Origin of the sequence: Acrocarpospora corrugata (genome assembly GCF_009687845.1) — a bacterium.
Classification (GTDB): domain Bacteria; phylum Actinomycetota; class Actinomycetes; order Streptosporangiales; family Streptosporangiaceae; genus Acrocarpospora; species Acrocarpospora corrugata.
The window spans coordinates 1-54,223 of sequence record NZ_BLAD01000081.1 but is presented as its reverse complement, the minus strand read 5'-3'; the positions used below and the strand labels follow the sequence as shown (position 1 = coordinate 54,223).

Sequence of the window (54,223 nt, the reverse complement as noted above, 5' to 3'; positions counted from 1 at the left end):
CCGTGGCCCGCTTCGAATACGAAAACAACACCGGCCACGGCCTCTACGAATACTGGGCCCTCGGCCCCCACCCTTCGTTCACGTAGCCCATCCCCTGACTCACCGCCATCCGCCGCCGTTCCCGCTGGTGGTAGTCGCCAGCTGCGGTGACGATCCTGCCCGCGACTCCGCAACACGGAACTGACGGCCCGCCCCAACGTCAGACGCCAGCCAGGCAACTGATTTGGCGAGGACTGGCGGCCTACATTCTTGGTTCAGGCGGGCCGCCGGAAGGCCAGGCCCTTCTGGCGCCGGTGCGGCGAGAAGTGGGTCGGGCGTAAACGGCGCCGGATAACGGCGAGGAACCCTACGGCTTGGTCATTCGGTGGGAGGGACGGCGGGGGCAGCGCAGGTGATCGCGCCGGGTGGCGGTGTGGGGGCGGCGGAGCCGGGTTCGGTTACGCCTGCGACGCCTGTCCCCTGGGCTACGAGGCGTCCTTGGACTTGTACCGCGCCGGCTTCGGTGGTCACCGTGAACTGGGGGGTGCCCGAGGGGAGCGGTGCGCCGGAGGGGAGCGGTGCGATGGAGCGGACGGGGGCGTCGGAGGAGAGGACGGTGCCCGGTGGCGCGGGGGCGGTGGTCGCGTTGGGGTCGAGGAGGGCGGGGGTCGCCGGGATGGCGGGGACGGCGTCGACCTCCTTGCCGTTGACGTAGACCTTTCCGTCCTTGAGTTGCAAGGTGACGGTGAGGCCCTTCTCGCAGGTGGGGGGGTCCTCGGTGGCGTTGGCGGCGCCGGTGAGGGTGGTGGTGAGGGCGAGCACCAGCGCGCCCACGGTGATCATGCGTTTTCCTGGCATGCGGAGCTCCTTCTGATCGATTGGGTCCACCATCTCGATCCGTACCTGAACTGGACCTGAAGGCACCTGAAGTGATCTTCAGGCTGTCTTTAGGTGGGTTCGGGCACCCTGAAAGTCATGCGCGTGCTGCTGGTGGAAGACGAACGACGACTGGCCGACCTGATGAAGAGCGGCCTGGCCGAGGAGGGGTTCGCCGTCGACATCGCCCACGACGGCGTAGAAGGTCTCTGGTTAGCCGGTGAGAACAGCTATGACGCGATCGTCCTGGATGTCATGCTGCCGCGCCTGAACGGTTACGCCGTCTGCCGCCGTCTCCGCGATGCGGAGAACTGGACGCCCATCATGATTCTCACCGCCAAAGACGGTGAATACGACGAAGCCGAAGCTCTCGACACGGGTGCTGACGACTTCCTCTCCAAGCCCTTCTCCTACGTCGTGCTGCTGGCCCGCCTCCGCGCCCTCATCCGCCGCGGTGGCCGCGAACGTCCGGCCGCGCTGACCGTCGGCGACCTGGTGGTGGACCCCGCCAGCCTGACCTGCCGCCGCGGCGAGACCACGATCGCCCTCACCCCGAAGGAGTTCGCCGTGCTGCACGCCCTCGCCCGCCGCCCGGGCGAAGTCGTCTCGAAAGCTGAACTTCTCGCTCAGGCGTGGGATTTCGCGTACGACGGTGATCCCAGCATCATCGAGGTCTATGTGAGCGCGCTTCGCCGCAAAATCGACGCGCCCTTCGGGCGTACCACGCTGACCACGATCAGAGGAGCCGGCTACCGGTTGGAGGGTCGGCGGTGAAAGCGCTGGTCGGAGGATGGTCGCTTCGGGTGCGGGCGACCGTGGTGGCGACGCTGGTGGTCGCGGTGGCGCTGGCGGCTGCGGCGGTGGTGCTGACCGGGGTGCTGCGGGGGAGTCTGGTGCGGAGCGCGACCGACCAGGCGTCGTTGCGGATGACCAGTGTGATGGGACATCTGGCGGTGCCCGCGATTCCGGTGACGCCCGCGGTCGGCCTGGGAACGACGACGGCCACCAACGCCGGCGTGGCGCTGGATCCTGACGTGCAGGTTCTGCGGCCGGGGGTGCGCGGCGAGAGCTGGACCCAGGAGGGCTACATCTTCGTCACGGAGACGGTCGACACGAAATCCGGACCGCTGGTGGTCAGCGCCCGGGCGTCGCTGCAGCCGACCGAACAGGCGCTCGCCGCCCTGCGCACTCTGCTGATTTTCGGAATCCCCGCCCTGTTGCTCCTGGTAGCGGTGCTGACCTGGCTTTTCATGAGCAAAGCCCTGGTTCCCGTATCCGGAATTACCGCCAAACTGGCCGACATAACGGCACGCGACCTGCATCAACGTGTTCCAGTGCCGGTTGCCCGTGATGAGATCAACGCCCTGGCTCGTACGGTCAACGCCACGCTTGACCGGCTTGAGACCGCGGTCGAGCATCACAAGAGGTTCGTCGCGGATGCGGCGCATGAGCTGCGGAGTCCGATCGCCACGCTGCGTACCCGTCTGGAGCTGGGCGAACGGGCCGCGCCCGAGTTGGCCCGCGAGTCGCTCACCGACGTGACCCGGCTCCAGACCATCGCCGCCGACCTGCTTCTCCTGGCCCGCCTGGACGCCGGAGAACCCTTGCGCACCGAAGAGGTCGACCTGGGCCAGTTGGCCACAGAAGAGGCCCTCCGCCTCCACCCCCAGATGCCGATTTTTCTGGAAATAGCGCCAGATGTTCTGGTGAAGGGCTCCCCCACTCATCTCACCCGGGTGATCACCAATCTCCTCGGCAACGCCCTCCGGCACGCCGACTCCACGATCACCGTCCGCCTCACCGCCGACGCCACCCTGGATGTCATCGACGACGGTCCCGGCATCCCTCCAGAGCACCGCGAATCGGTTTTCGACCGCTTCACCCGCCTGGACGAGGCCCGCGACCGGGACGCCGGCGGCGCCGGGCTCGGGCTCGCGATCGCCCGCGAGATCGCGCACGCCCACGGCGGCACCCTCACCGTCGCCGACACTTCCGCAACGTGCCTACGCCTCCGCCTCAAACCCCTCTGAACCACATCATCCCGGCATCCGTTCCCCGTACGGGGGCATCCGTGTTCGTGCGATCAGAAGGGCACTTCCATGGAGGAACCGGGAACTTCCCGTCGTAAGTTCATCTTCCGCAGCCTCACCGGCGGCCTCACCGCCGCCCTCACCTCAGCTGTCGCCCTGGTCCGGCCGGCCACCGCCGACACCGAAACCGCCCAAGGAGCCTTCCTGGCGAAAACCAAGAGCATCCCGTTACGCGGCGGCAAAATCATCAAGGTGGGCAGTTCCCGCTTCGTGGTCACCCAGCCCAGCAAGGGCGTCTTCCGCTGCTTCACCGCCAAATGCACCCACCAGGGCTGCACCGTCGCCAGCGTCGGCGGCCGAACCATCAACTGCCCCTGCCACGGCAGCAAATTCGCCATCGCCACCGGCCACGTCGTCCAGGGCCCGGCGACCAAGTCACTCCCCAAGAAGCGCATCACCGTCAAGAAGGGCTCGATCCGCCTGGCTTAGAAGCCCTTACGGGTCCGCTTCAGCGCGCTGAGCCGCCTGAAGCGGGTCCGCTCGTCAATTCCGCGGTCACCCGATCCAGTAGCGATGCGAATCCCTGCCGGGTGGTCGCCTCGAAGCCGACGAAGAAGCGGTTGGCCAGGGGGACGCCCCAGCGCATCCATTCGGCCGCGTTGAGGACGCGGTGCACGAGTTCGGTGCCGTTTGGGTGGGGTTTGATGTGATATTCGCCGCGATACCACCATCCGCCTTGGGCTGCCAGCCAGGATGGGCCGACTTCGACGGTCATGGAGTGGCTGGGTGTGGTCAGGGTGAATCGTTCCGGGCCGCCGGTGAGGACGCCTCCGTGGGAGGTCAGTAACCAGCAGTTATCCGGTCCGACCTGGCCGGGCCGTACCGCGAGCAGAAGCGCGGAGACGCGGTCGGCCGGGGCTTCGATCACGCCGTGGACTTCACATATCGTCCGCATGGTGTCTCTCCAGGAGGGCGGCGGTGGATTCCAGGTCCCACGTGAGGGCTCCAGATCTGAGGTCGGCGAGCAGGTCGCTCACCCAGGCCAGTTCGGCGGCTTTGAGCGTGCGGTCGAAGTCCGCCTCCAGCAGGACCAGTCGGGGCAGATAGCTCGCTTGCTCCAACTGCGCATGGATAGACGCGAGTGCGCTTTCCAGCGAGGCAGCTCGCTTGGCCAGCGCCGCTTCGGCCTCGGCAGGTGGCAGGGCGCCCGTCAAAGACAGGGCGGCATGAAGAATGCGCGCATCCGGGTCGGGTTGTTCGAGTAGCGCCCGCACCCGGGTCGCCAGTTCCGTCCGCCCGGCCGGCGTGATCGTGAACACCGTGCGTTCCGGCCGCCGCCCATCCCGGCTGACGGCAGCCGGAACGATGAATCCGGCCGCGACCAGCCGATCCACGGCGTGATACAGACTCCTCGGCAGCCCGGTGACGAAATCCTTGCGCGTGTCCACGATGAATCGATGCAGCTCATACGGGTGGCTGGGCCGCAGATTCAACAGCCCAAGCACACACAGACCCACCAGATCCGGACCACGCGCCATCCAGTCACCCCTTATAGCATTTTGCACTATGGCATCATGCTACTTGGTACTGTAATCGCCCGTGAACGTGTATGTGGGGAACGCGAACGTGGACGCGGCGACCGATCGGGGCTGGCTCCTGGGCCATTTCAAAGCCCCCGATGAGGTACGGCACAGCGAGGACGTCGAGATCAAATGGGGCATCCACCGCGCCGGCGACGAACGCTCCCAGTGGGTGACCGGCGAACACCGCACCGCCCTGCTCATCCTGATCAGCGGCCGGTTCCGGATAGAGCTCCCCGACCGGACCGTCCTCCTGGCCAACCAGGGCGACTACGTCGTCTGGGGCAAGAACGTCGACCATTCCTGGCACGCCGAGGAAGAATCCGTCGTCATGACCGTACGGTGGCCGTCGATCCCCGGTTACGCGGCCCCGTAGCTTCTTGGGTCCATTAGGAGGTCTCAGACGCGGACGTCCAGCGTGGCCGTATAACCGTTCGTGGCGTCACCGGTAAGGGTCGCGAGCTGCGCCGAATACCCGTCGCTGAACACGTTGTCGTCCTCCAACGAGGACCCCTGCAGATTGGCGGCGCTCTGCTCGTACCCGGAAGTCGTGTACACCTCGGCGCACACCTCCGCCGGAAACGCCAACTGCGTGGTTTTGACGCTGTCCGAAGCCGCGGTGGCCTCGGCGAGGCTTGCGTACACCTCGAAATGAATGTGCGGCCACCGTCCCGCGTACGCGCCCGGGAAGATCGTGGTGAACCGGACCCGTCCGTCCGCGCCCGCCTCCTGGACACCACGCAGGTAGTTCTCCTCGGTGACCCCCTCCGAGTACATCGAATATCTCCCCTCCCGGTCGCAGTGCCAGAGGTAAACAGCCGCGCCGGCCGCATTGACGACATTGAGTTCCAGGACCAGCGGAACCCCTTCCGCCACCCCCGATCCCGACCCGAAACTCGACCGGATGTCCTCCCGGACGACCCCGCTCTGACTCAGCGCATTAGGCCCATTGGACCCGTCCCCCGGATAGGGCCCAGCGGTTTCGTCGGGAATCTCCTCCTGCCCTGCCGCCGGCTGTCCTGTCGTCGCGGGCGGTTCTTCGTTCGTGGAACAGCCCACCGCGCCCACCAGCACCGCCCCGCCGAACAGCCCGAGCGCCCCCCGCCGCCCGACCAACCGCGACAGATCAAACGCGAGCCCGCGATCGTGCATATTCCCTCCTCGATTTCCCGCCGATACCGATAACCCTCCACCCCACACCTAAGAATTCGATGACAACAACCCCAGATTCCGGTTAGCCGTCCAAACACCACCCGCCGTCACGACCAGCCCGTCGCTGACCAAGGGCATGCGTGCCACCATGTTCAACACCGGCCAGACAGCCACGCCGTCGGTACCCTTGGCCGGTCGCGTCGCTGGTGCTGATTTTCGGTAGCGTCGGGGCCATGCGGCTTCATGTGGGATGCGCGATGTGGACTCACGCGCCATGGCAAGGGCGGTTCCTGCCGCATCCGCTCGCTCCCAAAGAGCGTCTGAAGGCCTATGCGATCTGGTGTAACGCGGTCGAGGGCAACACGACCTTCTACGCGACGCCCGCGAAGAGCACGGTGGAGACCTGGGCGCAGCAGACCGATCCCGACTTCCGCTTCGTGGTCAAACTGCCGAAGTCGATCACGCACGAACGCCGTCTCATCGGAGCCGACGAGGAACTCGGGGCGTTCCTGGACGCGATCGAGCCGCTGGGCCCGCGAGCCCATGCGCTCTGGGTGCAGTTGCCGGGGTCATTCGGGCCGGCCGACCTGGGGACTCTGGCGGCGTTTCTTCATCGGCTTCCGCACTCGTACAGGTACGCGGTCGAAGTGCGGCACCGCGCATTCTTCGAGGACACCCGATCCGTACAACTCCTCGAAGGCGTCCTCGCCCAGACTGACACGGAGTGGATCCCGTTCGACACTACAACGCTTTTCCGGAGCCCGCCGACCAGCGACGCCGAACGAGAAGCCTGGACCAAGAAGCCGCGCCTGCCGCTCAGAATGCGCGCCCTCACCGACCGCCCAATCGTTCGCTACCTCGGCCGGGACGCCGAGGACCGCACGATCGAAGGCTGGCGGCAATGGATCCTCACCGTCGTCGAATGGCTGCGCGAAGGCCGCTCGCCGACCGTGTTCATCCACACCCCCGACAACGCCGACGCGCTCATGCTCGCCCGGCGTTTCTATGACGAAGTCCGGGCCGTCCTGCCCGAGATCGAACCGCTCCCGGACCCCGCGCCGATCGAACCACTGACCCTGTTCTGACCTGAGGGAAGATCCTCAGACCAGGATGAGTACGACAGCGGTGTCCGAAGCGCCCTCCCCAGCGAGAACATATCGCCATGAAATGGTGGATCTTCTGGGTATCTCTAGCTTTCACGATCGTCGCCGCCTGGCTGATCCTCTACGCCGACGTCTCCCCTGAGACCCTGCTCTCCGTCGGACTCGGCGCCATCAGTCTGATCTGGCTGATCATCCTGCTGACCGTGCCGTGGAACCTCTACTTCAGCGCCCGCCGCGTCGTCCACGAGACCCACCTGTCCCGCGAGCGCGGCATCGAGGTCCCGCAGGCCCGCGAGGACGAGGCCCGCGAAATCGCCCGCAGAATGCTCCGCTTCGCCATTGCCGGGCACCTCATTTCGGCCGCCGTCATCGCCGTGATCACGTTCTACTCCGGCGCCCAGGTCGGCTATTACTTCGCGGGCTTCTACCTGCTGGCCACGTTCTTCCGGCCCGCCGGTTCGTACATGAGCCACCTGCGCGAGCGCGTCACCAATCTGATGGAGGAATTGCACTACCCCCGCCAGGACGTCGCCACCCTCCGTACCCAGGTCGCCGAACTCACCGACGCCCGCACCCGACTCGACCAGACAGTCAACGAACTCAGCGAATCACTCGACGAGCTCCGTGCGGAACTGGCCACCGCCCAGGCTGCCGCGGAAACCGCCGACCATGACCTGAACCGCCGCATTACCCAGATGTCGCGCCGCTTCGACGAAACCGTGGACGGCCTGAGCGACAACCAGGAACTCATCACCGGCCTGAAGGCCTTCCTCCGCCTCGTACGCTCCGACTCCGTCTAACGAAATTCCCGTGCTGTCATTCACATAAAGAGAAGAGCTCTCTTTTCAGCGAGAGATGCGTAATTATAGGAGGGTGGGTGATGTTGGGCCGGGAGTATCCTTCCGTGTGGCGTTTAGGGCTTCTCGCGCCATTTTGCAGGCTCCCGACGGCAAGCGCGCCTATTCAACAGTCCGACCTAGAGGGATAAACGGGCTTATTCGGTCAAGAGCGCCGCTTTGGGTGATTCTTTGGATCGCGGGCAGGGAGAGCCGGCTGGTCTGGCAGGACCTCGACGGGTTCGCCCTGCTGGAGCGGCCGCTCGTGCAGCGGCAGCGTGGGGGCGGGTTGCTGGTCTCGACGCTGCGCCTGGCCGACCGGCGCTGGGAGTTCCTGGCGCTGTTCACCATTCCCGCGCTGTTCCTGCTGGCGTCGGTCGCGATGATCCCGTTCCGGGCGTATCTCATCGCGCTGGGGCTGGTCGCCGCCGGATTGACGGCTTTGGTGGTGATGATGGCGGGTCTGCCGATCCGGCAGGCATACATCCTGATCAGGGGCTTCTTGGGTTATCAGTCCGCCGAAGAGAACGTGGTGGGGAATCTGCCGTTCGAGCACTGGTGGATGCCTTTGTGCCATCAGTGTGTCCCGGAACGTGTCGACACGATGCCGGATCAGGTCCGGATGCGGCTGAGTCGCCTGATCCGCGGGGAAGTTCAGGATGCGGCCGCGCTGCTGGGAGCGCGGGCCGATCGGGCCCAGGTCACCGAGGTGCTCGTCTGCCTGCTCGACGGGGCGACCAGTCCTGATCTTCGCGCCGCCCTGGTCAAGGCGACCGCCGCGCCCGCTTCTGACCGCGTCGCCCTGATCGCGGGGTCGGCCACCCCGGAAGAGTCCCAGCGCAAGTTCGCGGAATCCGGGGGGTTCCTCCCGCTCTATCTGCTCGGCGTCCTGGTCGCCGTCCTCGCCGAATCCACGCTGGTGCCGGGATTCGAGCAGGAGGCATGCGCTCCGGACCCGTGCCGGGGAAGACCCGACGACTTCGGCTCAGCCTTTCGCTGGCTACTCCAGCGCCTGCTCCTGAGCGACCCGAACGGACTCAGCCCGCTGAGCTTCAAGGCGTGGACTTTCGGCTGGCTGACCAGCCTCTTGGGCCTGGTGCTGATACCGGTGGCCATCCTGTCGTTCAAACAGTTCGTAGCCGCCCAGAGAAAAGCGAAAGCCGACTTCCAACGGAGGCATGGCGTGACCTCACACACCCGGGTCCTGATCCTGGTGGCCACCAGGCGCGAAGTCGCCGCAGTCATCTCCGCCGCCACAAAAGACGGCCGCGAAGCCGAGCAGTGGCACCTCACCCACCACACGGTATTCAAACTCGGCGTGATCAGCTCCGCGGAGGTCTTCCTCTGCCGATGCGAACAGGGCGCCCTCGGCCCGGGCGCCGCCACCCTCGCCACCCAATCCCTCATCGACCAGGTACGCCCTTCGTACGTGATCCTCACCGGCATCGGATACGGCCTCAAGGACGACCACGAACTCTGCGACATCATGGTCGCGACCCAGGTCCGGGTAATGGACCAGAAGCGCGTCCAGAACGGCGCGGAATTCGTCGTGGGCGACCGGGTCTCGCCATCGGTCACCCTGGGCAGCCGAGCCGACGCCGCGGCCACCGGCTGGACCGGCCCCGACATCCATTTCGGCCCGATGCTGGCCATGAACACCCTGGTCAACGACAAGACCCTGCGCGACCATCTGAAAACCACCAACCCCGACGCGATCGGCGGCGAAATGGAAGCCGGCGGCGTGTACGCCGCCGCGGCGAAGGCCGGAGTCGACTGGATCGCCATCAAATCGATCTGCGACTGGGGCGTGGAAAAGAACGACGAACACCAGGCCCCGGCCGCCAAAGCCGCAGCCGAGTTCGTCATCCGAATGGTGGACCAGGGCGGCCTGAACGAACCCCCATCCCGCTGACACGTGCACGTCACCTCCCAGTGACATCGATGGCGACATCCTCTGGCGAGAAGCATGGGCAGAACACGCCTGGTGCGCCGTCGGCCATTCCCTCTGGGGAATTGTCCGGTGGAGGCCCCTTCTCGCAAGGTGGGCGGGTACACGGACCTGCCGACCGAGGAGAAACGATGACCGACATCCATGCGCAAGAGCTGGCCGGCCGCTACGTCGCGCTCTGGAACGAGCCGGACGCGGGGCTACGCCGAAAGGCGATCGAGGAGGTGTGGTCCGGGGACGGAATCCACCTCCTCCAGCCGCCCGCAGAGATCCGGGAGGTCGCCGCCGGGCTGGGCTTCGACTCCACCGCCCTTTCGGCCCACGGGTACGACGAGATCGAAGTGCGGGTGGCGCGCTCCTATGAGGAGTTCGTCGCCCCCGGAGAGTTCTTCTTCCGGCCCCGCGGCGACGCCGTTCGCCTTCGCGACGTCGTCAAGTTCACCTGGGAGATGGTGCCCGTCGGGGGCGACGAGGCGGTGGGCGGCGGCCTGGAGGTACTCGTGCTCGACGGGGACGGGCGTATTACTGCCGACTACATGTTTCCCGGGCTCTGACGAACGGGCTCACGGACCAGAAGGATCACTCGGTGGCCGTCCTCATTTCGCGACGCCACGCCTACGACCAGCAGAAACTCATACACCACCTCCGTGGACGCAACCCCGGACCCACAGACCGGACTCACGGACCGGGCTCCTGACGGACCACGTCTGACGGACCACGTCTGACGGACCACGTCTGACGGACCGGGCTCCTGACCGACCGATCGCTGCGGCTGCGGATCACCCGGCCAGCAGCGCCGCCGTCGTCGCGTCGGCGGGTAGGAACGCCTCCAGTTTCAGTTCTGACACGGTCACGTCGAGCGCGGTCGCGAACGTCGTGATAGTGGTCGTGAGCCGTAGCTCGCCGCGCGCCGAGCGAAGCCGTACTGGGACGGCGAAACCCACGTGGTCGGGGCCCGGCGCGGCATTCGGCACGTAGCCGGACAGTTCCTCGTACAGGTCGTCCCGAGGGATGCGGTCGAGGATGTGTTGTGCCCACTGCTCCAGGTTGACGATTCGCGATGCCAGGCCGTCTGGGTGCAGGGAGAGGCGAAGCACGTTGATCGGCGGGCGTAGCAGGTGTTCCGCGATGCCCTCGGTGAGCAGGTCGAACGCGTCGTTGGCGAGCACCAGCTCGTGCCGCGCGTCCACGACGATCGCGGGATAGGGCAGGTGGCCGGTCAGGATGTGCCGAAGTGCGGTGCGTACGTGCTCCAGGCCGGGGTCGTCCAGTGGGGTCTGCGGGTAGACAGGGGCGTAGCCGGCCGAGAGCAGGAGATCGTTGCGCTCCCTCAGCGGGAGTTCCATCGACTCGCTGAGCCGTACAACCATGGAGCGGCCGGGTCGGGAGCGGCCGCTTTCCATGAAGCTGAGGTGGCGTTGCGTCGTGCCCGCGCGCAGGGCGAGGTCGAGTTGGCTGAGACGGCAGCGCTGCCGGGTTGAGCGCAGGGCATGAGCGAAGTCCACCCGTCCAGTGTGCCGAGTCTGTCCATTCCTTCGAGGGAATTGTCACCATTCCCGCGACGGCGCAGGGGCTCGCCGGGCGGCTCTGCGACGGGTGGCTGCCCTCCCGCCGACTACCAGGCGGGCCTCGCGGATGCCTGCGAGGCCCGGGTGTGTCAGCTGACCGTTTGTGGTGTATCTAATATGCTCCCGTCGATAGATAATCCGGAACGGGACTAGTTGTTATGCTGGGGATATGACCGCCATGGCACCCGCTCGTACCGAACCGGACTTGTCGTTTCTGCTGGACCACACCAGCCATGTGCTGAGGACCCGGATGGCGGCGGCGCTCGCCGAGATCGGGCTGACGGCACGGATGCACTGCGTGCTGGTTCACGCCATGGCGGAGGAGCGGACCCAGATCCAGCTCGCCGAGCTCGGAGACATGGACAAGACCACGATGGTGGTCACCGTCGACGCCCTGGAGAAGGAGGGGCTCGCCGAGCGCCGCCCGTCCAGTACGGATCGACGGGCCCGGATCATCGCGGTCACCGAGAAGGGCGCCGAGGTCGCGCGGCAGAGCCAGCAGATCGTTGACGGCGTACACAAGGCGGCCCTGGACTCGCTGTCCGAGGATGAGAGCGCGACGCTCGTACAAATCATGAATCGCCTGGCGACCGGGCATCTGGCCGCTCCGTCCGAGGCGCCGCAGGCAGCCCGGCGGGCACGACAGCGCATGAAATAGGTCTGCAAGGGATCGTCCGTTACAGAACTATCTGCTACGGTCGCTTCTGTTCCCTCTTGAACAGGAGACGACCATGTCGCGCACCTCACCTTCCCCGTCCCGCTGGCTCGCGCTCACCGTGCTGTCCGCCGCGATGCTGATGACGATTCTGGACGGCAGCATCGTGACCGTGGCACTGCCGGCGATCCAGCAGGATCTGGGCTTTTCGCCTTCCGGGCTCAGCTGGACCGTCAACGCATACCTGATCGCTTTCGGCGGGCTGCTGCTCCTCGCCGGCCGGCTGGGCGACCTCATCGGCCGAAAGGCGATGTTCCTGGCCGGAAACGTGGTCTTCACCGTCGCGTCGCTGCTGGCCGGAGCGGCCACCGGGCCCACCATGCTGATCGCCGCCCGATTCCTGCAGGGCGTCGGCAGCGCGATGGCCTCCGCGGTCGTCCTCGGCATCCTGGTGACACTGTTCACCGAGACCGGGGAGCGCGCGAAAGCGATCGGCATCTTCAGCTTCACCGGCGCCGCCGGCGCCTCGATCGGCCAGGTCCTCGGCGGAGTCCTCACCGACGCGCTCAACTGGCACTGGATCTTCTTCATCAACCTGCCCATCGGGCTGGCCACCATCGCGCTGGCGATCAGGGCCCTCCCCGCCGACCGCGGCGCCGGCCTCGCCGCCGGAGCCGACGTCCTCGGCGCCGCCCTGGTCACCAGCGGCCTGATGCTGGGCATCTACACCGTGGTCAAGATCGAGCAGTACGGCTGGCTCGCCGCCCACACCCTCGGACTCGGCGCGATATCACTCGCCCTCCTGGCCGCATTCTTCGTCCGCCAAGCGACAGCCAGAACCCCGCTGATGCCGCTACGGATCTTCCGCTCGCGCAACGTCTGGGGCGCCAACCTGGTCCAGGTCCTGACGCTTTCGGCCATGTTCGCCTTCCAGATCATCGTCGCCCTCTACATGCAGAAAGTCCTCGGCTACGGCGCACTCGACACCGGCCTCGCGATGCTCCCCGCCGCCCTGGCCATCGGCGGCGTCTCCCTGTTCGTCTCCGCCCGGCTCAACACCCGCTTCGGCGAACGCGCCGTCCTGCTGGCGGGCCTGGTGCTCCTGCTCGGGGCGATGGGCTGGCTCACCCGCGTCCCGGTGAACGCGAACTACGTCACCGACCTGCTCCCGGTGATGCTGCTCATCGCAGGCGGCGGCCTGGTCCTCCCCGCACTGACCGCGCTCGGCATGTCCGGCGCCAAAGCCGACGACGCCGGCCTCGCCTCCGGACTGTTCAACACCACCCAGCAGATCGGCATGGCCACCGGCGTCGCAGTACTCTCCACCCTGGCCGCCTCACGCACCGAAGAACTACTGACCGCCGGCAACACCGAGGCCCTCGCCCTGACCGGCGGCTACCACCTGGCCTTCGGCACCGCCGCCGCCCTACTCGCGACCGCCATCGCCGTCACATTCACCGTCCTCCGCCAGCACCAGCCGAACACCGCCCCCGCCGAACTGACACTCCAGCCCAGAGCCTGATGTTCCCCATGGGCCCACTTATCCGTATGCAGGGTGTTGCGGCCCACCGGGGGGAATCCGCTGACCCGGAGCTCGCCGTGAGCCCACCCATCCCTAAGCAAGGCCCTGCAGCATCCTGCAAACGGACGCCAACACGGACCCGCCCAACCCCTAAGCAAGGCACTGCAAACATCCCGCTGGCAAGAGTCCGCCATGGATCCCCACCGCAGGGTAGGGCGATGCAACATCCCGCAACAGGCGGCCGGCCCACCTCAAGCAGGGCGCTGCAACATCATGCAAACGGACGTCCGCCGTGGATCCGCCTAACCGTATGTAGGGTGCTGCGGCCAGCCGGGCGGAGAGTCCTCCCAGTCCTCCTGTCGGCCATAGGCGGTGATGTCGAGGATGTTGTGGGTGAACAGGATCCGGTCGACGCCGCGGGACGTGGTGCTGTACGTCCGGTAGATGGTGTCGCCGTCACGTAGGAAAACGCTCAGCATGAAGCCGCGGCCCGCGCCGCAGTCGTCGGCGAATGCCGTCCCATGGGATGACACGAACGGCAGGGTCCACCCCATCCGCGCCTTGTATGCCTCAATCTGGGCGAGCGGCATGTTCGACACGGTCACCCACGTGACTCCGAGCCCGGCGAGCTTGGCCAGCGCAGTCACCGGGACGTTGTTCGTGAACGCGGTGCAGCCCGGGCAGTAGTGGCTGGGCCCGTTGTCCATGAACTGGTAGACGACCAACTGCTGCCGGCCCTCGAACAGGTCGAGCAGAGGTTTGGCACCGGACGGCGTGTCGAATGTGTACGAATCGGCGAATTCGACCATTGGGAGGCGGCGGCGCTGGGCGGCGAGAGCGTCCAGGGCGCGAGTCGCTTCCTTCTCGGCCTTGAGCAACTCGTCACGGGACTGCTGCCACTCTTCGGCCGAAACTACCTTTGGTTTCTCCATCCATCGATTGTGCCCCGCGGCACCGACAATTCCCGGGAGACGTTCATGATCTCCCTGGCGTAAGGCTTCGCCGGGAGCGGCGAGCGTTGCGTCCGACCGGCATCTCGGCAGGTCCGCCGACGAAATAGCGATCCACCACCCGCCATGCTGCCAGCGCCGACCGACAGAACAGGGTTCACACCAGTGCGTCTATCGGATATCGCGTCCGCTTGGTTTCGGTGATCAGGCGGCGGTGGAAACCGTCCAGGACGAGGGAATTCTCGGCGTGGCGGCCGATGATCGCGGCGAGGGCGGGGGCGATGCCTTCAAGGGTGGCGTCGCCAGCAACCCATTCGCGGAGGAACGCCTCGTGCTGGGCCTCACCGCGCACACCGCCAGGTAGGTGGAAGCGGAGCAGATGGCCCGCTGTGTAGTGGCGATCGTAGGTGAGATGGCTGTTGAGGAATTCGGTCTCGTCCGTGGACAGGTCGAACTGGGAGCTCAGGGCGAGTCCGAAGTCCGCGAAGTAGAGCAGTCGCCCGTCGGTGAGCACGTTCTGGAAATGCGCGTCGAAATGAACCAGCCCGCGGGAGCTCATGAAGGTGGTGCCCCGCGCCAGAGCCTCGTGTGCCCACACCTGTGCTGAAACATCCCCGCGCTCAGCCGCGCCTTGGCGGTCAGCCAGCCACGCGGCCAGCGTTTGCGGGAGATATTCCAGGAACAGCACCAGGCTGAGCGAGGATTGGCCGATGGCCTCCAGCCTCGCACGTACGGCCGGTGAGCCCTCCCAGTGCGCGACCGCTCCATCGATTCCGCCGAACTCGTCGGCGAATCCTTCCGGAGGGGAATCCGGGATGACCCGCCAGTGGTACATCAGCGGAAAGCCTTCGTACTCGTTGGCGAGAACCCAGTTGGTGGTCATGACGTGGGCAGCCAACTCGCGCCAGGCTCCGAATCCGGCCGACCCGACCCCGTACTGGTAGAACGTCGGCAGACCGAAGACATTGGCTGTTGATCGCATGTTCTCCGGACGCGTCTCGACGTCTGTCAGGGGGACGCGCTTGACGAATACCTGGGTACCGTCAACGTCCAGTTCCGCTGACCGGCCACCGATGCCGGACCCCTGCGAAGTCGCCGCGGCCACGAGATCAGCCAGCTTGCGATCGCTCAGCATGGCCAGTCGGGTGGACACATTCCCGTATACGTACCGGCGTGGATCCGGCTGATGCATCAACGGCTCCTGATTCTGTCGCGGCACGCAGGACTGGCGTGACTCCAGCGCGAGTAGACCTCGGCCAAATAGATGTCCGTTCTCAGCAATGAGGGCAGGCCACTACCGGAATCCAACGCAACCTGACCGCCGAAAGCGCCGCCGAGCTGCGCGCTGATCCAATCGACGCGCATCATGTCAGCACCGCCGCGACGCTCCCGGCGCGAAGGATCCCATGCCAGGTAGACGTATCACCAATGTTCGCGCTTACGCCGACGCCGTCCGGATCGCCGTGGCGTCGTAGCGAGCGCGGGCGTCGCGGATCTCCTCGTCGTGCGCCTCGGCCCAGCGGCCCAGCAGGATGCCCGGATCACCTTCCTCGATAGCATGCTCGACGAATATGAACTGGCGCATCCGCGCCCTGATCTCACCGTGAGCCGCATGGAGGATCGTCCATCCTCCCTTGAAATGCCAGGTTGCCATCCACACGCGTGCGTCCCTGCTGAGCTCGGCGAGGATGTCGTCGGGTGTGGCAAAGCCGAAGGTGAATTCGAGGAACCCCCAGGCCCCTTCACCCTGAAAAACGAAGAGCACCGGCCGGTCCTCGTCCAGAGCCTCCTCCCCTGGGTACGCCATGACGCGCCGCTCGGGATCACGACCTCCGTTCAGCCGCCGCAGGAGATCATCCCCACTGACCGCGTCGTCGAGAGGTTGCACCATGGTCCAGCAGAGTCCGTCCTCCAGCCATTGGTGCCACTCGAAGAGACGGCGATAACGGTCGATCACGTGGTCATTGTGACGGAAACCGTACTGCCGACGCGATCAAGGACGTCGAGCAGATTGAACGGAACGGGCGCGGGCAAGGGTTCGGCGCGGTCGGCGCGGAAGGCGTCGAGCAGGTAGGCGACAAGGCGCCGGGACGCGGCCTGGGCCGTTTCGCCGGACTCCGTGAGGACGCCGTCGTTGGCCATGAGCAGCAGTGCGAGGTCATCCTGGGAGAAGTCGGCGCGCAGCCGCCCGTGCTCTTTCGCCCGTCTCGTCAGCTCGGCGAAACCGCGTATGGCGTGGCCGTGTTCCTGCTCGACGTTGATCGCATGCGGGAACGCCGCGATGAACGCCGCACTGAGGCCTCGGTCTAGGGCCTGCATAGCGCACACCCGTTCAATGACGGTACAGAACCCCCGCCAGGGGTCCGGATCGGCCAGCGCGTCATCCACGACCGACGCGCATGCCGCGAACTGGTCGGCGAACACCTCGGTGACGAGCGATTCCTTCGTGGGGAAGCGGCGGTAGAGCGTCGCGGCCCCCACCTGGGCGTGCCGGGCGATCGCGCTCATCGGCACGTCGAGCCCACGCTCGACGAACAGCTTGCGGGCGGCTTCGACGATGCGGTTCCGGTTCTGCAGCGCGTCCACGCGCAGACCCGCCATGTCGCCGACGACGGCCGGCATACGAGATGCCTCGGTACTCATCTCTCTCACTTTAGTTCAAGCGGACAAGAGCTGCGATTATCTCGCTACTCTGATCAGCAAGGGCGATAAAGATTAACACCGAAAACAAAAATGGAGTTTCTATGAGATACCGGGGCCCTCTACCGAAGCGAATGGTCGGCCGCGTCAATACCTGCGTAAGCACGCTGCGTTCCTCTCCTCGGTGGGGCAGAATTGTCAGCAGACACCTTACGATTGTCACCTATACGGGACGACGCTCCGGACAAACTTTCAATACACCCGTCGCCTACCAGCGCGTAGCCGACACCGTGACGATCGGCGTTCAGTTCCCCGAAGCCAAGATGTGGTGGCGCAATTTCTTGGGCACGGGCGGCCCGATATCACTACACCTGGACGGAACCGACCAAACGGGACATGCGGTCGCTCGAATTGATGAAAAGGGCCGCGTCACCGTCACCGTGCGGCTAAGCGACTGACCCAAACCACCAATTCGACGAGAATCAGCGCCGTGTCTCCAAATGTGCAACGCATTCGTCAAGGTCGATGGCGCTAGGCCGGGACCAGCGGCCAGTCCTACCGCGATCTTTCTTCTCCCGTCCACGACTGGCGCGGCGAAAGAGCTCTCACGAGGGATCTGAGGAGACGCGTGACTCCTCTTCCTGCAAACGCTCGAAGAGGTCCGGGTAGGCATGCTGCAGCAGGTCTCGTACTTGCCGCTCCAGATCAGGAACGTTCACTGTGGCGGCGGTGTGCACAATCTTCCAGTCAACACTGAAATATCGGTGAACCACGTTGTTACGCAGCCCCCTGATCAGCTTCCACGGGATCTCAGGGGTGGAGTCCCGGGTCTCGTCCGAGATCCCTGCGACGGCCTCACCGATGATGGACAGTTGCCAGACGACTGCATCACGGCGCATCGAGTCAGCGGCCCACACCTCGGGTGAGACACCGTCGAGGTACGAGGCGATCTTCCTGGCGGCTTCTATGATGTCCACCAGATACAGGCCCTCACGCTGCATACAACACCTGGGCGTCATCAAGAACCTGATCACGGATGACCCAGTGGAGACCTTCCTTGGAGACCACATCGACCTTGCGGCCTAGAAGGTCTTCCAATTCCTCCTGGAAGCCGAAAAACTCAATCCCGATGTGACTGCCTGGCTTCAGAACGTAGAGGAGGTCAATGTCACTCCCCTCCTCATCCTCACCACGGGCAACTGAGCCGAAGACAGCCAGCTCAGCGATACCGTATTTCTCACACAATCCAACCAACTGCGTGTAGACGGTCGTGAAGTCAACGCTCATGACACCTCCCGAGCTTCCATGCTGTCACCTCAGTCGCACCATCGCACGGTTTGGGCCTACCTTCCCCACCGTGACATCCCGAAATCCATGCGGGCAGCCAAAGGTCGTCGGCTGCACTTACGCGACGGGCTGATAGTCCGCTTTCGGCTCGATGGCCACAGACAGATCCGTACGGAGCGCGTACGGCACGAAAGCCCCCAGCACGACGACGGCGAGCCCCGTGGCCAGGAGGAACACCGCCCGTACGCCCCACAGCTCCGCTGCGACTCCAGCCAGCGCCGCGCTGATCGGGATCACACCCCAGCTGAGCACCCGAGACGCGGCGTAGATACGCCCCAGCAACTCCGGCGGTGACAGGTTCTGCCGGATCGTGGCCACCAGGATGCGCCAAACGCTCGACCCGGCGCCCGCGATCACCGCCCCCGCGGCCACCGCCCACACCGGCCCGTCCAACGCCACCGGCGCCACCAGCAGAACTGTCCCTGCGGCGTCGACGATCAGCAGCTTGGTCACCCCGAACCGGCGCCGCAACGGCTCCACCGCCGCCGCCGCGAGCAGCCCGCCCACGGCCATCGCCGTCAGCATTAGGCCGTACTGGGCGGTGGTGAGATCGAGCGGGCCGGGGCTGACTGCGTACACGACGAGCAGGGCTGTCGCGACGGCCCAGGGGATGTTCATCACGGCGGTGAAGAGGGTCAGCGTTCGCACCACCGGCTGTCGCCACAGGTGCCGGAAGCCGGCGATCACGCCCTTCGCGGTTCGGGTCTCGGTGGGTGTCCGGCGCAGGGCCATCATGGCGAGCCCGGCGACGGCCAGGGCGTAGAGGGCCGCGCTCGCGCCGGTGGCCAGGACGAGGGTGAGGCTCGCCAGCAGGCCCGCGAGCGGTGGGCCGGCGAGCTGGTTGGTGACGTTGATGGTCGCCTCGATGCGTGCGTTGGCTCTGTTGCGACCGGCGGGCTCGACGACCGTGGGGATGGTCGAGGTCAGCGCGGTGTCGGCCAACGTCTCGGCCACGCCGAGCAGGACTGCCACGGCGAGGAGGAGTGGCAGCGTCAGGGTGCCGGTGAAGTGGGTGATGGCGAGGCCGGACAGCACCAGCGCGCGGACCAGGTTGACGCCAGTCAGCAGCATCCGGCGGTCGACCCGGTCGACGATCCAGCCGGCGTACAGGCCGAAGACCGGCCAGGCCAGGGTGAGCGCCACCGTCACGGCCGCCACCCCGCCGGGCGAGGCGTCGACGGCGAGGGCGAGGAGCGGCAGGACGAACAGCGCCATGCCGTCGCCGAGGTTCGCGGCGCCGGTGCCGAACCACAGCGCGTTGAACGGCCTACCCAGCGACAGGGGGCGCATACGTTTCTCACCTTTCAAGTGTCTTTGATCGGTCATAGCGTGACTTGTGTCGTCTGACCTGTCAACAGAGTTTGATCGGTGAGATACTCGATGCTGTGACTGTCGAGCTGGTTGGGAATGCGCTGTGCCTGGACTTCGCCAACACGGTCAACGCCCGTCCGGTGGCTCGGCGAGACTGGCTGGGTACGCCGGAGGAGGCGGTGACCTGGGCCACGGCGACGGGACATGCGATCGAGGAGCCGGATGGGCTCGCGGCGGCCCTGCCGGATGCCCGCGAGCTGCGCGAGGCCGTGTTCCGTGTGTTTCGGCCGCTTGCGCAGGGTGGTCGGGCGCCACAGCCAGATCTTGACGCCGTCGTCGCGCTATACGGCGATGGCATCACTCATGGCCGGTTGGAGGAGGCCGACGGGAGCTTCCGGTTTTCGTGGGGAATGCCGCGTACCGTGCGAATCCTGCTCCGGGAGATCGCGGCTTCGGCGATCGAACTACTCACCACCGGGCCGCTGGACCGGCTCGGTGAGTGTCCGTCCTGCTGCTGGTTGTTCCTGGACGTCAGCAAAAATCGTCGCCGCCGGTGGTGCAGCATGACCACCTGCGGCAGCCGCGACAAATCTCGACGCTACTACGCGGGGCACTCCTCCTGAGGGCGTCGCCGGAAAGGCCCCGGCCGTTGCCACCGGTGCCTGGAGAGAACGAGCAGTGATCGAACCCTGCGAACGAATACCTGCGGCAGATAGACGGAGTAATCCCATGACAATCCAGTCGCCCGGCGCGGGTTCCAATTCAGTGGAGAGCGGCTGGCTGATCGCGTTGAAGGTGATCGTCCGCGCCGTTCTCGGCTCGGCGGCCCTCCTCATCACCGGCCTGGCCTATCTGTACGCCTACGTGATGCCCGCCAATGAAGAGGATCCCGACGCCGTCGTCGCCCAGGTGGCAGGCTTGAGCCTCGCTCTTTTCCTTGGGACGGTCGTGGCGATCATGGTGGGCCGATACAAGGTCACCTGGCTGCTCTACCAGCGAGACGCGCGAAGGAAGGGATCTGGGATGAAGGACACGGGGAAGTCCGGCGAGACCACCAAAGCCTTCACTGATGAAGAGCGCGCCGCGATGAAGGAGCGTGCCCGGGAGGTCAAGACAGCTCGCCGGGGCTCTCGCGCGAGCAAGGCCGACGAGGAAAGCGACGTGCTCGCGAAGATCGCTGAGATGCCGGAACCGGATCGTTCCATGGCCGAGCGGCTTCATGCCGTCATCAAGTCCAGCGCGCCGACCCTTTCGCCGAAACTCTGGTACGGGATGCCCGCCTACGCCAAGGACGGCAAAGTCGTCTGCTTCTTCCAAAGCGCGGAGAAGTTCAAATCGAGGTACGCGACGCTCGGCTTCAACGACATCGCGAACCTCGACGAAGGAACCATGTGGCCGACCGCCTTCGCTTTGGCGGAATTGACCGCCGCCGACGAGGCAAGAATCGGCGCGCTGGTACAGAAGGCGGCGAGCTGAGGGGCCCTCAGAAAGCGCAGGCCGACCGGAGCGAAGGAACGCGAACCCATCGATTCACCTCCCTTAATGGCACGGCGATCACGCCAGCGACATGACGTTCCACGGAGGGCACCCGACCTCGGGTAGCCACATGCTCGGTCCACGTAGGGCACCCGACCTCGAATAGCCACATGCTCGGTCTTGATGGGATGGCAGAGGACAGCCGGCGAGCCTGTGCCCTGGATGGGCGGCCACACCTATACATCAGGTGCACGTCGATTGCCTGATCGGGTCCTCGACGATCATTCGACGGGTTCGCGTCCGGACGCCGGTCTATATTCGTGCCGAAACACGAGGAGGAGGACACCATGGGCATGATCCACATCGACCTGTTCGCGACGCTCGACCTCGTTGGCCAGGCGCCGGGTGATCCCGAGGAGGACCCTGACGGCTTTCCATTCGGGGGATGGCAGGCACCCCTGTTCGACGAGACGGTCGGCCAGCAGGTCGGTGCCGGAATGGAGGGCATGGACGCCCTGCTCCTGGGCCGTAAGACCTACGACATCTTCGCCGCGTTCTGGCCGACCCAGGTCGACGGCGTCGACGGCGGAATCGCCACGCTGTTCAACAGCATCCCGAAGTACGTCGCCTCGCGCGGCAACCCGGATCTGGACTGGGCAGGCTCGACGCAACTGGCATCTGACCTGGTGAGCGCCGTCCACGAGCTCCGCGACAAGCATGAGCACGTCCACGTGATCGGAAGCCTGAACCTGGTGCAGGCCCTCCTGCACGAGGGCCTCTTCGACCGGCTCAACCTGTGGCTCTTCCCCCTCATGCTCGGCGTCGGCAAGAAGGTGTTCGACGACGGCGCGGTGCCCGCCAACCTGACGCTCCTTGAGCCGCCCGTCGTCTCGTCCAAAGGTGCCGTACTCCTGCGTTACGGCCTCGGTGCGGGGACTCCAGGCGCCGGGGACATGCGGAGCGAAGACCGCGGCGTCGCTTCGGACTGAACAGTGACTCGGTGGCGAGCAGACGAGCACTGAAGAAGCCACGAACATGGCAGTCCCAGCTGATTAATGATTAACGCCCAGGTTAGGGAATCGTCCCTGACCTGGGCTTTTTATAAGCGAGCCTACGGAATTCGAATCCCTGCAAACATCTAGGCGGGGTGCCGTCACCGATACGAGCTTTCCGTGCCTACCCCCGACAGGGTGTGGCTGGGTCGCGAACCGGCCGCGAATACTGTGAGTCATGAACACGAGACGACAGCTCGGGGAGTTCCTCCAGACAAGGCGCTCTCAGCTGCGACCTGAGGACGTGGGGGTGGCCACGTACGGCGGCCAACGCCGGGTCCCCGGGCTGCGTCGAGAGGAACTGGCGCTGCTGGCCGGGGTGAGCGCGTCGTACTACTCACGCCTGGAGCAGGGTCAGGCGCCCAACGCCTCGCCCGAGGTCCTGGACGCGCTGGCCCGGGCGCTGCGCCTGGACGATGCGGAGCGTCGGCACCTGCATGAACTGGCCGCCGGCGGCCGCCGCCGGGGTGCCACGCGCCGGCCCGTGCCCGAACGGGTCAGCCCTGTGACCCGTCAACTGATCGCCGTACTCGGCGATGTGCCCGTGGTGGTGCTCGGCCGGCGCAGCGATGTGCTGGCGTGGAGCACCCTGGGCCACGCCTTGTACGCCGGCCACCTGGCCCCCGACGCCCCGGACACCCCGCGGCAGCGGCCCAACATGGCACGCCTGGTGTTCCTGGACACGCACACCCGTGACCTGTACGCCGACTGGCCCGCCAAAGCCCGGGGCGTGGTGGCGACCCTGCGAATGGCCTCCGGACGCCACCCGGACGACCCGCTGCTGGCCGCACTGCTCGGCGAGCTGACGGTCAAAAGCCCGGAGTTCGCCACGATGTGGGCCGACCACCGCGTCAAAACCGGCGGCGACGCGGTCTACGAGATGCGACACCCGCTGGTGGGCACCATGCAGGTGACCCAGCAGACGCTGCGGACCGCCGACGACCAAGCGGTGGTCGTCGCCACCACCGAACCCGGATCCCCCTCACACTCCGCCATGACGCTGCTCACACACAGCGTGATCACCGGACGGAACCCCCGGCGCGATGCGCCGACGCGGGAAATGACCGGCTGACTCCACGTTTCCACCTTCTCAGACGCTCCGAACGGAGCGTCTGATGCCTCACGCCCATTTCAGAAAAGGACCAGGAATGCGCAACAGAATGCTCGCCCTCGCGGTCGCCGCCGGGATCGCACTGGTGACCGTACCGACATCGACCGCCGTTCAGGCCCACCCGGCGATGACATCACGAATCGCCGTACACTTCGACCTGGCCAAGGGTCAGATGCCGGAGAACGTCGCGCTCGGCCCGGACGGCACGGCTTACGTCACCTTCGCGGCCGCCCGCCAGGTTGCCGCGATCAGCCCGACCGGCGCCATCCGGATCCTGACAACCCTCCCCGCGCCCGCCGACGGTGGAGCCGGCACGCCGGCTCTCGGATTCGCGCTCACCACCGGCATCGTCCGCACCGCCGACGGCACCCTGTATTTCCTGTACGCCAGCGGCGACGCCGCGACCACCGGCCTCTACCGGCTACGTCCCGGCCACACGTTACAGCGCATCGCCGCGCTGCCGGCCACCGGGCTGCCCAACGGCCTGGCGTACGACGAGCCGGCGAAGACCTTCTACCTCACCGACTCGGTTCTCGGCTCCATCTCCACGGTGCCCCTCAACGGCGGCAACGCCAGGGTCTGGTCGTCGGCACCCGAACTCGCCGCAACGGGATTCCTCGGCGCCAACGGCATCAAGGTACGGCATGGCGCGATCTGGGCCACCAATCTCGACCTGGGCACCCTGCTGCGGATCCCGATCAGGCAAGGCCGCCCCGGACCCGTACAGGTCAAGGCCGCCGGGCTGGCCGGCATCGACGACATCGCCTTTCCCGGAAACCGCGACGACCAGGTCATCGCGACCCTCAACGCGCCGAACAAAGTGGTCAGAATCGATGCGGACGGCCACGCTGTCACGCTTCTCACCGCCGGACTCCAGAATCCCACCTCGGTAGCCGTACGCGGCCGGACCCTCTACGTGCTCAGCGCCGCCTACCTCACCGCCACCGACCCCAACCTGGTGCTGGCCACCCTGCCGCGCCACTGATCGCTGGAGCGCTCCAGGCGCTTTCACGGTTTGGCACTCTTGTCCGGCAGGACGACAAGGCTGACGATGCGACGCGTGCGGCCGTCACCCTCGGCATGACCGACCCGGGTGACGACCGCACGCTCGATCTCTTCGATCATCGCCGCGAATTCGTCGTCGGACAGGTACACCACTGCCTGCCGGTAGACCACGCCGTCCGAGGTGGGCTCGGCATCTTCGAGCCCGAGATACCGCTCGAAATCCGTCAGCAACGAGGCGACGAACGCGGTGAACGCCCGTCGGTGGTCCTCCTGTGTCATGGCCGCCCGCGCCGCTGGGTCGATCACCGCCTGCTCCGCGCGTACCCGATAACTGCGCACCACGATGCCGCGCACGCGGGTCTCGCCCGCCACCTCCAGCACCCCCGCGTCGGTCAACAGGGCGATGTGCCGGTACATCGTCGCCGGTGCGATGTCGGGCAGGCGGTCACGCAGTTGGGTGGTGGTCAGCGGATCGACGTCGAACAGCGCTTGCAGGATGCGCATCCGGACGGGGTGCAGGAGAAGGTCTGCGGTTGCCATGGATGAATTCTCTCACATACGATAATGTTCTCAATATTGAGAACGTCACCAAAAATGAGAGGATGGTGAGCGGGACATGCGGGATGTCGACCTGACAGCCATCGCAGACGACGGACTGCCGTTGGCCGGCACGTTGACCCTGCCCGCGGGGCCTGGCCCATACCCGGCCGTCCTGCTCCTGCAGGGTTCCGGCCGGCTGGACCGCGACGGCAACGCCGACCGGCTCCGCATGGCGCTCGGACCACCGCTGGCCGCCACGATCGCGGACCACGGGATCGCCACCCTGCGCTATGACCGGCGCGGCGTCGGCGCCACACCCGGCAACTGGCGCGCGACCGGATTCACCGACAACCGCCGCGACGCCGCGGCCGCTTTACGCGCTCTGGCCGCACGACCTGACATTCGGCCGGACGCCATTGGCGTGATCGGGCACAGCGAGGGTGCGGTCCACGCGATGTCCCTCGGCAGCCAATCCGAGGTCGCGGCGGTGGTGCTGCTGGCCGGGTTCGCCCGGCCGGGTGAGGGCGCCCTGCGCTGGCAGGCCGGCATGCTCGCCCGAGATCTCCCGGCGTTCCTGAAACCGGTTCTGCGAGCCTTCGCCGCCCGGCAGCTGGCTCGGATCAAGACGACCCGGACAGACGTGGCCCGCGTCGCCGGGCTGCCGGTGAACGCGCGGTGGATGCGCGAGCTCCTCGTCCATGACCCCCGCCCGGACCTGGCGGCGATCAAGGTCCCCGTCCTGGCGATCACCGGCGGCAAGGACCTTCAAGTCGACCCCGCTGACCTGGTGGAGATCCGCAGGCTGGTGCCCGGTGAGGTCGAGATCCACCTGATCCCCGACCTCACCCACCTGTTGCGTCGTGACCCCGGCCCCGCCTCGGTGCGCTCATATCCCCGGCTGCTGCGCCAGCCGATCGACCCCGACCTGCTCACGCAGGTGGCCGCCTGGCTCGCCCACCGCCTCCGGTCCCAGGAGATTCGCGCCGCAGAGCCCGCGGATTCTCCCGCACAACCCTGACCTGTTACTCCCGCTACCCATGGAAGGGAATGGCGTGACCGCCACACCCCCCGCCGGCCGGAAAAGCGGCCTTGTTCTTTTCTTCGCAGTCACCTTCACGACGACCTGGGCGTTCTGGCTTGTCGCGATCGCACTCGGTGGATCGCCGATGAGTTACCCCACGGTCATCCCGTACCTCCTCGGCGGCTTCGGCCCCGTGATCGGCGCGATCGTGATCCGGGCCCGCCGGGCCCGCCGCCGTTTACCCGCCCCCGCCCATACGGTGAGACTCCGGCTCAGCATGCGCCTGTTCTATGTGCCGCCCCTGCTGTTGCTGGCACCGGCGACCGTACTGGCAGGCGCGCTGCTCGCACACCTTCTGGGCGACCCCGCGGTGAGCCTGACCGCCGGGCGGAACCTGATCGCGACCATGGGCGGACCTGTCGCGTTCGTCGTCAGCATGCTGGTCGCCGGCCCGTTGGCCGAGGAACCCGGCTGGCGAGGCACGGCATATCCACGGCTCCGCGCCTCGCTCAGCCGCGTTCAAGCCAGCCTGGTACTGGGAGTCGCCTGGGCGATATGGCATCTGCCGCTGTTCTTCATCTCCGGAACCGTCCAGAACACTTTCGGCCTGATCAGCTGGAGCGGTCTGCTGTTCACACTCAGCGTCATCCCGATGGCACTGCTCACTGGGTACGCCTACGAACGTGCCGGTGTGGTCGCCTCGATCGCAGTTCACTTCGGTGTCAACGCCACAATGGCGCTGCTGAGCGTGAATTCACCTCTGACGCAAGCACTCATCCTGGCGGTACAGCTCATTGCCGTCATCGCACTGCTCGCATGGCAGCGGGAGGAACCCGTGGTTCACACGGCGCCTCCCTCACACCAGGTAGCTCATGCCCCTCGTCGCGTTTGAGATCTCGGTACGGGACAATCGAACATAGACTCGAGCCATAGACCGTAACGGAGGGCGCAGAGGATCCCGTCGGGCCGGCGGTCGTCCTGGTGCACGGCGCGTTCACCGACAAGACCCATCCCACGCTGTACGGCGTAGCAACCGCCCTGGCCCCATGGTTCACGGTTTTCAACTACGACCGCCGTGGCCGCGGCGAAAGCGGCGACACCCAGCCGTATGCCATTGAGCGTGAGATCGAGGACCTGTCCGCCCTCATCGAGGCGGCGGGCGGGTCGGCCATGGTTTTCCGGTGGGTCCTCCGGCGCCGCCCTGGCGCTGGAGGCCACGGCCCGGAACCCGGCCATCTCGCGACTCGCTGTGTGGGAGCCTCCGTACCACGTTGACGAGAGCGCACCCAGTCTGTCGCAGGACTTCGCGTCGCGACTGGAAATCGTGGTCAAACAGGGCCGGCGCGCGGAGGCGGCCGAGGTGTTCATGGTCGAGGCCGCCGAGGTCCCCGTCGAGATGGTGGCCGCGATGCGCGCTCACTCCTCCTGGTCAGGAGTGGAAGCGATCGCGCACACCCTGGCGTACGAGGCTGCTGTCATGGGGCCGGGCAACGCCCTGCCCACCGAACTTCTCACCTCGATCACGCAGCCCACGCTCGTGCTGATCGGCGAGAACAGCCCCGCGTGGATGACCAACGCGGGAAAGGCGGTCGCCGCAACCGTACCCCGAGCGGTGCACAGAATCCTGGAGGACCAGACGCATAACGTGGCCCCTCAGTCCCTCGCCCCAGAACTGCTGGAATTCCTCATCGCCATCTGAGTGGGACCGGCTCCGCCATCTGCGCGACGCCCGCCCGGTCGGGCCGCCGCCACGTCCGTCGATGGCTCCGGGCGCGGGCGGTGAAGGGTCTTTCACGACCACGGCGCCCGCGAATACGACGAGCTCACGGGCGGCCCGGCCGCCGAGTCCGCCGCGCGCTGAAAACCGCCCGCCGCCAATTTTCAGCGAAGTTTCAGCAGCCCCTTCGAATCTTCCGGTGTCAGCACGAAGCACCCTCCGCCACCGGAAGGATCCCCATGAAACTCACCCGCGTAGAAGCACAGAGCGGCCTGCGATTCGCCCGCCGCCTCAGCGCCGGGCTGGCCACCACGGCTGTCCTGGGATCGGGATTGCTCGCCATCACCGCGACGCCAGCCGCTGCCGTGCCCCGCGACTCCATCGTCTCGGTCGCGCAAAGCCAGCTGACCAACTCGTCGCGCAACCACGAGCAGCCGCTGGGGAGCGGTTGCAACTACTACACCGGCTACTTCCGATCCTGGAAGCCCGCAACCGGTTGCTCCGCCACCGACGGAGTTCAGTGGCGTGACAGCGACTGGTGCGCCGACTTCTCCAAGTACGTATGGAAGAACGCCGGCGTGCCGTACGCCGATGTGCCCGAGACCAGCGGAGGCGTGCTCACCGGCTGGGCCAGCTCGTTCAAGGACTACGGCACGAGGTACGGCACCTGGCACACCCGCGCCAGCGGCTACACACCGCAGCCGGGCGACGCCCTCGTCTTCGACTGGGACCAGAACGGCGTCATCGACCACGTCGGGATCGTCAAGTCGGCGAGCAGCAGCACGGTCTACACCATCGAAGGCAACAGCGGCGACCGCATCAAGGAGAACAGCTACTCCCGCACCAACATCGACATCGTCGGCTACTCCAGCCCCGTGGGTGCGGGTGATATCGACGACCCTGTTCCTGTCACTCCCTCCGGCGGTCCGGCGGTGGTGCACGAGGGCTTCGCCAGCATGTTCACGCGGAATGCCGCCGACGGTCATATCCAGGAGACGTACCTGCCGAACATCGGCTCTGCCTGGTACAGCCAGGACATCAGCGCCGACGCCGGCACCCCGGCCTCCGCGACGAAGCCGGTCGCGATCGTGCACGAGGGCTACACCAGCATCTTCACCATCAACTCATCGAACGGGCATCTCCAAGAGACCTACCTGCCCAGGGTCGGCGCAGCCTGGGGCACCCAGGACCTCAGCGCTGGTGCCGGCACCCCGGCGGCGGCCAACGTGACACCCGCCGTGGTGGTGCATGAGGGCTACACCAGCGTCTTCACCATCAACGCCTCCAACGGACGCCTCCAGGAAACCTACCTCCCCAGAGTCGGCGCAGCCTGGGCCACCCAGGACCTCAGCGCGGGTACCGGTACCCCCGCGGCGACCGGCGCGCCCACCGCTGTCTACCACGACGGCTACACCAGCGTCTTCACCATCAACGCCTCCAACGGACGCCTCCAGGAAACCTACCTTTCCGGAATCGGCGCGGCCTGGGTGACCCAGGACCTCAGCACCGACGCTGGCACGCCGGCAGCCGCAGGCACCCCCGCCACCCTCAACCACGACGGCTTCACCAGCGTCTTCACCATCAACGCCTCGAACAAGCACCTCCAGGAAATCTACCTTTCCGGAATCGGCGCCGCCTGGGCCACCCAGAACCTCAGCACCGGCACCCCACCCGCCACCCCCTGAAAACGGCGATGCCGCACCGGAACCCCGGTGCGGCATCACTCTTTTGTGCTTTTCCGAGGGAGCGGGATGCGGCGAGTCCCAGTAGTCGTTCCCAGGTGAATCGGCCGCTGGCAAGGAGGCGTCGAGGCTGTCTGCCGGTCGTCCGCACGAGATCGCGGATGCCCTGAGTGCTCGTGTGGAGGCCGAACGTGAAGATCAGGATGACGACGATGACGGCCTGGCTGGCGCGCTGGTTGCCACCGGCCCTTAATGGCACGCTAATGGCACGGCGTTCACGCCCGCGACCTGGCGTTCCGCGTGCGGCAGCACAACTCCCCACCTGCTCATCCCATCTGCCGTCGACCCGCCCGAAGGGGTCATGGGTGATCGCTTGGGATCGATGGCGTGGTGCGGGGTTCTGGAGTTGGTTACCGATCTTCAGGGTCTGCTGCAGGGCTGGTCGGGGCACGGTTCAGCTTCGTGAGGTGGTGGACCGCTGGCGCCATGAAACCGCCAACAAAAAGATAGGGACGCCGATAAATCTCCATACGAGGTCGGCTCCGCCAGCCAGCCAAAAGGCTGCGGTGATCGCAATAGCTAATCCCATTGCCTGCACAAGGGAGCGTAAGAAGGCGCGCGGATGACGCTTGATTGCTTCCCTCGCAGCGCTGGGACTGGTCCGATTGGACCGGTCGAGATCAGACTTCACCCACCGAACGACAGCCATGACAACCCGTTTGATCGCGTCCACGGCGCAAGGATAGATCTGGGGCGCATGCCTGACTACGGCTAGCGTTCCGAGAACGCGGATCCCGTGGAGGGTGCGGTACGCCATGGCCGCTCCCGCCGGGACCGGCCCCCAGGCAGCATGCCCGGCGGGGAGGGCGGCCAGGGCGGCCAGGGTTGCCAGGGTTGCCAGGGTTGCCAGGGTTGCCGCCCGCGCGGCGGCGCGCAGGGCCGGCGCCTTGACGGCAACAAAGGCCTACCGGCTGCTGCGAGCCGTTCTGACGACCGCAGCCGAAGAGGACGAGCTAATTCCTCGCAACCCATGCAGGATCAAGGGCACGGACAACGAACACACTCCGGAGCCGGCCGGTTCTCACCGTCTCAGGTCTACGAGCTGGCAGATCGGATGTACGACGAGCGGTTCCGCGCGTTGGGGCCATGCGCCCCTTGATGTGCCCTGACGATGTCACCGGCGGGGGTCAGGCGGGAGGACAGGACCTCGCTCACCCGGATGTAGTGCCTCGGTGAACGCGGTTGGGTCGATGTGGTGAAAACGTCCAAAGCCGCAGGAAAGATGCGGTTAGGCGACCATGCAGCAGTTCGGTTTCGCACACGCCGCGCTGCCGTCGCGGTAGCAGAATCGTGCCCATTGAGGTGGGTGCCAACACGGCAAAGATGGTTACGATCGCGGTCAGCGCGAGGGCCTGTTTCATGGGCCATACCGTATGGAGCCACACTGAAGAACGCTGAAAGGTGGCTTAAATGAGCACCTCAAGCGGCAAATGAAGCGGCCATGCTGATCGCGATTGGCGTTATCTCAGACAGTCCGATCATGGTTATCGGCACCCGCGCAGTAAGGAGGGGTCGGAGGATTGGGGGAGATGGAATCAGTCCATCGGCGGGCGCACCCCGGCACGCATTTCGACGAGCGACAGGCTTAGCCACCCAGTTAGAACACTCACGCCCCGTTCTCATGATCGAGAGCGGGGCGTTTTGGCTGGTGGAGCCTAGCGGATTCGAACCGCTGACATCCTGCTTGCAAAGCAGGCGCTCTGCCAGCTGAGCTAAGGCCCCTACAAACAGTCCGTGACCTGCGGGAATGCGGTGATCACACGGCTGTCTGGCTTATATACCGTAGCAACAGCTTAGGCTCTCGCGCCACTTGGTATCGCAACGTGGGGCGGGTGGTGGGAGAGCCGCGCACCAACGCGGTCAGGGTCGAGGTAGATCTTGATGGTTCCGCGCGGCCGGGCCTGCGGGGATCTGGTATTCACGGGTACGTCGGACATATGGACGAAGGGGCAGCTCGGGACAGATTCGTGACGGCGCGGTCGGCGCGGTTGGGGACCGTGGGTGAGGGTGGGGTGCCGCATCTGGTGCCCATCGTGTTCGCGGTCGACGGTGACGCGCTGGCGTTCGTCGTCGATCACAAGCCGAAGCGGACGACAGACCTTCGCAGGTTGCGGAACATCGCGGGCAATGAGCGGGTCTGCGTGCTGGTGGATCACTACGAGGATGACTGGACGCGGCTCTGGTGGGCGAGGGCCGACGGCCGTGCGTTGATCGTTGAGGACGTGGGAGTGCGGGAGCTCTGGATCGACCGGCTGGCTGCACGGTATGGGCAGTATCGAGAGCGCCGTCCCGATGGTCCAGTTGTCGTGATCAGTGTGGAGCGCTGGCAGGGCTGGGCCTATGAGCGATAGCCCTTCGGGAGGTGATACCAAACCTGGGTGGGGCGGGTACCTTGAAACCATGAGCGCGGAGCGTGCTGAATCGGTCGGTCATGAGGTGTCTGATGCCTCTCGTGTCGTCCTGCCGAAGAATCTCCGTACCATCCGGGATGCGTTGCTTCCTGAGGATGTGGGGGACTTCGACCGGGAGTTCCGGCACCTGATGGCTGAGGCGACCGAGAGCCTGGATCTGGGGCCGTTGACGGAGTTCAGCGAGCGCTGGTCGCGGTGGGCCCAGCTGTCGGCGGACCCCGTCGCGCACCGCAAGATGCTCGATCAGGTACGGCGGCTGAACCAGGGCGAGGACGTGCCCGCGCTCTCGCGAGCCGAGGTCGAAGCGAGGCTGGGCCTCTAGAGGTGTACAGCGTCGACCTCCTGGAGGAGGCCTTCGACTACCTCGCAGCACTCCCGGCGGAGGCGCGCGGAGCTTTCCTCGCCCTCTGGGATCTCCTGGAACTCCACCCGTGGAGCGGGGATCCGGCGAACCGTCAGCGTCCTGAGGTGAATATGCGGACGCACCCCTTTGGCGACCGCCGCCAAGGGCTCGCGACCTATCTCATCCTGGAAGATCAACGCAAAGTGTTCGTGCTGCGGATCGTCTGGGTGGACTAGAAGATGGCGGGGACGGCCTGACGGCCGAGGATCAGCGTCGGGAAGTCGGCGATGCTGTCGATGATGTGGGTGGCGCCACCGCTGAGCAGACGTTCCCGACTGTGCACCCCGGTGAGAACGCCGGCGATCAAAGAAGCGCCGGCCCGGCGTGCGGTCAGCATGTCGCTTTCCGAATCACCGGCCACAGCGACCTGGCGGATGTCGTCGATGCCCAGCTTCAGCACCGCAGTCAGCACCAGATCCGGAAAAGGACGGCCACGACCGGCGTCCTCCGGGCAGAGTGCCAGGTTGAGCTTGTCGTGCCACCCCAGCGCACCCAGAATCCGGCTCAAAGTGCCACGGCTGAACCCGGTGATGAGCGCGATCTGAACATCGGCCGCGCGCAGCTTCTCCAGCGCCTCCACGGTTCCGGGCAGCGGAACGAGGCCGGTCCGCTCGATCGCCCCCTCGTACGACCGCTCGAAGGTCAAGTTGGCGGCCTGGGCTCGAGCTTCGTTGTCAGGGAAGATGCCGCGGAAGACGTCTATCTTGGGGCAGCCCCGGGACCGGTGAACGTGGACCATGGCCCGCGCGTACGCACTGGTCCCGGGGACGATGCCCTGAGTGGCGATCGCCTCGGCGAACGCCCGTTCCACCATGGCGATGTCGCCGATCGTGGTGCCCGCCAGGTCCAGGCAGGCCAGCCTGACGGGGGTCATACCCGCACCTTCGCCACGATCAAGCAAAACCCATCTCCGGGGTGGTCGTCAGTTCTCGCTGCCTGTCGCCTCAGTCCACAGGTCCAGCTCGGCGCGATCGGACTGCACCTTACGCCAGACCAGCAGCCCCCCAATAGCGACAAGCGCCAGAACGAGCAGCTTCTTCATGGTGTGACCCCACTTCCCAACGGTCTCACCAGCCGGGTGAGACAACGCCCGGTTCCAACTAGGTTCCCGCCAGCCTAGCAAGGGTTCGGTACATGGCCGGGGTCGCCTGATAACCGGTTGTACCTAATCTGGCGATAGTGAACCCCGGTTGAGGGCCGGCGGCCATGTTGTTTCTGGTGGTAACCCATCCAACACGTCCGAACTCGGACAGGTTTCGGGCGAATGCCGTACCTGGCAGACTCAGCTCTCAGCGAACCCTAGGGCAGCGGGGCGGTGAGCCGGACTGTGGTGCCCTCGGGTCCGGTCTGGATGGTGGTGCGGGTGAGGCGGCGCATCAGCCAGAGGCCGCGCCCGCCGAGGATGGAGCGTTCCGCGAGGTCGGTGGCTGTCAGGGTCTGGTACGGAATGCCGGGGCCGCTGTCCCGGACTTCGGAGCAGAACGAGCCGGATTCTTCCCAGATGGAGATACTACGAGGGCCTCTGCCGTACTTGATGGCGTTGGTCACGGCCTCGTGGACGGCCAGCACGTAATCTTCGAGGACGGCGCCGCTCAGACCGGCTGATTGGCCGGATCGCTGGACAAGATGGCGGATCTGCACCACTGCGCTCTGATCGAACTCCAGACTCAGCAGGATCCCTGACACATCCCTCGCCACCTTTCCACGCTGTTCTGCCACTACCCGCGAAACGGGTGCAGGCACACGTGGAAACCTCAGGTGAGGTGCTGGCCGATGTCCGCGATCTCCTGGCGCTGCTCGCGGACGATGCGTCGGGCCAGGTCACCGGTGGGTGCGTGGTCGCCGGTGGCGACCACGATCTGCGCCATCATCACGCCGGTGGTCAGGTGTTTGCTGAGCGTGGTGAGCCACATCTGGTCGAATTCGGGGCCGGTACGGCTCTGCAGCGCGGTGAAGTCGGCCGTGGTCGCGCTGCCCGTCATCTGGTAGGTCGCGCCTTTGGGTAGTGGCATGTTCCACATGGTCAGCCAGTTGGACATTACGTCGATCTCAGTGCGTTCGCCGGTTCTGAGCTTGGTGGCGAGGCCGGTCACGAAAGTGTCGGTGCTGCGGCCTTTCACCATGTCAGCGAGTTTCAGGGTCTGGCGATGATGAGTGATCATCTCCAGCGAAAAACGTACATCCGGGTCTTCGGCGTCGGCGGTGCCCGAGCACCCGACTGCCAGGAACGCTGCAAACGCCAGAATCTTCGCCCAACGCATCATCCAGCCTCCTCCCCGGGAGGTACGCGAGACCCCGTAGGGGGGTTCAATCCAAGGGGCTGTTCGGCGCCCCGGTTGAACTCGGCCTTGAAGAGCGTATCGCCCAGAGCTGCGCGGGTTGCGGCGGCGATGCGGTCGACGTCGCGGCGCTCGGCGGGGGCCAGCGGCAGCGCCTTCTCGGTACGGAGCCGCGCTGCCGCGCCGAGCAGCCGCGCGGCCTGACCATGATCGGCCGCGAACGCGAACGCGCCCGCCAGACCCTCGGCGGCGAGGGCGTGGCCTCGGGGCGCGTCGAAGGTGAGCGCGGTCGTGAACGCCCGCCGGTGCAGGTCGACGGCCTCGGCCACGGCGCCGCGCTGTTCGGCGGCGAAGCCGAGTTCGGCCAGCACCATCGGCAGATGCGGCGGCGGGTTGGCCTCGTCGATCGGGGCCGTGCGCCGCAGGACGCTGGTGAGATGGGTTTCGGCCAGCGCGATGAGACCGTCCTTGCGGGCGGCGAAGCCGAGGGTCAGCTCGGCGAACACCAGGCCGGGCAGGTGGGCCTGTTCGGTGGCGAGCCGGAGCGCGCGTTCGGAGAAAAGCCGCGATTGCGCATAGTCGCCGCGTTGCAGGGCGATCCAGCCGAGCCATGACAGCCTGGTCGACACCTCCGCCCACAGCCCGAGTTCCTCGGCCATCGCCAGGCCGTCGCGTTGCCGGCGTTCGGCCTCGTCGTAGTCGCCGGCCAGTTCGGCGTGCGCGCCGAGCCAGCCGGTGGCCTCCAGTTGGCCCCAGCGCTCCCCCAGCTCGCTGAAGATCGCGTTGCTGCGCTCGGCGGCCGTGCCGAGGGCGGCCAGGTCGCCGCGGACGTGGGCGAGTTTGGCCTGGGTGCTCAGGACGGCCGCCTCGCCCCAGCGGTCGCCGAGTTCGCGGAAGGTCGCGAGGGCCTGGTCGAGCAGGTCGGCGCCGGCGGTGAGGTCGCCGGTGTCGGAGCCGGTGTAGGCGAGGAACCACTGGGCTCTGGCCCGGCGCGCGGGATCGTCGGCGGTGTCGAAGAGCTTCAGGGCGGCTTCGCGGCGGGCGGTCTTGTCGGCGACGTCGCCGTGCAGGAGGGCGATGCCGGCCTGCCAGGCGCGGGCGGCGGCGCGGTCGGCGGCGGGAGCCGTACCGGGCTGGGCGAGGGCGGTTTCGAGGGAGCGGCGGGCTTCGGTGAGGCGGCCGCGCAGGAACCAGTACCAGGTCAGGGCGTTGACCAGGCGGAGGTTGACCGCTGTGCGGAAGTTGGCGGCTTCGGCGTCGAGGCGGCGGAGCCAGTCGCGCTGGGCCGGGCCGTAGAGGTGAGGCTGGGCCTGTTCGGCGAGGTCGGTGTAGTACGCGCGGTGGCGGGCCTGGAGTTCGGGGTATTCGTCTGCTTCGCGCATGCGGTCCACGCAGTACGCGGCGACCGATTCGAGCAAACGGTAGCGCGGGCCGTCGGGGCCGTGGGCGACGGCGACCAGGGAGCGGTCGACCAGGCGGGGGAGCAGGTCGAGGACATCGGGGGTGGCGCAGACGGCTTCGGCGGCTTCGAGAGTGCAGCCGTCGGCGTGGATGGCCAGGCGCCGCAGGACGATCCGCTCGGGGTCGGTGAGGAGCTCCCAGCTCCAGTCGATCATGGCGGTGAGCGTCTGCTGGCGGGGCGGCGCGCCGCGGTGGCCGGTGGCCAGCAGCCGGAACCGGTCGTCGAGGCGGGCGACCAGACCGTGCACGCCGAGCGCGCGGACGCGGGTGGCGGCCAGTTCCAGGGCCAGCGGGATCCCGTCGAGGCGGCGGCACAGCATCGCGACCGCGGGGGCGGTGTCGGTGTCAAGGGTGAAATCTCGGGCGGCGGCCGTGGCACGGGCCACGAACAGCCGGACCGCGCTGGACTGGTCGAGGGCGGCCAGGTCGGCGGTTGGGGAGGGAACGTCCAGCGGGGGCACGCTCCACACGGATTCGCCCGGCAGGGACAGGGCTTCCTGGCTGGTGGCCAGGATGCGTACCTGCGGTGCCGCCCGGAGTAGGGCATCGGCGAGTTTCGCGACGTCGTCGATGACGTGTTCGCAATTGTCGAGAACGAGCAGCAGGTTGCGGGCGCGCAGTGCGCCGATCAGCCGGTCCTGCGGCTCGCCGGAGCTGTCGTGGATCTCCAGCGCGGCCATGATCGCCTCGGCCGTGCAGGAGCCGTTGAGCGCGGCCAGCTCCACCAGCCAGACGCCGTCGGGGAAGGCCATTCCGCGCGCGGTCTCCAGCGCCAGGCGCGTTTTGCCCACGCCGCCCGAGCCGGTCAGGGTGACCAGTCTGGCCTTCTCCAGCAGGGTGCTGACCTCGGTGACCGCATTCTCCCGGCCGATGAGGTCGCTCAGGGGTTCGGGCAGGTTCGTGCGGATTCCGGGGACCGTGCTGAGCGCCGGATCCTGGTTCAGGATGGCCTGGTGCAGGGCGACCAGCTCGGGGCTGGGGTCCAGGCCGAGTTCGTCGGCCAGCCGGTCGCGCAGATCGGCGTAGTCGGCGAGCGCCTCGCTCTGGCGTCCGGCCATATAAAGGGCGCGGATGTGGGCGGCGCGCAGGCGTTCCCTGAGCGGGTGGCGGGCGGTCAGGTCGGCCAGTTCACCGGCCAGCAAGCTGTGTTCGCCCAGTTCGAGCCGGGCTTCCGCCCACTGTTCGAGCGCGGCCAGGCGCTGCTCGTCGAGGCGGGCGATGGCGGGCCGGGTGAACTCGTCGTCGGCGAAGTCGGCGAAAGCCGTACCGCGCCAGAGGGCGAGGGCGTCGCCGAGCAGGGCGACGACCGTGCGCGGGTCGGCGCTGTCCTGGGCTTGGGTGGTGAGTTGGGTGAAGCGTGCGGCGTCGACCGTTTCCAGGCCGGTACGGAGGGCATAGCCCGGCGAATGGGAAACGACCAGTTCGCGGGCGCCTGGTTCGGCTTCGTCCAGAGCGCGGCGGAGCTGGGAGACCTTGACCTGAAGCGCCCCCGCCGGGTTCGCCGGGGCGTCGTCCCCCCACAGGTCGTCGACCAGGCGGTCCACCGACACCGTCCGGCCTTCGTGGACGAGCAGGTCGGCGAGGAGGGCGCGAACCTTCAGACCGGGGATCGTGACCGCGCGGCCGTCCGCCGTCCACACCGCGAGCGGCCCCAGCACCCCAAAGCGCATAAACGCCACGCTAGCTGGTTACGCCGTCTCATGCCCGACCGTAAGAGGACGGGAAGGGGTCCGTAAGCCGTCCCTGGCAACGTGGGTCGTGCCAGAAAGGAGGCGGAAAATGTCGGAGAAGCTGAGAATCGCGGTCATCGTGGGAAGCACCCGGACCGGGCGGTTCGGTCCCACCGTGGCCGACTGGCTGGTGTCCCGGGCCCGGCGGCGCGAGGACCTGGCGCTGGATGTGGTCGACCTGGCCGAAACCGCCCTGCCGGCGGCTCTCGGCGACCAGGACGATCCGCTTCCCGGCCCGGTCCTGCTGCTGGCGCCCCGCCTGGCCGCCGCCGACGCCTTCGTGGTGGTGACCCCCGAATACAACCGAAGCTTCCCGGCTCCGCTCAAAACGGCGATCGACTGGTTCTACACGGAGTGGCACGCCAAACCGGTCGCCTTCATCTCCTACGGCCGGGAGTCCGGCGGACGCCACGCCACCGACCAACTCCGGCAGGTGTACAGCGAACTGCACGCGGTGCCCATCCGGGACGGAGTCTCGCTGCCCTGCTACTGGGAGCTGTTCGCGGCCGACGGAAGCTGGCCCAAACCGACGGCGAGCTGCAACGCCGCACTCAACACGACCCTGGATCAACTGACCTGGTGGGCGCACGCGCTGCGGGACGCCCGCGCCAAGCGCCCTTACCTCGCTTAGGAGCACCTCATGCGCAAAGTCATCACTTCTACGTACGTCACGCTCGACGGCTTCATCGACAACCCGCACCTGTGGTCGTTTGACTACTGGAACGACGAAGCCGCTCAATACGCCAACGCCCAGCTGTTCGCCAGCGACATCCTGCTGATGGGCCGCGTCACCTACGAGGGCTTCGCCGCCGCCTGGCCGGGCCGGGCCGGCGCGGACGACTTCGCCGACCGGATCAACGCGATGGACAAGTACGTCGTCACCGCCACCCTCGACAAGGCCGACTGGCACAACACCACGATCATCCCGGCCGGCGACCTGGTCGCCGACGTGCGCCGATTGAAGGAACAGCCCGGCGGGGACATCCTGATCTACGGCTGCGGGCAGCTGACCGACGCGCTGCGGGAGAACGGCCTGCTCGACGAGTACCGCCTGTGGGTGCACCCGGTCGTCGTCGGCGAAGGGCAGCGGTGCTTCCGCGACGGCACGAAAGCCAGACTCACCCTGGCGAACACCCAGACGTTCGCGTCCGGCGTGACCATCCTCACCTACCAGCCCGCTCGCTGACCGAAACGGAGATGACCATGACTGATCTTCAGAAGAACGTGCAGGCCACCATCGACGAGCTCGTCGAATCCGGCGTCGAGCGCGGCCTCCAGGTGGCCGTCTACCGCCACGGCGAACTGATCGTGGACGCGGTGGCCGGCGTCGCCGACCCGGAGACCGGCCGCGAGGTCACCTCCGGCACGGTGTTCTACAACTTCTCGATCGGCAAGGGCGCCACCGCGACCGTGCTGCACGTGCTCGCCGAGCGCGGCCTGCTCACCTACGACACCCCGATCGCGGAGCTCTGGCCCGAGTTCGCCGCCCACGGAAAAGGCCAGGTCACGGTACGGCAGGCGCTCAACCACACGGCGGGCGTGCCCGGCATCCCGGTGGACAGCACCATCGAGGACGTGTGCGACTGGGACAAGATGTGCGCGGCCATCGCGGACCAGGAGCCGTGGTGGGAACCGGGCACGCAGACCGGATACCACGCCTACAGCTTCGGATACCTCATCGGGGAGGTCGTCCGGCGGGCGACCGGGAAGCCGATCTCGCAGGTGCTGCGGGAGGATGTGGCCGGGCCGCTGGGGGTCGCCGACGAGCTCTACTTCGGGGTGCCGGTGGCCGAGCACGGGCGGCTGGCGGTGCTGGAGGACGAGCCGGTGGCCGTGGAGTGGGCCGCGGACATGCCGACCGACCTGCCGATGTTCAAGGCCGGGCCGATGGCGCTGTTCCCTTCTGCGGCGTTGGGGAACCGTACGGATGTGCTGGCCGCCGACATTCCCGCCGGGGGGAAGACGTCGGCGCGGGCCATCGCCCGGATGTACGCGGCGCTGCTCGGTGAGGTGGACGGGGTTCGCCTGGTGTCGCCGGAGCGGCTGCGGGAGATTTCGGCCGTGTCGTTCACCGGGGTCGACCAGGTGTTCGGGAATGCGGCCACCTGGGGGCTGGGATACGCGATCGGCCGTCCCGGCTCGGACGCCGAAACCACGCCCTCGGTTTTCGGGGTGCCGGGGGCGGGGGGCAGCGCGGCGTACGCGGATCGGGCGAACGGGATCGCGGTGGCGGTGACGAAGAACCGGCTGACCGGCGACTTCGCGGTGCCGGTGCGGATCAGTGAGCTGATCGGGTGAGTTCGTGGCGAGAGGGCCGGGCCTGATGGGTCTGGCCCTTTTCGCGTTATAAATACGCCAGGTAAACAATTGAAAATTGCCCTAACAAGGGACTTGTCGCCTGGCATGGTGGACGTGTGAAGAAGGGTTACGGACAGCACTGCCCAATCGCCCTGGGCGCCGAGGTCTTCGCCGAACGCTGGACGCCCATCATTCTCCGCAACCTCATGGTGGGTTGTCACCGTTTCAGCGCGATCCTGGAGGGCGCCCCCGGGCTGCCGCGCAGCGTGCTGTCCCAGCGGCTGCGCCGGCTCGAAGAGGACGGCGTGGTCGAACGGCGGGAGCACGAGTATCACCTGACCGAATGCGGGCGCGAGCTCACGGATGTGTGCATGGCTCTCGGTTCCTGGGGTGCCCGCTGGCGCGAACCTCAGCCGTCCCGACATGATCCATATCTGGTGCTCTGGACCATGTCGCGACTGATCTCGCCCGACACGCTGCCCCAGCCCAGAATCGTGCTCCGGGTCGAACTGACCGACCACCCCGATCGTTACTGGCTGGTCCTGAGCCTCGCCGGAAACGAGGTCTGCCTGGAGAACCCGGGCTTCCCCGAGGACGGCGTACTCACCGCGGACACCGGGTGGCTCCTCCGCTGGGAATCCGGTTCAGGTCCGCTCGCCGGTCCATCGTTCGACAGCCCGGATTCGGCACCGCCTGTCGGCGCCTCCCTTGACGAGCCGGGTTCGGCACCGGTCGTCGGCCCCTCCTCTGACGGGCCGGGTCCGGCACCGCTTGTCGGTCTCTCCTTCGACGGGCCGGGTCCAGCACCGCTTGTCGGTCTCTCCTTCGACGGGCCGGGTCCAGCACCGCTTGTCGGTCTCTCCTTCGACGGGCCGGGTTCGACGCCGGTCGTCGGCTCTTCCTTCGACGGCCCGGGTTCGGTGCCGGTCGTCGGTGCCTCCTTCGACGGGCCGCTCTGGCTCGGTCGTGCGCTGGCCGACTGGGCGGGGCTTACGCCCTTCAAATCCGTCCACTGAGAATTGTCGGTGGGGTGTGGCAGCGTGTGGCTGTGGCTCAACCGTTGAAGGAAATGATCAATGCCGGGTCCGTGGGGGTGCTCGCGGATGGAATCGCGGCCGTGTGGAAGCCCTTTTCGCGGGCGGCGTTCGTGCGGGGCGCGCTGGCCGGGCTCGCCGGGCTGGAGTTGAAGGACCGCGTTCGGCATGTGGCGCGGATGCTGCACGAGGCGTTGCCGTTGCCGTTCGCGGATGCCGCCGAGGTGCTCCGCGGGAGCGCCGGTCAGGTCCGGCTGGACTTGTGGAGTGGCTGGCCGGCCACCGAGCACGTCGCCACCCACGGGGTGGAGCATCTGGATGAGTCCATGGCGACGCTGGCCGTCCTGACGCCGCATTCGACCGCGGAGTTCGCCGTCCGGCCGTTGCTTGAGCGCCATCACCTGGACGCGATGAAGATCATGTATGACTGGGCCCACTCACCCGATGAGCACCTCAGACGGCTCGCCTCCGAAGGAACCCGGCCGCGCCTGCCCTGGGGATCCCGGGTGCGCTGGCTGATGGAACCCGGCCCCGCGCTGCCCATCCTCGACGCCCTCCGCGACGACCCCAGCGAATACGTGCGCCGCTCCGTCGCCAACCACGTCAACGACATCGCCAAGGACCACCCCGAGGTCGCGATCGACCTTCTCGCCCGCTGGCGGGAATCCGGCGGCTCCCACATCGAGCGAACCCTCCGCCATGCCGCCCGCGGCCTCATCAAGGCGGGCCACCCCCGCGCCCTCACCCTCATGGGCGCTTCTCCCGGCGCCGGCACCGTCGACGACCTCACCCTGCACGACACCGAGGTCGTGACCGGAAATCATCTCCGCTTCACCGTCACCCTCACCACCGACCACCCCGGCCCGATCATCCTCAAATACGCGATCCGCCGCGACAACTCACACCGCGTCTTCCACCTGGCCGAACGCCCCTCCATGCAGCCCGGCCACCCCCTGACCATCACCAAATCCCACTCATTCCGCCCCGTCACCACCCGAAACGAACCCCCAGGCCCCCGAACCCTGGAAATCGTCATCAACGGCACCGTCCGCGCCAGCGCCCCTTTCCTCCTGAAGTAGAACGGCTCGACCGTGCGGACGGACAGGCCCTTGTTGTTATGGACGGTCCAGCCGCCGGCCACCCAGCGCCCCGCCCCGGGCCGGCCGCCGACCAGGGAATTCCTTGCGGGATACCAACTGGTCGATGTCGAGTCCGAGGACCAGGCCATCGAGCTCGCCGCGCGGATCTCAGCCCTGCGGATCTCAGCCCTGCGGATCTCAGCCCTGCGGATCTCAGCCCTGCGGATCTCAGCCGCGCGCGGCCTTGGCGGTATCCCAGTCCGGCAGGTGATGGGCACCCTGCTAAGGGCTGAGCTGCCACCAACGACAAGGATCCCCTCCCGAAGAACTTCCGGGAGTGGTCGAGAACCTCTCGGGCGCCTGCCGCACCGGCTCGAAAGCCCCCTGACATAGGAGGGAGCGCGGCAGCCGATCGCCCCAGCCATCTACGAGCCCCGTGCCGAAGTGGGCGAGCATCACGACCTTCATCACGGCAAAACCACCGTCACGGCCCTCATCGCATCTGAGACATCGCCGACGCCGGACCGTCGGCGCTCATCCCCGTGAGGAGACGCCATGAGCACCACCCCCGTCGGCGGGACCACCGTCACGGCCTGGCCGTGGTCGAGCTGCCGTAATGCGTCGCCCCGGGCGACGGCGGCCGTGGTGAAACGGCCGCCGCTGCCCGGCTCAGGGCCACCGACTCAGGACCACCGACTCAGCTACCGGCTTGGTGGCCGGTCCGGGGCTTTGATTGGGCGGTGTGCCGTGCTGTCCGGGATGTGCCACGTGGGTGCCGGTAGCCCAGCCGCGGGCCTCGGTCTCTACGCCGGGGTTGCGTCCCTTGCCCGGGTTCGTCCCTCGCTGGCGATGGCGGCGGCCGTCACGAAACCGACTGCCACGCCCGACCAGGGCCGGGAAGGCAACTTGCCGCAGGAAAACTGGCGGCAGGGATCAGGGGATTATGGGTGACGCGCGTGACGCCGTTCGCCATCACAGTCGATCCATCGCTGGCGATCTCCGCGAGGGCCTGCGCGTACGGCCCGGAGGCTTCGTCGGTGGCCAGCGCGGCACCCGGCGCGCCGGTCAGCCCCAGCACCGCCGCACCCGCGACCATGCCCGCGCATGCCGAACCTCATTATCTTGATCATTACTCTCCCGCATGTCGTGAAACCGAGGGCCCGCCGCAGCGGCCTCGAACATGTGAACTTATCGTGACCAATAAGTGACGAAGCGTGACACGGATGCTCAAGATCGATATTGATGATCCGTTTGAAGAGGTCAGGAGTTGAGGTGTAGATATCCCCAGCGAGCCGGAACCGCAGCGACCAGCCCGATGCCGCCACCCGGTGAACCTGGAGCTCAACGGACGAGCTCCGGCTTGCAGGAGTTGGGCATGCCTGGGGCGTCCCGCCGGCGAGGGTTGGGGCGGACGCCACGGAAGCGGATGCACAGGGCCAAGGTCAGGAGCGGGATGCACACGGCGGTGAGGAAGCTGACAACGGTGAGGTGGCGGGTGATGTCGGCTCGGCCCAGGAGGATCAGGACCGCGCCGAACTGGGCGACGATCATCAGGGGGACGAGCATGGCCAGGCGGCCGACGGCCTTTCTGGCGGGTTTCACACGGCGGCGGCGGACGACGGAGCGGCCGGCCGCGAACGTGGCGACCCACAGGAGCAGCAGGAACGCGGGGGCGACGCGGAATGTCCCCCAGAACCAGCTGTATGCGGCGATGCGATGTTCCCTCGCGCCCGGCGGGAGTCCGGCGTCCGGCGGGTACGAGCCGAGGTAGTCGACCGAGAAACGCCCGATACCCTCCAGACCCCAGCCGACCGCGCGAACCGCATGCGCCGGATGCGTCAGATAGAAGGCCACGATCCCGGCCGTCGTCACGTTCTCCTTGAACATCGCGACGAGCACGGGCGGCAGGCTGCCGACTCCGGCGTTGGTGGCGGCGATCTCGCTGATCGCGGCGGCTGACGGCGCGTCGAAGCCCAGGTCCTGGAGGTCTTTGGCCGCGCCCGTGTTGCCGTACAGGATCGAGCCGAAGACGACGCCGTGCCGGGCGGCTTCCATCTGGGTCTCGGGCTGGGCGGCCAGGTGGAACGACGCCGCCGCGATCACCACGAGGCTCAGCACGATTCCCGGAATCCGCCGCAGCACCGGCCCCGCCCACCGCCAGCGAACCAGCCGCCGGTACGGCAACCAGATCAGCGCCACACAAACCGGGACAGCCAGCGCGGCAGTCTGTACCTGCGCCCCAATGGTGAAGATCGCGACGATGGTCGTCAGCAGCAGCCTCGGAAGCGTGGCCCCCCTCCCCAGCAGGAGCAGGGCGGCCAGCAGGAACCCGACGCCCAGCAGCGCGGCCGGTTCGGTGTGCGGCGAAACGAAGAAGCCCGCGAAAGCCGCGTCCGCGTACACGAGGCCGATGGCGCTCGCCGCCCCCGCCCGTACCCACCACCGGCCGGGCAGCAGCCAGGCGAGCAGCCCGACGATCACCCCGACCAGCAGCGTGGAGAGAACGCCCAGGCCACGCAGGTCGACCAGGCCCGGCAGCCCGAGCGGCCCGTTGACCTGCTTGGCCAGCCAGAGCAGCCCGAGTTGCGTCGACCGGTACAGCTCACAGGTCTCACCGAACCAGGCATGCGGAACCCAGGCCGTGAAGACATAGTCCGACGTGTCCGCATTCCAGGGCCGCCCGTTGGCCGCCCCGAACGTGCACAGCAGCCGCCGGCCGTCGCCCTGGTCCCCCACGCCGACCGGCCCGCCCGCGAACAGCCGCGCCAGCATGACCCCGGCCCAGGCCAGGCCGGTGAGAATCGCAGTGATCAACGCCGATCTGCGCCCACGCCGGGCCCGGTGGCTCCGGAGCCGGATCAGCCCGGACCGCGCCGTGCCGAGTTCGTGGTCGTCGACGCAACGGCTCCGGCCGAAGTCCTGGTCCTGCTCGGGAGACCACTCGCGGCTGTGGTCGTGTTCGCCCAGCTCGTGGTCGTCGGCGGTGGTGTCCGGGGGAGAGATTCGGGTCCTGGAGGTCATCGGCTGCCTCCGCGCAGAGTGGTCGTGGTGACGGCGTCGTCGTCGTGGCGGAGCCAGCAGTGGGCCTGACGGGTGTCGACCGGTTCGACGGTTACGGCCAGGCCGTCCAGGGTGCCGCCGGTGTAGGCGCGGGCGTTCGCCTGGCAGAGGTGTTTCATCTGGCTTGGGGTGCTGTCGTCGTGGGCCAGGTAGATGGGTGGTTCGACCCATTCCTGGTCGTGGGGGAGCGCGCAGACGACGTCCACGGTTTCGCGGCGGCAGCGCCGTACCAGCACTGATTGGGGGTGACGCATGATGCCGCGGAGGGGGGCGGTGAGTTGGGGGCCGAGGTCGGTGTGGAGGGTGGGGACGAGCAGGTCGCAGCGGAGGGTGCGGTTGCCGGCCGCCCATTCGGCGCGGGTCGGGAATTTCGCCTGGATCTCGATCCCCCATTGGGCGTCTTTCCGCCGCGCCCCCAGGTAGGGGCGGATCGGGCGGTAGTCGCAGGCCGCGCGGAGGCGGTCGGGGCTGGGGCGGTCGGGTTCCGTGGCCAGCGCGCCGCTCAGCCTGGTAACCAGGTAGGTCTCGGTCTGGTGTGGCTCGGTGCACGAGACCGGCGGGGCGACATCACTGACGTGATAAAGCTCCTCCGGCTGCGACATGCGGTGACATGAGCCGACCGGCATCGCGGCGCTGGGCCGGCCGGTCGCAGCCGCCGGTGCCAGGCCGCAGGACGCGGTCAGACCGGCCATGAGGTACATGAGCAGGACACGAAGCGTCATACCGCCCCCTTCGATTCGACGTCGCCGAACGTTAGTGGCCCGGCGGGCGGCGAGGCGGGGGACGCGCCCCGGTCTCCTCCTCTGGAGTGATAGGCGGGCCGTCATCGACGAACGATCAGCGGTCCGTGCGGTCGAATAGTCGGAGGGGCCGCTGGTTACGCAACACTCCCCCTGCTCTGGCGTCGTCCGGTCGGAATGAGCACATCGGTACGGCCGCGCCCGAGCGCCATCGCGATGACGTGCACCCGATCCCGGGCACCGGTTTTCCGGAGGATCGCCTTGATATGACTTTTCACGGTGTCGATGGAAATGCGGAGCCGGAGGGCGATTGAGCGGTTGTCGTGGCCGAGGAGTACCTCGTCCAGAACCTCCCGTTCGCGGGTACTCAGGCCGTATCGGGCCAGTGAGTTCTCCTCGCTGGGCCGCCAGGAGCGGGCGGTGACCCGATCGTCGATTATCTGCTGGCCGGCCAGCACGCCGTACAGGTAGAAGATCAGGTCCTCCGGCGGAGAGATCTTGAGGAGGTAGCCCGCCGCGCCGCAGCTGATCGCGGAGGCGGCCAGCGAGTCGTCGTTGACCCCGCTGAGCAGCACCGGCATGGTCGCCGGGCTGGCCAGCCGGATCCAGCCGCACAGTTCCAGGCCGCTCTCGCCCGCCACGTCGGCTTCGCACAGGACCAGGTCGGGCTTGTGTGCGAGCACCACACTCCTGGCCTCGTGGGCAGTGGACACGGCGGCGATGAGCCGGAATCGTCCCGACTTCGCGAACACGGCATTCAGCGCAATATGAGTCAACTTCGATTCATCAACTACGACAACACGGTATTCCTGCACATCATCCTCGCGTGGAGTGAAAACATGCTCTTTCGCGGCGCTATCCGCCGGGCGAGCTGGTGATCAATCTAGTGCTGGGCCCGCGCGCGGTCGGAAATAACACTCACCCTCTGGAGTGATTAATCAAGTATTGGTCACTCCGTAGAGTGAGTAACTGTGGAATATGTGTCGTTGCCGTTCACCTACCGACATAACCTCGGAGAACATCAGCGGTTCAGCCACCACCGGGTCGTCACGATCGCGAACGACCGGATCGGGCTGATCAACCTGGCCGCGAGCCCGGCGCCGAATACGGTCATCCAGTTTCCGCCGCTGCTGCCCCCTGATCACGGTCACCTTGAACGAGCAGATCGCCGTTGGGGACAAGCTGACCGTCAAAGCCATGCACATCCAACTGCTCCCGGCGTTGGCGATGTGATCATCGGCCACGCGATGTGTGGCCCCGCCACCCTCGACCCGCCGTCGCCTGTGCCGCTGGCCTCGGGTGAGGGCCTCTACCTGGGCCTCTACCTGGGCCTCTACCTGGGCCTGGGCCTGGCCGGCGTCTCCGTCGTGGGCTTCACGACCGCCCGCAAGCGTCGGCGCGGCATGTCCCTCGTCTCGGCTTGAAACCAGGTGGCTCCGGGATTCCGGGGGCCACTTTGTCGTTCGCGGCTGATGGCGGCTTATCGTGATGTCACCTCACGAAAGCGAGACCATGACGTATCTCGACACACCCGACGAGTCGCCGCTGTACGCGGCCGATGCGGCCATCTGTGGATTCGTACCCAACTACACGCGGGTGTTCGCGCTCCGGCCGGAGGTCTACCAGGGCTGGCTGCAGCTTGGCGGCGCGGTTCGGAATGGGATGGATCTGCGCCGGTATGAGCTGGTCACTGTGGCGACCGCGCGGGTGATCGGCTCGAAGTACTGCGGGCTGGCGCATGCGCAGAAGCTGCAGGAGTTCTACGACGACGAGGCGCTGAGCGCGATCCTGCGCGACCATCACGACGCGGAGCTCGCGCCGGTGGACGTGGCCATCATGGACTTCGCCTCGAAGGTCGCCACGGACCCGACCACGATCACCGAAGCCGACGCGGAGACGTTGCGGCGGTTCGGGCTGAGTGATGGGGATGTGTTCCAGATCGTGCTGGCGGTGTCCCTGCGCCGGTTCTTCAGCGGGGTGCTCAGCGCGGTGGGGGCGGTTGCGGATCAGGAGTACGAGAAGCTCGCACCTGAGATCCGGAGTGCGGTCGACGCTTTTGGGGCGCGTTCGTCGCATAGTTGATCACAGTGGTCGGGTTCGCCTCGGCCTTCGGGGCGCGTTTCGTCGCACGGTTGATCACGGCGGTCGGGGTTCGCCTCAGCTTTTCGAGGTTCGCCTCAGGCTTCCCGAGCCCCGGAATTGTCGGTGGCGGCGCGCAGGTTCGCTGCCGGCAGCGAAACCTCTTGACCCTCACGCCAGGTCGGGTTCACCTGACCTTCGGGTCCTCGTCGGCTTTCGGGGATGATCGCGGCGGTCAGGTTCTCCTCGGCTATTGGCGTGTCCTCGGGCGGGAGTCACACGGTCTCTCACACACGGGTCGGACATCGTGTCGTCAGACAGATCCGATCCAATCGAGGAGATCCCATGGCCGGAAAGGCCGTCATCAGTTTGACCACAGGACTTGAGGACCCGGAGCGCGTCACGGTGGCGTTCCTGGTCGCCCTCGGCGCGGCCGAACAGGGCCGTCCCACGCTCATGTTCCTCACCAAGGAAGCGACGCGACTGGTCACCGAGGGCGTGGCCACGGGGGTCGCGTGCGAGGGTTGCCCGCCGCTGGCCGACCTTGTCGCTCGGTACGCGGCCGCGGGCGGGAAGTACATGGTCTGCCCGATCTGCTTCGACTCCCGCAAGCTGGACAAGAGCACACTCATCGACAACGCGGAGCTGGGCGGAACCGTACCCATGTGGCAGTGGATCGGCGACGAGGGCGCGACCACGTTCAGCTACTGATCGCGAGCCCAGGCCCGTCGATCTACCAGTACTTTCGGGTTGGAGGCGCTACGGGCCGGCGAGGACGGTGCCACCTCGCCGTCGTCGCGTCGCCGACATTAACCGGCGTCGCCACGGCCCGCTGGTCTACAACGCGGTCCCGGCCCCGCTGCCCCCTGGCTGTCCCCCGCTCTGATCCACGAGCCCGCGCTCTGGCTACGAACCCCTCCCGCGTAGCCTTTCGCGCCTCTCAAGGCATTGGGCATTCCGGCTCTGGCCGATAGAACGGCTCGCACTTGGCGGCGGGCTGTTCCCGGCTCCGAGATTGTCGGTGGCGTCTAGTAGATGTAGAGCATGGCGAACTTCGTGTTGATCCCCGGCGGAGGTTCAGGGCCGCAGTACTGGTCCCTGTTGGCGGACGAACTGCGCGGGCGGGGTCACGGCGCCCTCGCGGTCGAGTTGCCGTACGAGGATGAGAAGGCTGGCCTGGAAGAATACGCGGACGCGGTGGCACAGGCCGTCGGCGACCAACGTGACCTGGTCGTGGTGGCCCACTCGTTCGGCGGGTTCACCGGACCGCTCGTCTGCGATCGGGTGCCGGTCGAGTTGCTGGTCTTCGTGACGGGGATGATCCCCCGGCCTGGCGAACGCCCCGGCGATTGGTGGGAGAACACCGGCCATGCGTCCGCCCTCCGAGAAAGCCACCTGCGCGAGGGCCGCGACCCGGACGCACAGGATGTCTACGACCTGTTCCTGCACGACGTACCCAGAACTCTCGCAGACGCGGCACTGGCGGACGGCCGGGACCAAGCCGACACCTCAATGAACGCACCATGGCCGGCACCCACCCTGCCCGACGTCCCAACCCGAGCTCTGATCTGCACCGACGACCGCTACTTCCCAGCCGACTTCATGCGCACCATGGTCCAGGACCGCCTCGGCTCCGCCCCCGACGAGATGCCCGGCAGCCACCACCCAATGCTGAGCCACCCCACCGAACTCGCCGACTACCTGGAGCGCGCCTATATGACCTCAAGTGGATCATCTAGTGATCGGCGCCGTCGATCGGGTACCTGACGCGGGCTCGGCGCAGGCCGTTCTGGCCGACGGCGAAGACGAACGGCTCGTTCACGCGTCTGGCGGTTGTGATGATCTGTTCCTCATTGTCGAGGAACAGGGCTGCCATCTCGCGACCTACAACGTTGGCCTTCGCGAGAGCGAAGATGCGAGCGCCGCTCATGCCTGCGCTTCGCCTGCCATCGCTTCCGCCTCACGCCGCTTGCGGGAGCAACGCCTCGACCTCGTTCAACAACAGGTCGTAGTCCTCCGCCACAACGCGCGAATCCTCGCCCGCCTGCAATCGGCTGAGCACGTCGGCGACGCGCACCCCTCGGCTCGCCAGGGTCGGCTGCCCGCCATTGATCCACGGGTCGACGGTCACCTTCACGTCCGGATATCCCGGCAGCTGGATTATTCTCATCCAACCGTCCTGATAGGTGACGCGCCGCAGGTAGTCACGCACCACGGGGCGGAACACCTGCTGGCCGCTGCGAATCACCACCAGCCCATCCACGGCGTTCCGCTCCGCGGGGTTGTCGGTGTGTTCCTTGAAATCCCACCGCACCTCGGCGCCGTCGGTCATCAGGCGCTCGCTGGCGAGTGCCTGATCCAAGCCGATGTTCTCTTCCAGCCAGCGGATGGCCGGGCGGATGCGCTGCATCGGGACGTTCGCATGCCGGAATGCCACGAGCATGTACCCCTCCGCCAGTCCGACGAACGGAACTGTCGGCCCTTGAGCCCCAGCGGTCGTCACCAGCGCTTCGGCGACGACAAGCGGTTCGTTCAGGCGTTTGTAGGCGTACCCGACGGCCCAATTGCGGAAGGTCTGGCGCGGAACATCGATCAGATCCGCCGCCTGTCGCTTGGTGTACAGCGGTGTGACGTAGCGGAAGTCACTCATCAGGCCGCCCGCCGGCCCCGCAGTCGATGTTGCCACAACGCCTCCTCCCGGCCCTATGGACAATCTATACAGCTCGCAGCGACGCCCCTGCCTGAATACCGGACCCACCAGCGAGCACGCCATCACGACGCTGAAGATCCGGAGCGTTCCGGCCCGAACCCCGCAAGAACCACTACCCCTTGAGCCGGCCATTCCGGAGCCTTTGACGCGAATCGATACTCAGGAAACAGCGAACTCTGCGAGAACCTCGAGAGGCCAGCCCCACGGGTAGGAGTCTGAGTTGGCGCGGGGCTCTTCGGAGGTCAGGAGGATGTGTACGCCTTCGGAGCGTAGGTCGGCGACGGCTCGGCGGAACGGGGTGCGGAGAGCGAGCGCGCTGTTGACGAAGGGCAGGATGATGACGGGGATGTCGAGTCCGGGGGCTTCGGCGAGGAGGCCTAGGGCGTAGGTGTCGGCGATGCCTTGGGCGAATTTGTTGATGGTGTTGAAGGTGGCGGGGGCCACGATGATGGCGTCCGCTCTTGGTGGCTTGGGTTCGGTGGGCTTGCGGTATTCGCTGCGTACGGGTCTGCCAGTCTGTTTCTCCAGGTGGGGTACGTCGATGAAGTTGAGGGCGGACGGGGTGGCGACGATCTGGACCGTCCATTGTTGGCGCTGGGCCATCGAGACGAGTTCGCCGACGTCGGAGGCCGCGCCTGCGGCGCAGACGATGATGTAGAGGATCTTGCCGGGCACGCGGCGGCTCCGAGGGTTTCGGTAGTTTCGCGGAATTGGTGCGGCTGTGGATAAGGGATCTGGGATCCCGCCCTCGCGAGATCCCAGTCCACTATCGCGTGCTCAGTTCACCTGGCTCGGTCGGTCACTGGTCGTCCGGGTGACCGCTGGAGCTCTGGAGCCGTACCCGAACGCGAGGCTTCGTACGGGCCGCCGCGGCCAGAAATTTGACGGCGGGGATGGTGATGGCGGCCGCGCCCAGCAGGGCGGCGCGGATGGACAGTCGTTCGGCGGTCAGCCCCAGGGGTGGTCCGCCGATCACCTGGCCGGCCGCGTCGGCTTGGCTGACGGCTGGCCGCCCTGGCGAACGCTCGCGCCGATGCCGCACACCGCCCCGCCCTGACCGAACTGTGAACCCTTGAGAAGGATGTCGCCTGCTTGTTTCGGGCCGACCTCGTCGACGATCCAGGCTTCCTGGGCGCCGTCGACGAATGTGGCGCCGATTCCCCAGATGACGTTGGCCAGCAGGATCGCGCCGAAAGCCGGAAACAGGCCTTCGATGAGAAATCCCGCGCCGAACAGCAGGTATCCGATGATGACCGACAGCCTCCGGCTGCGCAGGTCGGCGAGGACGCCGGTGGGGACTTGGGCAAGGAAACAGACGGTTTCCAGGACGGTACCGACGAGGATCAGTTGAAGTGGCCCGAGACCGGCCACTTGGGCTTGGTAGACGAGGTTGAGCGTGAACGCGGTGCCGCCGGCGGACGCCGCCGTTGCGCGAATGACGAGATACGTGGTTTGCGCACGCAAGAAGAGCTCCACAGGTCAGAAGGGAAGGACCCTCCGGCGACCTGGGAGCTCTCAGCGCAGCTGGAAACCCACCGGGAGCACGACCACGACGCCGAAGGACGAGGCGACGCGGCTGCTTCTCATCGAGTGCTCCTTTCGGTGGGATCGGCCCGACTGTAGGCGATATCGCTATGCCATCGGCAACGGGGTTTCCGCGGCGAGCTGGGCTGATCACTCCCACGTGTCCTGAACCTCAATTCGGCCGACATGCACTGATTCCCGTCTGCGCTGCGCCTCAGTTCGGGCGAGCACGTGCTACGCACATTCAGGGCTGGGTTATCGGACTCCGCAGGAAGTCGAGGACCGGTACCTGGCCGGGCAGTCCGTAGCGTAAGTCAGACCACCAGACGCTGCCCGGAATCGCTGGGGCTCCTCACGGATCTCTTTCGGCCGAGCATGTGCTGGTTCTCATGTGCGCTGCGAAGACCAAGAGTTAGCGCAGGTTTTTGACGTCCACCCGATGCCCCGCTTCCTCCAGAACGGCGACGGCCTCCTTGATCCTCGGCTCGGGTACGAGTACCAGATCGGCATGGAATGTCGACGCGACGAACACCGGAATGGCCGCTTCGGCCAGCGGCTGCAGGATCGCCGCCAGCATCCCCGGAACATCCAGGCTGTGCGCCGACGCCTCGCCGTACAGACCGATCCAACGCTCACCCGACCCGGTCGGCCAGGTCTCGCGAACCATGGTGAGCCCCTCCGGGGCGCGAACCAGCGCGATCCACTCGTCGTCCTCGGGGAAGGTCGCGTGAGGTAGATGCTCGATGGCGAATACGGACGGCACCACACCGAGGCGCTGGGACGCTGCTGATTTCATAACGGGATTCTCCCAAGGGTCCGGCAACCGCACGAATCCCGCGTTACCACTCCCGAGCGCTGACCAACTCTTCTATGTCCGCCTCCGCGAACCCGTACGCCGACGCCACGAACCAGAAGTCCTCGGCGATCACCTCTCGGGCCACGGTCTCCATCTCACTACCGGCCGCCACGAACACCTCATCCAGGGCGTTGAACTCCTCCGTTGCGGCCTCCGTGAGCACGTACAGAGCGGCCAGATCCGCCGGCCGCTCAGCCTCAATGCGCTCACACAGCCTCAGCAGTATCGCCTTCCCCAGGTCGACAACGTGATCCGGATAGTACGCGTCCGCGTACATGCCCTTGAGAAAGGCATAGTCAGCCACCTGCTGATTCGCAACGGACACAGCAACCTCCTGGACGACCTACCTGCGGAAATAGCACGATACCTGCTCGCGAATTATCCCCAGGCCGCCATAAATTCGTCCACAGACTGTGCACATGGTTATCCACCCGTCCCGAGCCGGACACCGATTCGGGCAGATGACCACGGAGCGTCCACGACAAACCCGTTTATCCAGCAGGTCCGGTAGGTCCAACAGACCCGCCAGGTCCGGGAGGTCCGCCAGGTCCGGGAGATCTGCCGCTGTCCTGTCGCGCGAGCCAGCCCGGCCAGATCCGGGCGGCGACCGAGCGCGGCAGCCGTCCGCCCAAGTGCATGGACCTCCACACGCCCCGGTAGCCGGGCAGCAGCCCGGCGGCCACCAGGACGTGGCCGGCGAGGACGGGCGTGAGCAGGAAGGTGGTCCAACGATGCAAGTCGGCCAGCAGCAGGAGCGAGGGCAGGTACAGCATGCCCAGCCCGCTCAGGGCCATGACGGCGAGGGTAGCCAGCATGACCAGGTTGGCCAGGCGCTGGCCGGGGTCGTAATGGCCCTCGTGGCGGGGGAATCGGCCGGTGAACGCGGCCCTGGGCCAGGCGGCCAGCCAGCGTGCGTCGCCCGGCTCGCGTTCCAGCGACTCCCGTACGAACGCGCGGGCGGCCCGGACGCGCCCCACGGCGTAGCCGAGCGTCACGAGCACGAACAGCAGGCCGGTCCACTGGTGGATGTCGTCGTCGGGCAGGCCCAGCAGGTGACCCTGGTAATTATCGAGGATGAACCACCAGCCGGTCGACAGCAGCACCAACATGGCCAGGTAGACGAAGACGTGGAACCAGCGTGCGGCCCTGCCATAGCGCTGAACGTAGTCCATGCCCCTTATACCGGGCCGAGCGATCTGGGGTTCCGAGCATGGACTGAGCGGGTCCGCGATTCCGAGCATGGGCTGATCGAACTGATCAGTAGATGCTGGCGCCAGCAAGATCGAGGAAGCTGGCGGCTCAAATGCGCGTGCGAGTCAGTGCGACGCGACGGAGATCCTTGCCGCATCACCGTCACGATGGAGATCTACTCCCAGCAGACCACGATCGGACCGCCGA

At 66.8% G+C, this 54,223-nt stretch carries 62 protein-coding genes and 1 tRNA gene (1 of these 63 cut by a window edge); 32 read left to right on the top strand and 31 right to left on the bottom strand.

Annotation, left to right across the window (positions count from 1 at the left end):
- Nucleotides 1–86 carry the 3' end of an Rv3169 family protein gene (locus Acor_RS32080; protein ID WP_155340523.1) on the top strand. 988 nt of this gene lie to the left of the window's left edge, so 86 of the gene's 1,074 nt are visible here — the last part of the coding sequence; the start codon falls outside the window, past its left edge; its stop codon occupies nt 84–86.
- A 271-nt stretch (nt 87–357) separates the two neighbouring features.
- Here Acor_RS32080 and Acor_RS32075 read toward each other — a convergent pair whose 3' ends face one another.
- Nucleotides 358–837 (bottom strand): hypothetical protein, encoded by a 480-nt coding sequence (locus Acor_RS32075; RefSeq protein WP_155340522.1) that lies wholly within the window; start codon nt 835–837, stop codon nt 358–360.
- A gap of 117 nt (nt 838–954) precedes the next feature.
- On the opposite strand from Acor_RS32075, the gene Acor_RS32070 reads away from it, so the two are divergent.
- The 3 genes from Acor_RS32070 (at nt 955) to Acor_RS32060 (ending at nt 3,374) form a co-directional block, all read left to right on the top strand.
- Nucleotides 955–1,629 carry a response regulator transcription factor gene (locus Acor_RS32070; RefSeq protein WP_155340521.1) on the top strand — a complete coding sequence of 225 codons (675 nt, stop codon included), beginning with the start codon at nt 955–957 and terminating at the stop codon, nt 1,627–1,629.
- Nucleotides 1,626–2,885, top strand: coding sequence for a sensor histidine kinase (locus tag Acor_RS32065; RefSeq protein WP_246239427.1), 1,260 nt, complete (start codon nt 1,626–1,628; stop codon nt 2,883–2,885). Before Acor_RS32070 ends, Acor_RS32065 begins: the two co-directional genes overlap by 4 nt.
- A gap of 69 nt (nt 2,886–2,954) precedes the next feature.
- Nucleotides 2,955–3,374 carry a Rieske (2Fe-2S) protein gene (locus Acor_RS32060; protein ID WP_155340520.1) on the top strand — a complete coding sequence of 140 codons (420 nt, stop codon included), beginning with the start codon at nt 2,955–2,957 and terminating at the stop codon, nt 3,372–3,374.
- A 19-nt stretch (nt 3,375–3,393) separates the two neighbouring features.
- Here the strand turns inward: Acor_RS32060 and Acor_RS32055 are convergent, their stop codons facing one another.
- Both Acor_RS32055 and Acor_RS32050 read right to left on the bottom strand, forming a co-directional pair.
- Nucleotides 3,394–3,840, bottom strand: a complete 447-nt coding sequence (locus tag Acor_RS32055) for a hypothetical protein (RefSeq protein WP_155340519.1) — start codon at nt 3,838–3,840, stop codon at nt 3,394–3,396.
- Nucleotides 3,824–4,423 carry a PadR family transcriptional regulator gene (locus Acor_RS32050; protein ID WP_155340518.1) on the bottom strand — a complete coding sequence of 200 codons (600 nt, stop codon included), beginning with the start codon at nt 4,421–4,423 and terminating at the stop codon, nt 3,824–3,826. The genes Acor_RS32055 and Acor_RS32050 overlap by 17 nt, the downstream gene beginning before the upstream one ends.
- 67 nt (nt 4,424–4,490) lie before the next feature.
- On the opposite strand from Acor_RS32050, the gene Acor_RS32045 reads away from it, so the two are divergent.
- Nucleotides 4,491–4,841 (top strand): cupin domain-containing protein, encoded by a 351-nt coding sequence (locus tag Acor_RS32045; RefSeq protein WP_218034608.1) that lies wholly within the window; start codon nt 4,491–4,493, stop codon nt 4,839–4,841.
- Nucleotides 4,842–4,864: 23 nt separating this feature from the next.
- On the opposite strand, the gene Acor_RS32040 is transcribed toward Acor_RS32045, so the two are convergent.
- The gene (locus tag Acor_RS32040) at nt 4,865–5,617 is read right to left on the bottom strand and encodes an intradiol ring-cleavage dioxygenase (protein WP_155340516.1); all 753 of its coding nucleotides are present in this window, start codon (nt 5,615–5,617) and stop codon (nt 4,865–4,867) included.
- 257 nt (nt 5,618–5,874) lie between these two features.
- On the opposite strand from Acor_RS32040, the gene Acor_RS32035 reads away from it, so the two are divergent.
- From Acor_RS32035 to Acor_RS32020, 4 genes are all read left to right on the top strand, one after another.
- On the top strand, nt 5,875–6,702 hold the full coding sequence (locus tag Acor_RS32035) for a DUF72 domain-containing protein (protein WP_218034605.1): 828 nt from the start codon (nt 5,875–5,877) through the stop codon (nt 6,700–6,702).
- 77 nt (nt 6,703–6,779) lie between these two features.
- The gene (locus Acor_RS32030) at nt 6,780–7,520 is read left to right on the top strand and encodes a hypothetical protein (RefSeq protein WP_155340514.1); all 741 of its coding nucleotides are present in this window, start codon (nt 6,780–6,782) and stop codon (nt 7,518–7,520) included.
- A gap of 220 nt (nt 7,521–7,740) precedes the next feature.
- Nucleotides 7,741–9,468 (top strand): 5'-methylthioadenosine/S-adenosylhomocysteine nucleosidase family protein, encoded by a 1,728-nt coding sequence (locus Acor_RS32025; protein ID WP_170317172.1) that lies wholly within the window; start codon nt 7,741–7,743, stop codon nt 9,466–9,468.
- A gap of 167 nt (nt 9,469–9,635) precedes the next feature.
- On the top strand, nt 9,636–10,058 hold the full coding sequence (locus Acor_RS32020) for a hypothetical protein (RefSeq protein WP_155340512.1): 423 nt from the start codon (nt 9,636–9,638) through the stop codon (nt 10,056–10,058).
- Nucleotides 10,059–10,283: 225 nt separating this feature from the next.
- Here the strand turns inward: Acor_RS32020 and Acor_RS32015 are convergent, their stop codons facing one another.
- Complete coding sequence (locus tag Acor_RS32015) at nt 10,284–11,009, bottom strand: helix-turn-helix domain-containing protein (protein ID WP_155340511.1); 726 nt, start codon at nt 11,007–11,009, stop codon at nt 10,284–10,286.
- A 232-nt stretch (nt 11,010–11,241) separates the two neighbouring features.
- Here Acor_RS32015 and Acor_RS32010 point away from each other — a divergent pair, with 232 nt between their 5' ends.
- Nucleotides 11,242–11,730: a MarR family winged helix-turn-helix transcriptional regulator gene (locus Acor_RS32010; protein WP_155340510.1), complete on the top strand. Its 489-nt coding sequence runs from the start codon at nt 11,242–11,244 to the stop codon at nt 11,728–11,730.
- A 73-nt stretch (nt 11,731–11,803) separates the two neighbouring features.
- Entirely contained in the window at nt 11,804–13,249 is a 1,446-nt protein-coding gene (locus tag Acor_RS32005; protein WP_155340509.1) for an MFS transporter, read from the top strand.
- Nucleotides 13,250–13,551: 302 nt separating this feature from the next.
- Here the strand turns inward: Acor_RS32005 and Acor_RS32000 are convergent, their stop codons facing one another.
- The 7 genes from Acor_RS32000 to Acor_RS31965 form a co-directional block, all read right to left on the bottom strand.
- A complete protein-coding gene (locus Acor_RS32000) occupies nt 13,552–14,181 on the bottom strand; it encodes a DUF899 domain-containing protein (protein WP_155340508.1) in 630 nt (209 codons plus the stop codon).
- Nucleotides 14,182–14,356: 175 nt separating this feature from the next.
- On the bottom strand, nt 14,357–15,181 hold the full coding sequence (locus Acor_RS31995; protein WP_246239425.1) for a protein kinase family protein: 825 nt from the start codon (nt 15,179–15,181) through the stop codon (nt 14,357–14,359).
- 456 nt (nt 15,182–15,637) lie between these two features.
- Nucleotides 15,638–16,156 (bottom strand): hypothetical protein, encoded by a 519-nt coding sequence (locus tag Acor_RS31990; RefSeq protein WP_174876228.1) that lies wholly within the window; start codon nt 16,154–16,156, stop codon nt 15,638–15,640.
- Nucleotides 16,153–16,842, bottom strand: a complete 690-nt coding sequence (locus Acor_RS31985) for a TetR/AcrR family transcriptional regulator (protein ID WP_246239421.1) — start codon at nt 16,840–16,842, stop codon at nt 16,153–16,155. Before Acor_RS31985 ends, Acor_RS31990 begins: the two co-directional genes overlap by 4 nt.
- Nucleotides 16,843–17,444: 602 nt before the next feature.
- Nucleotides 17,445–17,840, bottom strand: a complete 396-nt coding sequence (locus Acor_RS31975) for a HepT-like ribonuclease domain-containing protein (protein ID WP_170317171.1) — start codon at nt 17,838–17,840, stop codon at nt 17,445–17,447.
- Nucleotides 17,830–18,126 carry a nucleotidyltransferase family protein gene (locus tag Acor_RS31970; protein ID WP_155340504.1) on the bottom strand — a complete coding sequence of 99 codons (297 nt, stop codon included), beginning with the start codon at nt 18,124–18,126 and terminating at the stop codon, nt 17,830–17,832. Before Acor_RS31970 ends, Acor_RS31975 begins: the two co-directional genes overlap by 11 nt.
- Nucleotides 18,127–18,243: 117 nt before the next feature.
- Nucleotides 18,244–19,476: an MFS transporter gene (locus tag Acor_RS31965; RefSeq protein WP_170317170.1), complete on the bottom strand. Its 1,233-nt coding sequence runs from the start codon at nt 19,474–19,476 to the stop codon at nt 18,244–18,246.
- 95 nt (nt 19,477–19,571) lie between these two features.
- On the opposite strand from Acor_RS31965, the gene Acor_RS44900 reads away from it, so the two are divergent.
- From Acor_RS44900 to Acor_RS31940, 5 genes are all read left to right on the top strand, one after another.
- Nucleotides 19,572–20,120, top strand: coding sequence for a CGNR zinc finger domain-containing protein (locus tag Acor_RS44900; RefSeq protein WP_170317169.1), 549 nt, complete (start codon nt 19,572–19,574; stop codon nt 20,118–20,120).
- Nucleotides 20,121–20,226: 106 nt separating this feature from the next.
- Entirely contained in the window at nt 20,227–20,973 is a 747-nt protein-coding gene (locus Acor_RS45955) for an iron chaperone (protein WP_308805701.1), read from the top strand.
- 320 nt (nt 20,974–21,293) lie between these two features.
- Nucleotides 21,294–21,962, top strand: coding sequence for a dihydrofolate reductase family protein (locus tag Acor_RS31950; RefSeq protein WP_246239419.1), 669 nt, complete (start codon nt 21,294–21,296; stop codon nt 21,960–21,962).
- Nucleotides 21,963–22,203: 241 nt separating this feature from the next.
- Nucleotides 22,204–23,097, top strand: a complete 894-nt coding sequence (locus Acor_RS31945) for a helix-turn-helix transcriptional regulator (RefSeq protein ID WP_155340501.1) — start codon at nt 22,204–22,206, stop codon at nt 23,095–23,097.
- Between the two features lie 76 nt (nt 23,098–23,173).
- On the top strand, nt 23,174–24,121 hold the full coding sequence (locus Acor_RS31940) for an SMP-30/gluconolactonase/LRE family protein (protein WP_155340500.1): 948 nt from the start codon (nt 23,174–23,176) through the stop codon (nt 24,119–24,121).
- A 23-nt stretch (nt 24,122–24,144) separates the two neighbouring features.
- Here the strand turns inward: Acor_RS31940 and Acor_RS31935 are convergent, their stop codons facing one another.
- A complete protein-coding gene (locus Acor_RS31935) occupies nt 24,145–24,681 on the bottom strand; it encodes a helix-turn-helix domain-containing protein (RefSeq protein WP_155340499.1) in 537 nt (178 codons plus the stop codon).
- Nucleotides 24,682–24,757: 76 nt separating this feature from the next.
- On the opposite strand from Acor_RS31935, the gene Acor_RS31930 reads away from it, so the two are divergent.
- From Acor_RS31930 to Acor_RS31915, 4 genes are all read left to right on the top strand, one after another.
- Complete coding sequence (locus Acor_RS31930; protein WP_155340498.1) at nt 24,758–25,699, top strand: alpha/beta hydrolase family protein; 942 nt, start codon at nt 24,758–24,760, stop codon at nt 25,697–25,699.
- A gap of 34 nt (nt 25,700–25,733) precedes the next feature.
- Nucleotides 25,734–26,594 carry a CPBP family intramembrane glutamic endopeptidase gene (locus Acor_RS31925; protein ID WP_218034604.1) on the top strand — a complete coding sequence of 287 codons (861 nt, stop codon included), beginning with the start codon at nt 25,734–25,736 and terminating at the stop codon, nt 26,592–26,594.
- Between the two features lie 432 nt (nt 26,595–27,026).
- Nucleotides 27,027–27,401, top strand: coding sequence for an alpha/beta fold hydrolase (locus Acor_RS43525; RefSeq protein ID WP_218034603.1), 375 nt, complete (start codon nt 27,027–27,029; stop codon nt 27,399–27,401).
- Between the two features lie 257 nt (nt 27,402–27,658).
- Complete coding sequence (locus Acor_RS31915; RefSeq protein WP_155340496.1) at nt 27,659–29,104, top strand: CHAP domain-containing protein; 1,446 nt, start codon at nt 27,659–27,661, stop codon at nt 29,102–29,104.
- A gap of 1,703 nt (nt 29,105–30,807) precedes the next feature.
- Here Acor_RS31915 and Acor_RS31910 read toward each other — a convergent pair.
- Nucleotides 30,808–30,883, bottom strand: a tRNA-Ala gene (locus Acor_RS31910).
- A 215-nt stretch (nt 30,884–31,098) separates the two neighbouring features.
- On the opposite strand from Acor_RS31910, the gene Acor_RS31905 reads away from it, so the two are divergent.
- From Acor_RS31905 to Acor_RS31895, 3 genes are read left to right on the top strand one after another with little or no spacing between them, the layout of a single operon-like run.
- The gene (locus Acor_RS31905; protein ID WP_155340535.1) at nt 31,099–31,512 is read left to right on the top strand and encodes a TIGR03668 family PPOX class F420-dependent oxidoreductase; all 414 of its coding nucleotides are present in this window, start codon (nt 31,099–31,101) and stop codon (nt 31,510–31,512) included.
- Nucleotides 31,502–31,894: a DUF6247 family protein gene (locus Acor_RS31900; protein WP_308805700.1), complete on the top strand. Its 393-nt coding sequence runs from the start codon at nt 31,502–31,504 to the stop codon at nt 31,892–31,894. The genes Acor_RS31905 and Acor_RS31900 overlap by 11 nt, the downstream gene beginning before the upstream one ends.
- Nucleotides 31,895–31,896: 2 nt before the next feature.
- Complete coding sequence (locus Acor_RS31895) at nt 31,897–32,151, top strand: hypothetical protein (protein WP_155340494.1); 255 nt, start codon at nt 31,897–31,899, stop codon at nt 32,149–32,151.
- Here the strand turns inward: Acor_RS31895 and Acor_RS31890 are convergent.
- The 5 genes from Acor_RS31890 to Acor_RS31875 form a co-directional block, all read right to left on the bottom strand.
- Nucleotides 32,148–32,849, bottom strand: coding sequence for an HAD family hydrolase (locus Acor_RS31890; protein ID WP_155340493.1), 702 nt, complete (start codon nt 32,847–32,849; stop codon nt 32,148–32,150). The two genes, Acor_RS31895 and Acor_RS31890, sit on opposite strands and share 4 nt — an antisense overlap.
- A 48-nt stretch (nt 32,850–32,897) precedes the next feature.
- The gene (locus Acor_RS43520; protein WP_218034602.1) at nt 32,898–33,017 is read right to left on the bottom strand and encodes a DLW-39 family protein; all 120 of its coding nucleotides are present in this window, start codon (nt 33,015–33,017) and stop codon (nt 32,898–32,900) included.
- A 257-nt stretch (nt 33,018–33,274) separates the two neighbouring features.
- A complete protein-coding gene (locus Acor_RS31885) occupies nt 33,275–33,661 on the bottom strand; it encodes an ATP-binding protein (RefSeq protein ID WP_170317168.1) in 387 nt (128 codons plus the stop codon).
- A 68-nt stretch (nt 33,662–33,729) separates the two neighbouring features.
- The gene (locus tag Acor_RS31880) at nt 33,730–34,239 is read right to left on the bottom strand and encodes a DUF305 domain-containing protein (RefSeq protein ID WP_155340491.1); all 510 of its coding nucleotides are present in this window, start codon (nt 34,237–34,239) and stop codon (nt 33,730–33,732) included.
- Nucleotides 34,236–37,385 (bottom strand): AfsR/SARP family transcriptional regulator, encoded by a 3,150-nt coding sequence (locus tag Acor_RS31875; RefSeq protein WP_155340490.1) that lies wholly within the window; start codon nt 37,383–37,385, stop codon nt 34,236–34,238. Before Acor_RS31875 ends, Acor_RS31880 begins: the two co-directional genes overlap by 4 nt.
- 109 nt (nt 37,386–37,494) lie before the next feature.
- Here Acor_RS31875 and Acor_RS31870 point away from each other — a divergent pair, with 109 nt between their 5' ends.
- The 5 genes from Acor_RS31870 to Acor_RS31850 all read left to right on the top strand — a co-directional run bounded on the left by Acor_RS31870 (nt 37,495) and on the right by Acor_RS31850 (nt 41,856).
- Nucleotides 37,495–38,076 (top strand): NADPH-dependent FMN reductase, encoded by a 582-nt coding sequence (locus tag Acor_RS31870; protein WP_155340489.1) that lies wholly within the window; start codon nt 37,495–37,497, stop codon nt 38,074–38,076.
- A gap of 9 nt (nt 38,077–38,085) precedes the next feature.
- Nucleotides 38,086–38,631, top strand: coding sequence for a dihydrofolate reductase family protein (locus Acor_RS31865; RefSeq protein WP_155340488.1), 546 nt, complete (start codon nt 38,086–38,088; stop codon nt 38,629–38,631).
- Nucleotides 38,632–38,648: 17 nt separating this feature from the next.
- Complete coding sequence (locus tag Acor_RS31860) at nt 38,649–39,743, top strand: serine hydrolase domain-containing protein (protein ID WP_155340487.1); 1,095 nt, start codon at nt 38,649–38,651, stop codon at nt 39,741–39,743.
- 116 nt (nt 39,744–39,859) lie between these two features.
- Entirely contained in the window at nt 39,860–40,759 is a 900-nt protein-coding gene (locus Acor_RS31855) for a winged helix-turn-helix transcriptional regulator (RefSeq protein ID WP_155340486.1), read from the top strand.
- Nucleotides 40,760–40,812: 53 nt separating this feature from the next.
- Nucleotides 40,813–41,856: a DNA alkylation repair protein gene (locus Acor_RS31850; RefSeq protein WP_155340485.1), complete on the top strand. Its 1,044-nt coding sequence runs from the start codon at nt 40,813–40,815 to the stop codon at nt 41,854–41,856.
- Between the two features lie 862 nt (nt 41,857–42,718).
- Here Acor_RS31850 and Acor_RS31845 read toward each other — a convergent pair.
- The 4 genes from Acor_RS31845 to Acor_RS31830 form a co-directional block, all read right to left on the bottom strand.
- On the bottom strand, nt 42,719–42,952 hold the full coding sequence (locus tag Acor_RS31845) for a hypothetical protein (protein ID WP_155340484.1): 234 nt from the start codon (nt 42,950–42,952) through the stop codon (nt 42,719–42,721).
- 245 nt (nt 42,953–43,197) lie between these two features.
- Nucleotides 43,198–44,877: a glycan biosynthesis hexose transferase WsfD gene (gene wsfD, locus Acor_RS31840; protein WP_155340483.1), complete on the bottom strand. Its 1,680-nt coding sequence runs from the start codon at nt 44,875–44,877 to the stop codon at nt 43,198–43,200.
- On the bottom strand, nt 44,874–45,638 hold the full coding sequence (locus Acor_RS31835) for a septum formation family protein (protein ID WP_170317167.1): 765 nt from the start codon (nt 45,636–45,638) through the stop codon (nt 44,874–44,876). Before Acor_RS31835 ends, wsfD begins: the two co-directional genes overlap by 4 nt.
- 155 nt (nt 45,639–45,793) lie before the next feature.
- A complete protein-coding gene (locus Acor_RS31830; protein ID WP_155340481.1) occupies nt 45,794–46,471 on the bottom strand; it encodes a LuxR C-terminal-related transcriptional regulator in 678 nt (225 codons plus the stop codon).
- Nucleotides 46,472–46,627: 156 nt separating this feature from the next.
- On the opposite strand from Acor_RS31830, the gene Acor_RS31825 reads away from it, so the two are divergent.
- The 4 genes from Acor_RS31825 to Acor_RS31810 all read left to right on the top strand — a co-directional run bounded on the left by Acor_RS31825 (nt 46,628) and on the right by Acor_RS31810 (nt 49,502).
- Nucleotides 46,628–47,080 (top strand): hypothetical protein, encoded by a 453-nt coding sequence (locus Acor_RS31825; RefSeq protein ID WP_155340480.1) that lies wholly within the window; start codon nt 46,628–46,630, stop codon nt 47,078–47,080.
- Between the two features lie 88 nt (nt 47,081–47,168).
- Entirely contained in the window at nt 47,169–47,738 is a 570-nt protein-coding gene (locus Acor_RS31820) for a carboxymuconolactone decarboxylase family protein (RefSeq protein ID WP_155340479.1), read from the top strand.
- A gap of 342 nt (nt 47,739–48,080) precedes the next feature.
- Complete coding sequence (locus Acor_RS31815) at nt 48,081–48,446, top strand: DsrE family protein (RefSeq protein WP_155340478.1); 366 nt, start codon at nt 48,081–48,083, stop codon at nt 48,444–48,446.
- 333 nt (nt 48,447–48,779) lie between these two features.
- On the top strand, nt 48,780–49,502 hold the full coding sequence (locus tag Acor_RS31810) for an alpha/beta hydrolase (protein ID WP_155340477.1): 723 nt from the start codon (nt 48,780–48,782) through the stop codon (nt 49,500–49,502).
- Here Acor_RS31810 and Acor_RS31805 read toward each other — a convergent pair.
- The 8 genes from Acor_RS31805 to Acor_RS31770 all read right to left on the bottom strand — a co-directional run bounded on the left by Acor_RS31805 (nt 49,471) and on the right by Acor_RS31770 (nt 53,997).
- Entirely contained in the window at nt 49,471–49,611 is a 141-nt protein-coding gene (locus Acor_RS31805; protein ID WP_155340476.1) for a hypothetical protein, read from the bottom strand. The two genes, Acor_RS31810 and Acor_RS31805, sit on opposite strands and share 32 nt — an antisense overlap.
- 84 nt (nt 49,612–49,695) lie before the next feature.
- Nucleotides 49,696–50,421, bottom strand: coding sequence for a DUF433 domain-containing protein (locus Acor_RS31800; protein WP_170317165.1), 726 nt, complete (start codon nt 50,419–50,421; stop codon nt 49,696–49,698).
- A gap of 183 nt (nt 50,422–50,604) precedes the next feature.
- Nucleotides 50,605–51,120: a flavoprotein gene (locus tag Acor_RS31795; protein WP_155340474.1), complete on the bottom strand. Its 516-nt coding sequence runs from the start codon at nt 51,118–51,120 to the stop codon at nt 50,605–50,607.
- A gap of 124 nt (nt 51,121–51,244) precedes the next feature.
- On the bottom strand, nt 51,245–51,421 hold the full coding sequence (locus Acor_RS31790; RefSeq protein ID WP_155340473.1) for a hypothetical protein: 177 nt from the start codon (nt 51,419–51,421) through the stop codon (nt 51,245–51,247).
- Nucleotides 51,418–51,909: an MFS transporter gene (locus Acor_RS31785; RefSeq protein ID WP_155340472.1), complete on the bottom strand. Its 492-nt coding sequence runs from the start codon at nt 51,907–51,909 to the stop codon at nt 51,418–51,420. The genes Acor_RS31790 and Acor_RS31785 overlap by 4 nt, the downstream gene beginning before the upstream one ends.
- Before the next feature lie 472 nt (nt 51,910–52,381).
- Entirely contained in the window at nt 52,382–52,765 is a 384-nt protein-coding gene (locus tag Acor_RS31780; protein ID WP_155340471.1) for an ACT domain-containing protein, read from the bottom strand.
- 43 nt (nt 52,766–52,808) lie between these two features.
- Nucleotides 52,809–53,150 (bottom strand): DUF5713 family protein, encoded by a 342-nt coding sequence (locus Acor_RS31775; protein WP_155340470.1) that lies wholly within the window; start codon nt 53,148–53,150, stop codon nt 52,809–52,811.
- A 166-nt stretch (nt 53,151–53,316) separates the two neighbouring features.
- Complete coding sequence (locus tag Acor_RS31770) at nt 53,317–53,997, bottom strand: cytochrome b/b6 domain-containing protein (protein ID WP_155340469.1); 681 nt, start codon at nt 53,995–53,997, stop codon at nt 53,317–53,319.
- Nucleotides 53,998–54,223 lie beyond the last annotated feature (226 nt).

Excerpts from the sequence above, each read along its gene's own strand:
- Acor_RS32075 (WP_155340522.1), bottom strand. The coding sequence starts at position 837 with ATGCCAGGAAAACGCATGATCACCGTGGGCGCGCTGGTGCTCGCCCTC.
- Acor_RS32070 (WP_155340521.1), top strand. The coding sequence starts at position 955 with ATGCGCGTGCTGCTGGTGGAAGACGAACGACGACTGGCCGACCTGATG.
- Acor_RS32060 (WP_155340520.1), top strand. The coding sequence starts at position 2,955 with ATGGAGGAACCGGGAACTTCCCGTCGTAAGTTCATCTTCCGCAGCCTC.
- Acor_RS32055 (WP_155340519.1), bottom strand. The coding sequence starts at position 3,840 with ATGCGGACGATATGTGAAGTCCACGGCGTGATCGAAGCCCCGGCCGAC.
- Acor_RS32050 (WP_155340518.1), bottom strand. The coding sequence starts at position 4,423 with ATGGCGCGTGGTCCGGATCTGGTGGGTCTGTGTGTGCTTGGGCTGTTG.
- Acor_RS32040 (WP_155340516.1), bottom strand. The coding sequence starts at position 5,617 with ATGCACGATCGCGGGCTCGCGTTTGATCTGTCGCGGTTGGTCGGGCGG.
- Acor_RS32035 (WP_218034605.1), top strand. The coding sequence starts at position 5,875 with ATGTGGACTCACGCGCCATGGCAAGGGCGGTTCCTGCCGCATCCGCTC.
- Acor_RS32030 (WP_155340514.1), top strand. The coding sequence starts at position 6,780 with ATGAAATGGTGGATCTTCTGGGTATCTCTAGCTTTCACGATCGTCGCC.
- Acor_RS32020 (WP_155340512.1), top strand. The coding sequence starts at position 9,636 with ATGACCGACATCCATGCGCAAGAGCTGGCCGGCCGCTACGTCGCGCTC.
- Acor_RS32010 (WP_155340510.1), top strand. The coding sequence starts at position 11,242 with ATGACCGCCATGGCACCCGCTCGTACCGAACCGGACTTGTCGTTTCTG.
- Acor_RS32005 (WP_155340509.1), top strand. The coding sequence starts at position 11,804 with ATGTCGCGCACCTCACCTTCCCCGTCCCGCTGGCTCGCGCTCACCGTG.
- Acor_RS32000 (WP_155340508.1), bottom strand. The coding sequence starts at position 14,181 with ATGGAGAAACCAAAGGTAGTTTCGGCCGAAGAGTGGCAGCAGTCCCGT.
- Acor_RS31995 (WP_246239425.1), bottom strand. The coding sequence starts at position 15,181 with ATGCGATCAACAGCCAATGTCTTCGGTCTGCCGACGTTCTACCAGTAC.
- Acor_RS31985 (WP_246239421.1), bottom strand. The coding sequence starts at position 16,842 with ATGAGTACCGAGGCATCTCGTATGCCGGCCGTCGTCGGCGACATGGCG.
- Acor_RS31975 (WP_170317171.1), bottom strand. The coding sequence starts at position 17,840 with ATGCAGCGTGAGGGCCTGTATCTGGTGGACATCATAGAAGCCGCCAGG.
- Acor_RS31970 (WP_155340504.1), bottom strand. The coding sequence starts at position 18,126 with ATGAGCGTTGACTTCACGACCGTCTACACGCAGTTGGTTGGATTGTGT.
- Acor_RS31965 (WP_170317170.1), bottom strand. The coding sequence starts at position 19,476 with ATGCGCCCCCTGTCGCTGGGTAGGCCGTTCAACGCGCTGTGGTTCGGC.
- Acor_RS45955 (WP_308805701.1), top strand. The coding sequence starts at position 20,227 with ATGACAATCCAGTCGCCCGGCGCGGGTTCCAATTCAGTGGAGAGCGGC.
- Acor_RS31945 (WP_155340501.1), top strand. The coding sequence starts at position 22,204 with ATGAACACGAGACGACAGCTCGGGGAGTTCCTCCAGACAAGGCGCTCT.
- Acor_RS31940 (WP_155340500.1), top strand. The coding sequence starts at position 23,174 with ATGCGCAACAGAATGCTCGCCCTCGCGGTCGCCGCCGGGATCGCACTG.
- Acor_RS31935 (WP_155340499.1), bottom strand. The coding sequence starts at position 24,681 with ATGGCAACCGCAGACCTTCTCCTGCACCCCGTCCGGATGCGCATCCTG.
- Acor_RS31930 (WP_155340498.1), top strand. The coding sequence starts at position 24,758 with ATGCGGGATGTCGACCTGACAGCCATCGCAGACGACGGACTGCCGTTG.
- Acor_RS31915 (WP_155340496.1), top strand. The coding sequence starts at position 27,659 with ATGAAACTCACCCGCGTAGAAGCACAGAGCGGCCTGCGATTCGCCCGC.
- Acor_RS31905 (WP_155340535.1), top strand. The coding sequence starts at position 31,099 with ATGGACGAAGGGGCAGCTCGGGACAGATTCGTGACGGCGCGGTCGGCG.
- Acor_RS31900 (WP_308805700.1), top strand. The coding sequence starts at position 31,502 with ATGAGCGATAGCCCTTCGGGAGGTGATACCAAACCTGGGTGGGGCGGG.
- Acor_RS31890 (WP_155340493.1), bottom strand. The coding sequence starts at position 32,849 with ATGACCCCCGTCAGGCTGGCCTGCCTGGACCTGGCGGGCACCACGATC.
- Acor_RS43520 (WP_218034602.1), bottom strand. The coding sequence starts at position 33,017 with ATGAAGAAGCTGCTCGTTCTGGCGCTTGTCGCTATTGGGGGGCTGCTG.
- Acor_RS31880 (WP_155340491.1), bottom strand. The coding sequence starts at position 34,239 with ATGATGCGTTGGGCGAAGATTCTGGCGTTTGCAGCGTTCCTGGCAGTC.
- Acor_RS31875 (WP_155340490.1), bottom strand. The coding sequence starts at position 37,385 with ATGCGCTTTGGGGTGCTGGGGCCGCTCGCGGTGTGGACGGCGGACGGC.
- Acor_RS31870 (WP_155340489.1), top strand. The coding sequence starts at position 37,495 with ATGTCGGAGAAGCTGAGAATCGCGGTCATCGTGGGAAGCACCCGGACC.
- Acor_RS31865 (WP_155340488.1), top strand. The coding sequence starts at position 38,086 with ATGCGCAAAGTCATCACTTCTACGTACGTCACGCTCGACGGCTTCATC.
- Acor_RS31860 (WP_155340487.1), top strand. The coding sequence starts at position 38,649 with ATGACTGATCTTCAGAAGAACGTGCAGGCCACCATCGACGAGCTCGTC.
- Acor_RS31850 (WP_155340485.1), top strand. The coding sequence starts at position 40,813 with ATGATCAATGCCGGGTCCGTGGGGGTGCTCGCGGATGGAATCGCGGCC.
- Acor_RS31845 (WP_155340484.1), bottom strand. The coding sequence starts at position 42,952 with ATGGTCGCGGGTGCGGCGGTGCTGGGGCTGACCGGCGCGCCGGGTGCC.
- wsfD (WP_155340483.1), bottom strand. The coding sequence starts at position 44,877 with ATGACCTCCAGGACCCGAATCTCTCCCCCGGACACCACCGCCGACGAC.
- Acor_RS31835 (WP_170317167.1), bottom strand. The coding sequence starts at position 45,638 with ATGACGCTTCGTGTCCTGCTCATGTACCTCATGGCCGGTCTGACCGCG.
- Acor_RS31820 (WP_155340479.1), top strand. The coding sequence starts at position 47,169 with ATGACGTATCTCGACACACCCGACGAGTCGCCGCTGTACGCGGCCGAT.
- Acor_RS31815 (WP_155340478.1), top strand. The coding sequence starts at position 48,081 with ATGGCCGGAAAGGCCGTCATCAGTTTGACCACAGGACTTGAGGACCCG.
- Acor_RS31810 (WP_155340477.1), top strand. The coding sequence starts at position 48,780 with ATGGCGAACTTCGTGTTGATCCCCGGCGGAGGTTCAGGGCCGCAGTAC.
- Acor_RS31805 (WP_155340476.1), bottom strand. The coding sequence starts at position 49,611 with ATGGCAGCCCTGTTCCTCGACAATGAGGAACAGATCATCACAACCGCC.
- Acor_RS31780 (WP_155340471.1), bottom strand. The coding sequence starts at position 52,765 with ATGAAATCAGCAGCGTCCCAGCGCCTCGGTGTGGTGCCGTCCGTATTC.
- Acor_RS31770 (WP_155340469.1), bottom strand. The coding sequence starts at position 53,997 with ATGGACTACGTTCAGCGCTATGGCAGGGCCGCACGCTGGTTCCACGTC.